The organism is Salipiger sp. PrR007 (assembly GCF_010499845.1).
In the GTDB taxonomy this organism is placed as follows: Bacteria; Pseudomonadota; Alphaproteobacteria; order Rhodobacterales; family Rhodobacteraceae; genus Salipiger; species Salipiger pacificus_A.
Genome location: NZ_JAAGOZ010000013.1, coordinates 53,799 through 109,770 on the forward strand (window position 1 = coordinate 53,799; position 55,972 = coordinate 109,770).

Annotated in this window: 52 protein-coding genes (2 of these 52 only partly in view); 29 read left to right on the top strand and 23 right to left on the bottom strand. The window is 65.9% G+C overall.

Annotation, left to right across the window (positions count from 1 at the left end; genetic code table 11):
- The 4 genes from araD to chvE form a co-directional block, all read right to left on the bottom strand.
- Positions 1-1,202, bottom strand: partial view of an L-arabinonate dehydratase gene (araD, locus tag G0Q01_RS04850; protein WP_164193747.1) — the 5' portion only. It extends 550 nt beyond the left edge of the window; only the first 1,202 of its 1,752 coding nucleotides appear in the window; it begins with the start codon at positions 1,200-1,202; the stop codon falls past the left edge of the window.
- Between the two features lie 42 nt (positions 1,203-1,244).
- Positions 1,245-2,483, bottom strand: a complete 1,239-nt coding sequence (gene mmsB, locus G0Q01_RS04855; RefSeq protein WP_108968236.1) for a multiple monosaccharide ABC transporter permease — start codon at positions 2,481-2,483, stop codon at positions 1,245-1,247.
- 13 nt (positions 2,484-2,496) lie between these two features.
- Positions 2,497-4,014 carry a multiple monosaccharide ABC transporter ATP-binding protein gene (gene mmsA, locus G0Q01_RS04860; RefSeq protein WP_164193751.1) on the bottom strand — a complete coding sequence of 506 codons (1,518 nt, stop codon included), beginning with the start codon at positions 4,012-4,014 and terminating at the stop codon, positions 2,497-2,499.
- Between the two features lie 99 nt (positions 4,015-4,113).
- A complete protein-coding gene (gene chvE, locus G0Q01_RS04865) occupies positions 4,114-5,178 on the bottom strand; it encodes a multiple monosaccharide ABC transporter substrate-binding protein (protein WP_164193756.1) in 1,065 nt (354 codons plus the stop codon).
- Between the two features lie 134 nt (positions 5,179-5,312).
- On the opposite strand from chvE, the gene G0Q01_RS04870 reads away from it, so the two are divergent.
- The gene (locus tag G0Q01_RS04870; RefSeq protein ID WP_108968230.1) at positions 5,313-6,242 is read left to right on the top strand and encodes a LysR family transcriptional regulator; all 930 of its coding nucleotides are present in this window, start codon (positions 5,313-5,315) and stop codon (positions 6,240-6,242) included.
- A gap of 38 nt (positions 6,243-6,280) precedes the next feature.
- On the opposite strand, the gene G0Q01_RS04875 is transcribed toward G0Q01_RS04870, so the two are convergent.
- From G0Q01_RS04875 to G0Q01_RS04900, 6 genes are all read right to left on the bottom strand, one after another.
- Entirely contained in the window at positions 6,281-7,009 is a 729-nt protein-coding gene (locus tag G0Q01_RS04875; RefSeq protein WP_164193759.1) for a FadR/GntR family transcriptional regulator, read from the bottom strand.
- The gene (gene yjfF, locus G0Q01_RS04880) at positions 7,006-7,998 is read right to left on the bottom strand and encodes a galactofuranose ABC transporter, permease protein YjfF (RefSeq protein ID WP_108968226.1); all 993 of its coding nucleotides are present in this window, start codon (positions 7,996-7,998) and stop codon (positions 7,006-7,008) included. The genes G0Q01_RS04875 and yjfF overlap by 4 nt, the downstream gene beginning before the upstream one ends.
- The gene (locus tag G0Q01_RS04885; RefSeq protein ID WP_108968224.1) at positions 7,995-9,041 is read right to left on the bottom strand and encodes an ABC transporter permease; all 1,047 of its coding nucleotides are present in this window, start codon (positions 9,039-9,041) and stop codon (positions 7,995-7,997) included. The genes yjfF and G0Q01_RS04885 overlap by 4 nt, the downstream gene beginning before the upstream one ends.
- Positions 9,038-10,540: a sugar ABC transporter ATP-binding protein gene (locus G0Q01_RS04890; RefSeq protein ID WP_235939638.1), complete on the bottom strand. Its 1,503-nt coding sequence runs from the start codon at positions 10,538-10,540 to the stop codon at positions 9,038-9,040. The genes G0Q01_RS04885 and G0Q01_RS04890 overlap by 4 nt, the downstream gene beginning before the upstream one ends.
- 92 nt (positions 10,541-10,632) lie before the next feature.
- Positions 10,633-11,586: a galactofuranose ABC transporter, galactofuranose-binding protein YtfQ gene (gene ytfQ / locus G0Q01_RS04895; protein WP_108968223.1), complete on the bottom strand. Its 954-nt coding sequence runs from the start codon at positions 11,584-11,586 to the stop codon at positions 10,633-10,635.
- 253 nt (positions 11,587-11,839) lie between these two features.
- Positions 11,840-12,541, bottom strand: a complete 702-nt coding sequence (locus G0Q01_RS04900) for a hypothetical protein (RefSeq protein ID WP_108968221.1) — start codon at positions 12,539-12,541, stop codon at positions 11,840-11,842.
- A 374-nt stretch (positions 12,542-12,915) separates the two neighbouring features.
- Here G0Q01_RS04900 and G0Q01_RS04905 point away from each other — a divergent pair, with 374 nt between their 5' ends.
- Together G0Q01_RS04905 and G0Q01_RS04910 are read left to right on the top strand one after the other, a co-directional pair.
- Positions 12,916-14,226 (top strand): AAA family ATPase, encoded by a 1,311-nt coding sequence (locus G0Q01_RS04905; protein ID WP_095883792.1) that lies wholly within the window; start codon positions 12,916-12,918, stop codon positions 14,224-14,226.
- Positions 14,223-15,275, top strand: a complete 1,053-nt coding sequence (locus G0Q01_RS04910; RefSeq protein ID WP_108968219.1) for a ParB N-terminal domain-containing protein — start codon at positions 14,223-14,225, stop codon at positions 15,273-15,275. Before G0Q01_RS04905 ends, G0Q01_RS04910 begins: the two co-directional genes overlap by 4 nt.
- Before the next feature lie 634 nt (positions 15,276-15,909).
- Here G0Q01_RS04910 and rhaI read toward each other — a convergent pair.
- Positions 15,910-17,184, bottom strand: a complete 1,275-nt coding sequence (gene rhaI / locus G0Q01_RS04915; protein ID WP_164193762.1) for an L-rhamnose catabolism isomerase — start codon at positions 17,182-17,184, stop codon at positions 15,910-15,912.
- Between the two features lie 76 nt (positions 17,185-17,260).
- Positions 17,261-19,360, bottom strand: a complete 2,100-nt coding sequence (locus G0Q01_RS04920) for a bifunctional rhamnulose-1-phosphate aldolase/short-chain dehydrogenase (RefSeq protein WP_164193767.1) — start codon at positions 19,358-19,360, stop codon at positions 17,261-17,263.
- Between the two features lie 186 nt (positions 19,361-19,546).
- On the opposite strand from G0Q01_RS04920, the gene G0Q01_RS04925 reads away from it, so the two are divergent.
- The 8 genes from G0Q01_RS04925 to G0Q01_RS04960 all read left to right on the top strand — a co-directional run bounded on the left by G0Q01_RS04925 (position 19,547) and on the right by G0Q01_RS04960 (position 27,860).
- Positions 19,547-20,347: a DeoR/GlpR family DNA-binding transcription regulator gene (locus tag G0Q01_RS04925; RefSeq protein WP_108968214.1), complete on the top strand. Its 801-nt coding sequence runs from the start codon at positions 19,547-19,549 to the stop codon at positions 20,345-20,347.
- 46 nt (positions 20,348-20,393) lie between these two features.
- Entirely contained in the window at positions 20,394-21,392 is a 999-nt protein-coding gene (gene rhaS, locus G0Q01_RS04930) for a rhamnose ABC transporter substrate-binding protein (protein WP_164193772.1), read from the top strand.
- A gap of 72 nt (positions 21,393-21,464) precedes the next feature.
- Positions 21,465-23,009, top strand: coding sequence for a sugar ABC transporter ATP-binding protein (locus G0Q01_RS04935; RefSeq protein WP_164193913.1), 1,545 nt, complete (start codon positions 21,465-21,467; stop codon positions 23,007-23,009).
- Positions 23,010-23,124: 115 nt separating this feature from the next.
- The gene (locus G0Q01_RS04940) at positions 23,125-24,105 is read left to right on the top strand and encodes an ABC transporter permease (protein WP_164193775.1); all 981 of its coding nucleotides are present in this window, start codon (positions 23,125-23,127) and stop codon (positions 24,103-24,105) included.
- Positions 24,102-25,103, top strand: coding sequence for an ABC transporter permease (locus G0Q01_RS04945; RefSeq protein WP_164193778.1), 1,002 nt, complete (start codon positions 24,102-24,104; stop codon positions 25,101-25,103). The genes G0Q01_RS04940 and G0Q01_RS04945 overlap by 4 nt, the downstream gene beginning before the upstream one ends.
- Positions 25,103-25,417, top strand: a complete 315-nt coding sequence (gene rhaM, locus G0Q01_RS04950) for an L-rhamnose mutarotase (protein WP_164193781.1) — start codon at positions 25,103-25,105, stop codon at positions 25,415-25,417. The genes G0Q01_RS04945 and rhaM overlap by 1 nt, the downstream gene beginning before the upstream one ends.
- A gap of 7 nt (positions 25,418-25,424) precedes the next feature.
- The gene (locus tag G0Q01_RS04955) at positions 25,425-26,840 is read left to right on the top strand and encodes an FGGY-family carbohydrate kinase (RefSeq protein WP_164213050.1); all 1,416 of its coding nucleotides are present in this window, start codon (positions 25,425-25,427) and stop codon (positions 26,838-26,840) included.
- Positions 26,841-26,906: 66 nt separating this feature from the next.
- On the top strand, positions 26,907-27,860 hold the full coding sequence (locus G0Q01_RS04960; protein ID WP_164213051.1) for a 3-hydroxyacyl-CoA dehydrogenase NAD-binding domain-containing protein: 954 nt from the start codon (positions 26,907-26,909) through the stop codon (positions 27,858-27,860).
- Positions 27,861-27,953: 93 nt separating this feature from the next.
- Here G0Q01_RS04960 and G0Q01_RS04965 read toward each other — a convergent pair whose 3' ends face one another.
- Positions 27,954-28,382 carry an Lrp/AsnC family transcriptional regulator gene (locus G0Q01_RS04965; protein WP_108968200.1) on the bottom strand — a complete coding sequence of 143 codons (429 nt, stop codon included), beginning with the start codon at positions 28,380-28,382 and terminating at the stop codon, positions 27,954-27,956.
- Positions 28,383-28,502: 120 nt separating this feature from the next.
- On the opposite strand from G0Q01_RS04965, the gene rocF reads away from it, so the two are divergent.
- A complete protein-coding gene (gene rocF / locus G0Q01_RS04970; RefSeq protein ID WP_164193790.1) occupies positions 28,503-29,429 on the top strand; it encodes an arginase in 927 nt (308 codons plus the stop codon).
- A complete protein-coding gene (locus G0Q01_RS04975) occupies positions 29,429-30,493 on the top strand; it encodes an ornithine cyclodeaminase (RefSeq protein WP_370526680.1) in 1,065 nt (354 codons plus the stop codon). The genes rocF and G0Q01_RS04975 overlap by 1 nt, the downstream gene beginning before the upstream one ends.
- 42 nt (positions 30,494-30,535) lie before the next feature.
- Here the strand turns inward: G0Q01_RS04975 and G0Q01_RS04980 are convergent, their stop codons facing one another.
- The gene (locus tag G0Q01_RS04980; RefSeq protein ID WP_164193793.1) at positions 30,536-31,198 is read right to left on the bottom strand and encodes a TetR/AcrR family transcriptional regulator; all 663 of its coding nucleotides are present in this window, start codon (positions 31,196-31,198) and stop codon (positions 30,536-30,538) included.
- A gap of 137 nt (positions 31,199-31,335) precedes the next feature.
- Between G0Q01_RS04980 and G0Q01_RS04985 the strand changes: the two genes are divergently transcribed.
- A complete protein-coding gene (locus G0Q01_RS04985; RefSeq protein WP_164193797.1) occupies positions 31,336-32,493 on the top strand; it encodes an HlyD family secretion protein in 1,158 nt (385 codons plus the stop codon).
- The gene (locus tag G0Q01_RS04990) at positions 32,490-34,055 is read left to right on the top strand and encodes a DHA2 family efflux MFS transporter permease subunit (RefSeq protein WP_108968194.1); all 1,566 of its coding nucleotides are present in this window, start codon (positions 32,490-32,492) and stop codon (positions 34,053-34,055) included. Before G0Q01_RS04985 ends, G0Q01_RS04990 begins: the two co-directional genes overlap by 4 nt.
- Positions 34,056-34,159: 104 nt before the next feature.
- Here G0Q01_RS04990 and G0Q01_RS04995 read toward each other — a convergent pair whose 3' ends face one another.
- The 3 genes from G0Q01_RS04995 to G0Q01_RS05005 all read right to left on the bottom strand — a co-directional run bounded on the left by G0Q01_RS04995 (position 34,160) and on the right by G0Q01_RS05005 (position 38,192).
- Complete coding sequence (locus G0Q01_RS04995) at positions 34,160-36,061, bottom strand: DEAD/DEAH box helicase (RefSeq protein WP_164213052.1); 1,902 nt, start codon at positions 36,059-36,061, stop codon at positions 34,160-34,162.
- Between the two features lie 125 nt (positions 36,062-36,186).
- Positions 36,187-37,701: an inorganic phosphate transporter gene (locus tag G0Q01_RS05000; RefSeq protein ID WP_164193803.1), complete on the bottom strand. Its 1,515-nt coding sequence runs from the start codon at positions 37,699-37,701 to the stop codon at positions 36,187-36,189.
- A gap of 5 nt (positions 37,702-37,706) precedes the next feature.
- Positions 37,707-38,192 carry an NUDIX hydrolase gene (locus G0Q01_RS05005; RefSeq protein ID WP_164193807.1) on the bottom strand — a complete coding sequence of 162 codons (486 nt, stop codon included), beginning with the start codon at positions 38,190-38,192 and terminating at the stop codon, positions 37,707-37,709.
- A gap of 163 nt (positions 38,193-38,355) precedes the next feature.
- Between G0Q01_RS05005 and G0Q01_RS05010 the strand changes: the two genes are divergently transcribed.
- Positions 38,356-39,594 carry an aminopeptidase gene (locus tag G0Q01_RS05010; protein ID WP_164193810.1) on the top strand — a complete coding sequence of 413 codons (1,239 nt, stop codon included), beginning with the start codon at positions 38,356-38,358 and terminating at the stop codon, positions 39,592-39,594.
- 177 nt (positions 39,595-39,771) lie between these two features.
- A complete protein-coding gene (locus G0Q01_RS05015; RefSeq protein ID WP_164193815.1) occupies positions 39,772-40,047 on the top strand; it encodes a hypothetical protein in 276 nt (91 codons plus the stop codon).
- 23 nt (positions 40,048-40,070) lie between these two features.
- On the opposite strand, the gene G0Q01_RS05020 is transcribed toward G0Q01_RS05015, so the two are convergent.
- Complete coding sequence (locus G0Q01_RS05020; RefSeq protein ID WP_164193818.1) at positions 40,071-40,955, bottom strand: LysR family transcriptional regulator; 885 nt, start codon at positions 40,953-40,955, stop codon at positions 40,071-40,073.
- Positions 40,956-41,097: 142 nt separating this feature from the next.
- On the opposite strand from G0Q01_RS05020, the gene G0Q01_RS05025 reads away from it, so the two are divergent.
- The 5 genes from G0Q01_RS05025 to G0Q01_RS05045 are packed head-to-tail and all read left to right on the top strand — an operon-like array spanning position 41,098 to position 46,696.
- Positions 41,098-42,045 (top strand): tripartite tricarboxylate transporter substrate binding protein, encoded by a 948-nt coding sequence (locus G0Q01_RS05025; RefSeq protein WP_164193821.1) that lies wholly within the window; start codon positions 41,098-41,100, stop codon positions 42,043-42,045.
- Positions 42,042-42,557, top strand: a complete 516-nt coding sequence (locus G0Q01_RS05030; RefSeq protein ID WP_164193824.1) for a tripartite tricarboxylate transporter TctB family protein — start codon at positions 42,042-42,044, stop codon at positions 42,555-42,557. Before G0Q01_RS05025 ends, G0Q01_RS05030 begins: the two co-directional genes overlap by 4 nt.
- Before the next feature lies 1 nt (position 42,558).
- The gene (locus G0Q01_RS05035; protein ID WP_164193828.1) at positions 42,559-44,076 is read left to right on the top strand and encodes a tripartite tricarboxylate transporter permease; all 1,518 of its coding nucleotides are present in this window, start codon (positions 42,559-42,561) and stop codon (positions 44,074-44,076) included.
- Entirely contained in the window at positions 44,060-45,649 is a 1,590-nt protein-coding gene (locus G0Q01_RS05040; RefSeq protein ID WP_164213053.1) for a gamma-glutamyltransferase family protein, read from the top strand. The genes G0Q01_RS05035 and G0Q01_RS05040 overlap by 17 nt, the downstream gene beginning before the upstream one ends.
- Positions 45,650-45,709: 60 nt before the next feature.
- The gene (locus tag G0Q01_RS05045) at positions 45,710-46,696 is read left to right on the top strand and encodes a bile acid:sodium symporter family protein (RefSeq protein ID WP_164193834.1); all 987 of its coding nucleotides are present in this window, start codon (positions 45,710-45,712) and stop codon (positions 46,694-46,696) included.
- Positions 46,697-46,778: 82 nt separating this feature from the next.
- Here G0Q01_RS05045 and G0Q01_RS05050 read toward each other — a convergent pair whose 3' ends face one another.
- Positions 46,779-47,300 (bottom strand): CBS domain-containing protein, encoded by a 522-nt coding sequence (locus tag G0Q01_RS05050; protein ID WP_108968173.1) that lies wholly within the window; start codon positions 47,298-47,300, stop codon positions 46,779-46,781.
- Positions 47,301-47,381: 81 nt separating this feature from the next.
- Here G0Q01_RS05050 and G0Q01_RS05055 point away from each other — a divergent pair, with 81 nt between their 5' ends.
- Positions 47,382-47,564 (top strand): hypothetical protein, encoded by a 183-nt coding sequence (locus G0Q01_RS05055; protein WP_164193838.1) that lies wholly within the window; start codon positions 47,382-47,384, stop codon positions 47,562-47,564.
- Positions 47,565-47,661: 97 nt separating this feature from the next.
- Here G0Q01_RS05055 and nqrM read toward each other — a convergent pair whose 3' ends face one another.
- Positions 47,662-47,910, bottom strand: coding sequence for a (Na+)-NQR maturation NqrM (gene nqrM / locus G0Q01_RS05060; protein ID WP_164193841.1), 249 nt, complete (start codon positions 47,908-47,910; stop codon positions 47,662-47,664).
- A gap of 35 nt (positions 47,911-47,945) precedes the next feature.
- Positions 47,946-48,974 (bottom strand): FAD:protein FMN transferase, encoded by a 1,029-nt coding sequence (locus G0Q01_RS05065; RefSeq protein ID WP_235939640.1) that lies wholly within the window; start codon positions 48,972-48,974, stop codon positions 47,946-47,948.
- A 163-nt stretch (positions 48,975-49,137) separates the two neighbouring features.
- Between G0Q01_RS05065 and G0Q01_RS05070 the strand changes: the two genes are divergently transcribed.
- From G0Q01_RS05070 to nqrF, 6 genes are read left to right on the top strand one after another with little or no spacing between them, the layout of a single operon-like run.
- Positions 49,138-50,481, top strand: a complete 1,344-nt coding sequence (locus G0Q01_RS05070; RefSeq protein ID WP_164193846.1) for a Na(+)-translocating NADH-quinone reductase subunit A — start codon at positions 49,138-49,140, stop codon at positions 50,479-50,481.
- Positions 50,482-50,485: 4 nt separating this feature from the next.
- On the top strand, positions 50,486-51,685 hold the full coding sequence (locus tag G0Q01_RS05075) for an NADH:ubiquinone reductase (Na(+)-transporting) subunit B (protein WP_164193849.1): 1,200 nt from the start codon (positions 50,486-50,488) through the stop codon (positions 51,683-51,685).
- Positions 51,678-52,487 carry a Na(+)-translocating NADH-quinone reductase subunit C gene (locus G0Q01_RS05080; protein WP_164193853.1) on the top strand — a complete coding sequence of 270 codons (810 nt, stop codon included), beginning with the start codon at positions 51,678-51,680 and terminating at the stop codon, positions 52,485-52,487. Before G0Q01_RS05075 ends, G0Q01_RS05080 begins: the two co-directional genes overlap by 8 nt.
- Entirely contained in the window at positions 52,487-53,140 is a 654-nt protein-coding gene (locus G0Q01_RS05085) for an NADH:ubiquinone reductase (Na(+)-transporting) subunit D (RefSeq protein WP_108968161.1), read from the top strand. Before G0Q01_RS05080 ends, G0Q01_RS05085 begins: the two co-directional genes overlap by 1 nt.
- A complete protein-coding gene (gene nqrE / locus G0Q01_RS05090) occupies positions 53,140-53,748 on the top strand; it encodes an NADH:ubiquinone reductase (Na(+)-transporting) subunit E (RefSeq protein ID WP_092423013.1) in 609 nt (202 codons plus the stop codon). The genes G0Q01_RS05085 and nqrE overlap by 1 nt, the downstream gene beginning before the upstream one ends.
- A 20-nt stretch (positions 53,749-53,768) precedes the next feature.
- Positions 53,769-54,992 (top strand): NADH:ubiquinone reductase (Na(+)-transporting) subunit F, encoded by a 1,224-nt coding sequence (gene nqrF / locus G0Q01_RS05095; protein ID WP_108968159.1) that lies wholly within the window; start codon positions 53,769-53,771, stop codon positions 54,990-54,992.
- Positions 54,993-55,130: 138 nt separating this feature from the next.
- On the opposite strand, the gene G0Q01_RS05100 is transcribed toward nqrF, so the two are convergent.
- Complete coding sequence (locus G0Q01_RS05100) at positions 55,131-55,514, bottom strand: VOC family protein (protein WP_164193859.1); 384 nt, start codon at positions 55,512-55,514, stop codon at positions 55,131-55,133.
- 326 nt (positions 55,515-55,840) lie between these two features.
- Positions 55,841-55,972, bottom strand: the end of a protein-coding gene (locus G0Q01_RS05105) for an NAD kinase (protein WP_164193861.1). Its footprint extends 630 nt past the window's final position; the window shows 132 of its 762 coding nt (coding positions 631-762); its start codon lies off the right edge, out of view — the gene reads right to left on this strand; its stop codon occupies positions 55,841-55,843.

A 55,972-nucleotide genomic window follows, 5' to 3' on the forward strand; every position in this document is an offset into this window, starting at 1 on the left:
TTCAGCACCGCGCCCTTGGGCGCGAGGTTGCCGCGCAGCACGGCGATGCCGCCCTGCTGGGTCAGCGCCTTTTCGAGCGGCAGGATGACGTCCTCGTTGTGGTTCACCACGTCCTTGACCTCATCCCAGATGCTGAGCCCCGAGACCGTCAGCGCATCCTTGTGCAACTGGCCGCTTTCGCCGAGGCGCTTCAGCACCACCGGCAGGCCGCCCGCGTAGAAGAATTCCTCCATGAGGTATTTGCCCGAGGGCATCAGGTTGACGATGGTCGCCACGTCGCGGCCGCAGCGGTCCCAGTCGTCCAGCGTCAAGTCGATGCCGACCCGGCCCGCCAGCGCCAACATGTGAATCACCGCATTGGTCGATCCGCCGATCGCGCCATTGGTGCGGATGGCGTTCTCGAAGGCTTCCTTGGTCAGGATGTCCGACGGCTTCAGATCGTCCTTCACCATCTGCACGATGCGCCGGCCCGAAAGCTGCGCCATGACGCGGCGGCGGCTGTCCACCGCCGGGATCGCGGCGTTGCCCGAAAGCGCCATGCCGAGCGCCTCGGCCATCGACGCCATCGACGATGCCGTACCCATTGTGTTGCAGGTGCCCGAGGAGCGGGACATGGATTGCTCCGCCTCGAGGAACTCCTCCTGCGTCATCTCGCCGGCCTTCACCATCTCGGAGAATTTCCAAAGGTGCGTGCCGGAACCGACGCGCTCGCCCTGGAAATAGCCGTTCAGCATCGGCCCGCCGGTGACTACAATCGACGGCACGTCGCAGGAGGCGGCAGCCATCATCAGCGAGGGCGTGGTCTTGTCGCAGCCCACCATCAGCACCGCGCCGTCGATCGGCTGGCCGCGCAGCGTTTCCTCGATGGCCAGCGCAGCGAGGTTGCGGAACATCATCGCCGTCGGGCGGAAGGTGTTTTCCGACGCCGAGAAGACCGGCACCTCGACCGGGAAGCCGCCGGCCTCCCAGACGCCGGCCTTCACCTTCTCCGCCAGCTCGCGCAGGTGGCCGTTGCAGGGGGTGAGATCGGACCAAGTGTTGAGGATGCCGATGATCGGCCGCCCGTCGAACAGGTCGTGCGGGTAGCCCTGGTTCTTCAGCCAGCCGCGGTGATAGATCGTGTCGCGCGAGTTGCCCGAGTACCAATGGGTCGAGCGCAGCTTGCGCGGCCAGGGGGCGGGAGTGAAATCCTTGGCGGACATGGGTGCCTCCGGTGCGGCTTGTATTGGGGCTGAGCGCGCGGCTCAGCCCTGTTTGGATTTGTTGTAGACGTCGAAGATCACGGCGGCGAGCAGCACCAGGCCCTTGATCATCTGCTGGTAGTCGATGCCGATGCCCATGATCGACATGCCGTTGTTCATCACGCCCATGATAAAGGCGCCGACCACCGCGCCGACGATCTTGCCCGAGCCGCCCGCCATGGACGCGCCGCCGATGAAGACCGCCGCGATCACGTCGAGCTCCATGCCGAAACCGGCCTTGGGGGTCGCGGTGTTGAGCCGTGCGGCAAACACCAGGCCCGCCAGCGCCGCCAGCACGCCCATGTTGACGAAGGCGAGGAAGGTCAGCCGCTCGGTCTTGATGCCCGAGAGCTTGGCCGCCTTGCGGTTGCCGCCAAGCGCGTAGATGCGGCGGCCGATCACGGTTTTCTGGGTGATGAAGGCGTAGATGATGATCAGCACGCCCATGGTGACCAACACGTTGGGCAGGCCGCGGAAGGTGGCGATCTTGAAGGTCAGGAACAGCAGCGCGCCGCAGACGATGGCATTGCGCACCCAGAAGAAGTTCGCGGGCTCGCCCTCGATGCCATAGGCCTTGTCACGGGCACGTTCGCGCAGGCCGAGCCAGACGATGGCGACGGCGGCGATGATGCCAACGCCCATTGCGAGCAGGTTGAAGTTGCGCGATCCGGCGATCTCGGCCAATCCGGCGGTCATCTCGCGCGGGAAGAGGTCCGGCACGAAGCCGGTCGAGAGCATCTGGAAGCCCGGCGGGAACGGCCCCACCGACTGCCCCTGCAGCAGCCAGAGCGAGGCGCCGCGGAACACCAGCATCCCGGCCAGTGTCACGATGAAGGACGGAATCGACCAATAGGCCACCCAATAGCCCTGCGCCGCGCCGATGAGGCCGCCGACGACGAGACAGGCGAGGATGGTCAGCGGCACGGGCCAGCCCCAGTGCACGATCATCACCGCCGCCAGCGCGCCGATGAAGCCGAGCACCGATCCGACCGAGAGGTCGATGTTGCCCGAGACGATGACGATGAGCATCCCCAGCGCCATGATGATGACGTAGCTGTTCTGCAGGAACAGGTTGGTGATGTTCACCGGGCGCATCAGCGTGCCGCCGGTCACCGCCTGGAAGAACACCATGATGGCGATGAGCGCGAAAAGCAGGCCGTATTCACGCATGTGGTTGCGCAGGTAGTGCTTCAGGCCCTGGCCTTCGGACTGCCCTGCGGTTTCTGCCGTTTGAGTGGACATGTCCCCTCCCCTCTCACTCGCTGACGATGAGCGACATGATGCGCTCCTGGCTGGCTTCCTCGGCAGAGAGTTCCCCGACGAAAGCGCCTTCGTTCATGACATAGATACGGTCGCACATGCCCAAGAGTTCGGGCATCTCCGACGAGATCATCACCACGGCTTTGCCTTCGGCAGAGAGCTCGTTGATGATCGAATAGATTTCGTATTTCGCGCCGACGTCGATGCCGCGCGTGGGTTCGTCGAGGATCAGCACCTCGGGCTCGGTGAACAGCCACTTGGCCAGCACCACCTTCTGCTGGTTGCCGCCCGACAGGTTACCGACTTTCTGCATGACCGTCGGTGTGCGCGTGGCCAGCGCCTTGCGGTAGCGCTCTGCCACTTCGGTTTCCTCGGCCTCGTTCAGCACGCCCTTCTCGGACACGCCGTTCAGGTTGGACAGCGTGGTGTTGAAGCGGATGCTCTCATCGAGGATCAGTCCCAGCGACTTGCGGTCCTCGGTGACGTAGGCGAGCCCGTTCTCGATGGCCCGGTCCACCTTCGACACGTCGATCGGCTTGCCGTGCAGCGAGACTTCGCCCGAGATGTTCCGCCCCCAGCTCTGGCCAAAGATCGACATGGCAAGCTCGGTGCGGCCCGACCCCATGACGCCGGCGATGCCGACGACCTCGCCGGCCCGGACGTTGAAGTTGATGTTCTTGATGACCTGCCGTTCGGCGTGCTCGGGGTGCCAGACGTTCCAGTCTTTCACCGCCATCACTACCTCACCGGCGCGCCGGGTGCGGTCCGGGTAGCGCTGCGACATGTCGCGGCCCACCATGTCGCGGACGATGCGGTCTTCCGAGAGCCCTTGCGAGGCGTCGAGCTCCGAGACCGCCATGCCGTCTCGGATCACGGTCACCGTGTCGGCGACGTAGCGCACCTCGTTGAGCTTGTGGGAAATGATGATGCAGGTCACGCCCTGCGCCTTCAGCTCGAGCATGAGGTCGAGCAGCTTGCGGCTGTCGTTCTCCTGCAGCGCCGCCGTCGGCTCGTCGAGGATCAGCAGCTTCACGTCCTTGCTGAGCGCCTTGGCGATCTCGACCAGCTGCTGCTTGCCCACCCCGATGCTGTCGACCAGCGTGCCCGGCGCGTCGCGCAGCCCGACCTTGGCCAGCAGCTCCTCGGTGCGGCGGAAGGTTTCCTGCCACTGGATCACGCCACCGGTCTGCCGCTCGTTGCCGAGAAAGATGTTCTCGGCGATCGAGAGTTGCGGCACCAGCGCGAGTTCCTGGTGAATGATGACGATGCCCTTGTCCTCGCTGTCGCGCAGCGTCTTGAACTCGGCGAGCCCGCCATCGTAGTGGATTTCCCCGTCGTAGCTGCCCACGGGATAGACCCCGGAGAGCACCTTCATCAGGGTCGACTTGCCGGCACCGTTCTCGCCGCAGATCGCGTGGATCTCGCCTTCGCGGACCTGAAGGTTCACCTGGTCGAGCGCTTTCACACCAGGGAATTCCTTGGTGATACCGCGCATCTCGAGCAGAAGAGTCATGACCCGTACCTGCCTTGTATGAAGTGAAGGTCGGGGAAGGCCCAAAGGCCTCCCCCTGTTCGGCGCCCCGGGAGCAAATGGGGCGCTCGGGAGGAGTGCTTACTTGATCTGGTCTTCGGTGTAGTAACCAGAGCCGACCAGGACCTCTTCCCAGTTCGAGGCGTCCACCGGAACCGGCTCGAGCAGGTAGGACGGGACGACCTTCACGCCGTTGTCATAGGTCTCGGTGTCGTTGATCTCGGGCTCGGAGCCTTCCATCACCGCGTTGACCATGCCGACGGTGACGCGCGCCAGCTCTCGGGTGTCCTTGAAGATGGTCGAGTACTGCTCGCCGGCGAGGATCGATTTCACCGACTGCACTTCGGCGTCCTGTCCGGTGACGATCGGCATCTTCAGATCGCCCGAGCCGTAGCCGACGCCCTTGAGCGACGAGAGGATGCCGATGGACAGGCCATCGTAGGGAGCGAGCACGCCGTGCACGTCCTTGTCGGTGTAGTTGGCCGACAGGATGTTATCCATGCGCGCCTGCGCCACCGCGCCGTCCCAGCGCAGCGTGCCGACCTTGTCCATGCCCATCTGGCCGGACTGCACGACGATGTCGCCGCTGTCGATCATCGGCTGCAGCACCGACATGGCGCCGTCGTAGAAGAAGTAAGCGTTGTTGTCGTCCGGCGAGCCGCCGAAGAGTTCCACGTTCCACGGCTTGCTGTCGGGGAAGCGCTCTTCGAGCCCCTCAACCAGCGAAGTTGCCTGCTGCACGCCGACCTTGAAGTTGTCGAAGGTGGCATAATAGTCGACGTCGCCGCTGTCACGGATGAGGCGGTCATAGGCCACGATACGCACGCCCGAGGCGGCGGCATTGGCCAGCGCGTTCGACAGGGTGGTGCCGTCGATGGCGGCGATCACCAGCACGTCTACGCCCTTGGTCACCATGTTCTCGATCTGCGCGAGCTGGTTGGGGATGTCATCCTCTGCGTACTGCAGGTCGGTCTCGTAGCCGGCTTCTTCCAGCTGCTTGACCATGTTGTTGCCGTCGTCGATCCAGCGCGCCGAGCTCTTGGTCGGCATGGCGATGCCCACGGTGCCCTTGTCCTGGGCGAAGGCGGCGCTGGAAAGCGCAACGAGGCTTACCGCGAGCGCACCCGCGAGTTTCGTCAGTTTCATCGGTATCCTCCCGTTGAGGGGGCGTCTCCCGCACCCCGCTGTTCCCCTGTGGGGACGCCAAAAGTCCTACTTAATGGTGACATACCGAACAAATACCATTATCCGTCATCTGCATAACTGGATCGGTATGTGTTATGTCCGAGCTGCTGAGAAACCTGCGCCCCGCGCAAATCCGCCTGATCGCCGCGATTGCCGAACACGGGCAGCTGCAGGTTGCCGCCACCGCCTGCCGGATGACCCAGCCCGGCGCCTCGCGGATGCTGGCGGAACTGGAGCGTGCCATCGGTGCCCGGCTGTTCCAGCGCACCCCCAAGGGAATGGAGCCCACACCCACCGGCGCGCTCCTCGCCCAGCATGCGCGGCGCATCGAGCATGACCTGCGCCGCATGGCCGAGGATTTCGACGATCTGCATTCCGGCCTCGGCGGCGCGGTGCGGGTTGGCGCGGTGACAGGCCCGGCGCTCGGTCAGCTGGTGCCGCAGGTGCAGCGCCTCAAGGCCCTGTCGAGCTCGGTGGATGTCTCTATCGAGGTCGCCCCCTCGGTGGCGCTGGTGCAGGCGCTTGAGCGCGGCGAGCTCGATTTCGCCCTCGCTCGCCTGCCACCACAGGTCAACGAGCGAGAGTTCATCCTTGAACCGGCTCGGGACGAGATCGTGCAACTCTTGGTACGCGAGGGACACCCGATGCTCGGGCGCAGCCCAGTGGCCATCGCCGACCTGCACGGCACCCGCTGGATCCTGCAGCAGCGCGGCGCGCCGATCCGCGCGGCGATCGAGACCGCCTTTCACGACGAGGGAATGACCGCCCCGCCGGACGTGATCACCACCTCTTCGCTGCTGGCGATCATCGCGCTGCTCAAGGACTCCGATGCCGTCGCCCCGATGTCGCAGGAGGTGATCGACCTGATGCTGGAGCCGCCGGTCTCGGCCGAACTGCGGCGACTGCAGCTGAACCGGCTGGTGACGGTGGAACCCTACCTGATCATCCAGGCGCGCGGACGGCACATCTCGAAGGCCGCGGAGCGGTTGCTCGGCATGGTGCAGGAGAGCATTCGGAGTTTCTGAGGCTGGTCCCGGTTCCGGGAAAATTTCCCGGGCATGTTTCAGCTTGCCCGGCGCACGTCGCCGGAGGGCGCGTCCATCACCACCTTCTCCATGCAGGCGCGCGCCCGGTCGGGCGCCCCGGCGCGGATCGCATCGACGATGGCGCGGTGCTTGTCGACGCTGCGCGCAAGGTCGCAGGGATCGCGCGCTTCCTCGGCCTCGGCGATGAGCTGCGAGTAAAGCGCCGCCTGTACCAGATCCCCCAGCGATTGCAGGAAGCGGTTGTCGGAGAGATGCAGGATGAGCTTGTGGAATTCGAGGTCGGCCATGGCAAAGGCGGTGCGGCTCGGGGCCTGTGCCAGCGCCTCGCAGCTCGCCTCGAGACGCGCATGTTCTGCCGGTCCCGCCCGCTCGGCCACAAGCGCCGCCGCCGAGGGCTCGATGATCAGCCGGATCTCGTTGAGGTCGGCCACGAAGCGCCCCGGCGTCTTCTGCTCGGAATGCCAGCGCAGCACGTCCGGATCGAACATGTTCCATTCGGACGAGGGCTGCACCCGCGTGCCGACTTTCGCCTTCGAGGCCAGCATGCCCTTCGCGATCAGCGTCTTCTTGGCCTCGCGGATGACCGTGCGCGAGACGCCGAACATCTCTTCGAGATCCGGGTCGAGCGGGATCATCGCCCGCTCGGGGTATTCCCCCGCGACGATGGCCAGCCCCAGCTGGTCCACCACGTGGGTGGTATGGCTCTGGGCGCGGTCCGAGAACCCGCCGCCCGCCGTCAATGTCATGATCGCGCGTCTGATGCGGTCAGATGCCTTATGCGCGCCGTCGTTGCCCAACCCAAACCCTTTTGCAGCATGATGAAGGCGAAGAGCAGGCCCCCGATCACGATCTTCGTCCACCAGCTCGAAAGCGTGCCGTCAAAGACGATGTACGTCTGTATCAGCCCCATGATCAGAATGCCAAAGAAAGTGCCCGCGACAAATCCGCTGCCACCGCTCAGCAGCGTGCCCCCGATGACCACCGCGGCGATGGCGTCGAGCTCGACGCCGACGGTCGCCAGCGAATAGCCTGCAGAGGTGTAGAGCGTGTAGACGATCCCCGCGAGCCCGGCCAGACCGCCCGAGACGGCGTAGATGCCGATGGTGGTCCGCGCGCGGGGCACGCCCATGAGCTGCGCCGTCTGCGCCGAGCCGCCGATGGCATAGACGTTCTGGCCAAACCTTGTCCGGTGCAGCACGATCATCGCCGCCAGATAGGTCAGCAGCATGAGCCCGCCGGTCAGCCGGAAGCGGCCGCCGCCCGCTGCCTTCCAGTAGAGCGACTGCAGCCAGTCGTAAAACTCGTGGGTGATCGGCACCGACTCGGTCGACAGCACGTAGGCCAGCCCGCGCATCAGGAACATGCCCGCCAGCGTGACGATGAAGGGCGGCATCTCGAGATAATGGATGATCCCGCCCATGGCCGCGCCGAAGCCGGTGGTGATCAGCAGCACCAGCGCGAAGGCGACCAGCGGGTGGATCGAGGTGTCGCGCAGGATCACCGCAAGGAAGACTCCGGTGAAGGCAATCACCGAGCCGACCGAGAGGTCGATCCCGCCCGAGAGGATCACAAAGGTCATGCCGACCGCGGTGATGCCGAGGAAGGCGTTGTCGGTCAGCAGGTTGGCGACCACCCGCGTCGAGGCCATCGCCGGGTACTGCGCGGCGCAGAGCACGAAGGCCAGCACGAAGGTCGCGAGCGTGATGTAGAGCGGAAGCTTGGTGGACTGGCTCATGACTGGCCCTCCTCCTGGGGGGTCCGGGGCGCGGGCTTGGGCCGCTCCCGCAGCACCGGCCCGGTCGAAGCGCGCAGCAGATAGAGGCTGTGGCGGACCCGCGGGCTCTGGATGACGAGGATGGCGATGATGATCAGCGCCTTGATGACGAGGTTGAATTCGACCGGCATGCCCGAGAGCAGGATCAGCGAGTTCACCCCTTGGATGATCAGCGCACCGAGCAATGATGCGGTGATCGAGAAGCGCCCGCCGAGCAGCGAGTTCCCCCCGATCACCACGGCGAGGATCGCGTCAAGCTCCATCCAGAGCCCGGCGTTGTTGGCATCCGCGCCCTTGATGTCTGCGGCGACGATGACACCGGCGAGGGCGGCGCAAAGGCCGGAGACAAGGTAAACCGCGATCAGCAGCACCCGGGCGTTGATCCCGGCGAGGCGCGAGGAGGTCTCGTTGATCCCCACCGCCTCGATCAGCAGGCCGAGCGCGGTGCGGCGGATCACCAGACCGACCGCGCAGGCCACGGCGATCCACAGCCAGATCGGTGTCGGCACGGCGGCGATGGTGCCCGCGCCGAGCCGGATCAGCCCGGGGTCGTTGAAGGTGAGGATCGCGCCCTCGGTCAGAAGTTGCGCGATGCCGCGCCCGGCGACCATCAGCACCAGCGTGGCAACGATGGGCTGAATGCGGAAGATCGCCACCAGAAGTCCGTTCCAGAGCCCGCAGGCCGCGCCCGCCGTCAGCGCCAGCAGCACCGCCAGCGTCCAATGCGCGCCGCCCACCACGGCGGAGGCTGCGACAGCCCCGGCGATGGCCATCACGGCCCCGACCGACAGATCGATCCCGCGCGTGGCGATGACCAGCGTCATGCCGGTTGCCAGCAGCGCCGTCGGCGCGCCGCGGTTGAGAACGTCGATAAGGTTGCCGAAGAGCCGCCCGTGCTGGAACTCGATGTTGAAGAACCCCGGGAAGACCAGGAAGTTGGCCGCCAGCACCAGAGCGAGGATGATGATCTGCGGCATGACCCGTTTCAGCGTGGATTTGATCATGCCGCGTCCTCCGCCGCGATGGCCTCGACGATGGATTTGGTCGAGATCTCCTGGCCCGTGAGTTCCCCCACCTGCCGCCGGTCGCGCAGCACGACGATGCGCGAAGAATAAGCCACCAACTCCTCCATTTCCGACGAGGCGACGATCAGCGCCATGCCCTTCTCGCGCAGGTCCTCGATGAGGGCGATGATCTCGGCGTGCGCACCGACATCGATGCCGCGTGTGGGCTCGTCGAGGATCAGTAGCTCGGGCTCGGTCGCCAGCCAGCGCGCAAGAAGCGCCTTTTGCTGGTTGCCGCCCGACAGCAGCCGGATCGGCATGTCGAGCGAGGCAAGGCGGATATCCAGCGCCTTCACGTAGTGCTGGGCGATCTCCTCGGCCTTGGCGCGGGGAATGGGACGGTGCCAACCCTGCCGGGCCTGCAACGACAGGATGATGTTCTCGCGCACCGACAGATCGCCGACGATGCCGTCGGTCTTGCGGTCCTCGGGGCAGAGCGCGAAGCGGTGACGGATCGCCTCGCGCGGGTTGGTGATGCGCAGCGGCTGGCCGCGCAGCTCGGCCTTGCCCTGATCCGCCGCGACCACTCCGAAGACCACGTTTGCGGTCTCGCTCCGGCCCGAACCGAGCAACCCGGCAAGGCCGACAACCTCGCCCTCGCGGATCTCCATGTCGAACGGCTCGATGCTGCCGCGCTTGCCGTATCCCTTGAGCGAGAGCAGCACGTCGCCCGGCTCGGAATGGGCGCGATGATGGGTCGCCGCCTCGAGCTGGCGGCCGAGCATCAGGGTGACGATCTCGGTCTGGCTCACCTCGGCGAGCCGCCGCGTGCCCACGACACGGCCGTTGCGCAAGATCGTGGCGCGGTCCGAGATGGCGAAAACCTGGTCAAGAAAATGGGTGATGAAGACAATGGCGAGCCCCCTGCCCTTCAGCCTCTCGATCACGGAGAAGAGCAACTGCACCTCGTCGTGGTCGAGGCTGGCCGTCGGCTCGTCGAGGATCAGCACCTTGCCGGAAAGCTCGACGGCCCGGGCGATGGCGACGATCTGCTGGATGGCGATGGAATAGCTGTCGAGCAGTCGGCTTGGGTCGATGTCGAGCCCGTAGTCGCGCAGGATCTCGCGTGACTCGTCCCGCATCCTGCGGTGATCGACCATGCCCCAGCGCATCGGCTGCCGGCCAAGAAAGAGGTTCTCGGCGACCGTCAGGTTGGGCAGCAGGTTCACCTCCTGATACACTGTTCCGATGCCGAGCGCCTGGCTGTCCAGAGGATCGCGCGGATCGATCTCGGCCCCGGAAAGCTCGATGGTGCCGCCGTCACGGGTGTAGGCACCGGTGAGGCACTTGATCAGCGTCGATTTCCCCGCGCCGTTCTCGCCCAGAAGCGCGTGCACCTCGCCGGGATAGAGCGCCAGCTCGACGTCATCGAGCGCGATGGCGCCCGGAAAGAATTTGCTGATGCCGCGCGCATGCAGCACCGGTTCTGGCATGGCCATCCCGAAGTCCCCTCCCCTAGACAGGGTTGTGCGCCTCCCGGACCCCCTCCGGAAGGCGCGTTCGGCAGGGGTCCTGCCCCCGCCGCGCAGCGTCAGTATCCGAGATTCTTCTTGCTCTCGTAAATGGCCGCATTGTCGTCGTCGCTCGTGTAGAGCTTGGACTCGGTCTGGATCCACTTCGGCGGCATGGTGCCGTCCTTCCAGTAGGCTTCCAACACGTCGAAGGCCGGGCCTGCCATGTTCGGCGTCAGCTCGACCGTCGCATTGGCCTCGCCGGCCTGCATGGCAAGGTGGATGTCCGGCACCGAGTCGATCGACACGATCTTGATGTCCTCGCCCGGCTTCAGCCCGGCTTCCTTGATCGCCTGGATGGCGCCCACCGCCATGTCGTCGTTATGCGCATAGAGCGCGCAGATGTTCTCGCCGCCCTCGGACTTGAGGAAGCTCTCCATGACCACCTTGCCCTGCGCGCGGGTGAAATCGCCGGTCTGGCTGCGGGTGATCTTGAGATTGGGCGCATCGGCGATGGCCTCTTCGAAGCCCTTCTTGCGCGAGATCGCGGGCGACGAGCCTGTGGTGCCCTGAAGCTCCACGATCGGGCATTCCTCACCGGCGACGGCGTCCTTGAGCCAATTGCCGGCCACCATGCCCTCGTGCACCTGGTCCGAGGTCACAGCGGTCATGTAGAGATCTTCCGGCGCATCGATGTTGCGGTCGAGAAGGATCACCGGGATATCGGCGTCCTTGGCCTCTTCGAGCACGTCCTCCCAGCCGGTGGCGACCACGGGCGCGAGCAGGATCGCGTCGACCCCCTGCGCGACGAAGCCGCGGATCGCCTTGATCTGGTTCTCCTGCTTCTGCTGCGCGTCGGCGAATTTCAGGTCGTACCCACGCTCCTCGGCCTGTTGCTTGGTGACCGTGGTCTCGGCGGCGCGCCAGCCGGATTCGGATCCGATCTGCGAAAAGCCGATGGTTTCGCCCTCGGCCATGGCGGCGGCGGGCACAAGGATAGCGGCGCTTGCGAGCAAGCTCTTAAGAATGTTCATGATGTCCTCCCATGGACCTCTCCTCAGGTCCTTGGAATATTAAGTATTACTTTATTACTATTGTAAAGCGCCCTGTGTGGGTGACCGAAAGGAGCTTTATTTATCAGTGGGTTGAGAAGATGCCGCAGGGGCATCTTGGATGCGGGGGCGCGACTCGGGGAAGACCGGACGCGCGCGACGGGCGCCGAGAGAAGCGAGGCCCCACCCCCGAGACACCTGGCCCTGGAAGACAGCGCCTCGACACGCCTTGAGGTCAGCCGGTGATCTCGATGCGGCGCAGGCCGTGAAACTCCTGCGCGGCCATGCCCTGCAGCGGGCGCAGGTGGTGGGTGAGCACGTATTGCGCCGCAAAGGCCGAGGGCGCCTTGAGCATCAGCAGCCCCTGCTCGAACTCGTCGAAGACGAGCCCCGAGAACCAGCTGCGGTGCAACCCGGGATCGCTCTGCGCCAGCCGTGCCAGCGTGCGCGACCAGGGGCCGCTGTCGGCGCTCGGCGCAGGGGTTTCCGCCGCACGGGCACCGAAATCGACGCGGACAACCTTTTCCCCAGTGGCGGCAGGCTCGGGGTGCTGGACCTCCATGCGGGCAGAGAAATCGGGGCCGACGTTCTCCCAATGCGGCGCCGAAAGCCGGTAGACCTCGGAATAATTGAGCCGGTAGGCCGCCACCCTGCCCCGCACGCCGGGCCTGAGCTGGAGCAGGATTTCGGTTTTTGTCAGGCGTTTGATCTCACGTTTCACCGTCCGCTCATCGACCGACCAGAGCCGCGCCATCTCGCGCTGGCCGACTGTCAGCTCGTCGTTTCGCCAGTTGTAGCGCGCCGTGACAAGCGCCACGAGGCGCAGCATCGAGGTCTGGAATCCCGGTGATCCGTTCAGCCCGGCAAGGGCCAAGGCCGTCAACAGGTCATATTTCTGGGATCCTGCCTGAGGTCCCGTAAATCGTTTGAAGTCCATGTTCGTCTGCTCTGCCGCCGCTTCGGGTCCGGCTTCATTGGCCGATTCCCCATTGGCTTCGAGACTGCTCGATTTTCCCGTCGTTTGTCAATGTGGACAAAAAAGCGGGACCGGAACCCTTATCCAAATTTATTTGGAAAAAATCGGTTTATTGGTAATGGGTGACAGGCATGGTGACACCATTATGGGGGGGGATTGTCACCTTATCCACCATTTTGGCCCCAGAGCTGTCACCGAGTCCACGCCTTGGACGGTGCAGAAATCCCGTAATCCTGAAAATCTTCGCCAAAATACGAGAAATGCGAACTCTGGGTTTTGCCCTTTCCGCAATTCGCGTTATTGAAGGGACAGTATCAGAAAACACGAGCAGGCTCATGAGAGATCATTCCGACCTTCAATCCATGAACGAACGCAGCCTTGCGCAGCAGGCTGCGGTGCGCCGCGCGACCTTCTCCCCGGCCGAGGAGAAGATCCTGCGCCCCTTCTCCATCTGGGAGATCAGCCACTTCATGTTCGATGTGCCCGCGGACACGCTGCGCAAGAAGCTGGCCGACGACCCCTCGTTGCCGCAGGGCACCGTAGAAGAGGACGGGCGCCAGCGCTGGTTCTCGCTGCAGGAGATCAACGAGCTGCGCCGGCGCCTGCGCTTCCGGGGCAAGCCGCTCCTGCCCCACCGCCCCGGCGGCCGGGCGATGCGCGTTGCGGTCTCCAACTTCAAGGGCGGCGTCGGCAAGACCGTTGTGGCCCAGCACCTGGCCAACGCAGCGGCGCTCGACGGCTACCGCGTGCTGGTGATCGACTTCGACCCGCAGGCCACGATGACCCACTCCATGGGGCTCACCGAGGTCAAGGAATGGAACACGGTCTGGGGCATCATGTGCCGCGACCTCTGCCGCGAGGCAGACCGTATCGCCGCGGCCTATGACGATCCGGCCGACTGCCCCTACCCCACCGCCGACGAGCTGCCCGAGGACGTGCAGTCGATCGGCGCGCAGCGCATCCAGGACTTCATCCAGAAGACCGCCTGGCCGACCATCGACATCATCCCTTCCTGTGCCAACGCCGCCTTCGTCGAGTTCGCATCGGCGCAGTACCGCGCCATGCACAAGGCCTGGAGCTTCTTCGGCTGCGTGTCGCGCTACCTCGACGAGCTGCCCGAGGATCAATACGACCTCATCATCTTCGACTGCCCGCCGGCCATCGGCTACCAGTCGCTGAACGCAGCCTTCGCCGCCGACATCCTCTATATCCCGTCGGGCCCCGGCTACTGGGAATATGACTCGACCACCAGCTTCCTCGGCCAGCTCGGCGACGCGCTCGAGGATATTTCGGACGGCTTCGCCAAGGTCGCCGAGGATGCCGGCATCCGTCTGCCCAAGCGCTTCGACGACGTGCGCCTCCTGATGACCCGCTTCGAGCAGTCCAACCCGCTTCACGTCGCGATGATGGATGCCTTCCGCAACGTGTTCGGCGCCGACGTCTGCAAGCACGCCATCGAGATGACCCGCGCGGTCGAACAGTCCGGCCGCTTCCAGCAGTCGGTCTACGAGCAGGACTATCGGCAAATGACCCGCGAGACCTGGAAGCGGGCGCGCCAGAGCTTCGACTCGGCCTACGACGAATTCAAGGAAGTGGTGCTGCGCGCCTGGGAAGCGAAGAACGCCAAGGAAGAGGTTGAAGCATGAGCAGCAAGAACAAGTTCGGCTTCGGCCCGATCGAGACCGCAGAGGTCAAGCCGCGCCGCCGCGACGTGGGCCCGATGGGGGCCGCGGTGCGTGAGGCGGCCAGCAGCATGACCGAGAGCACCGAGAACCTCGTGGAGCAGCGGCGCCAGAACGCGACCGATGCCAAGGCTTTCCGCCTTGCGCAGGAAGAAGGCCGCGTGCTGGTCGCGATCCCGCTCGAAGACATCCGCACCGACGATCTTCCGCGCGACCGCCTCGACCTCACCGGCGTGGCGACCTCGGACGAGATGGAGGAACTCAAGGCCTCGATCCGCGAGCGCGGCCAGAAGGAGCCGATTGAGGTCTACCGCACCGAGAACGGCTACCAGCTGAAAAAGGGGTGGCGCCGGATCACCGCTCTGGAACAGCTTCTCACAGAGACCGGCGACGCCCGTTTCGCCAAGGCGGTCGCGCGCGTGGCGGAAGAGGCGGGCACGCGGATCGATCTCTACATCGACATGGTCGAGGAGAACGTGATCCGCGAGGACCTGAGCTTTGCCGAGATGGCGCAGGTCGCGATCACCGCAGCGCAGGATTCCGGCCTCGACGGCATGGGCGCCGAGGAACTCGTCGGGCGCATCTACGCTTCGCTGCACAAGATGAAGCGCTCCTATATCCGAAGCTTTGTCTATCTGCTCGAGCAGCTCGACGAGGCACTGCCGTATCCCAAGTCGGTCTCGCGGAACCTCGGCGTCGACGTGGCGCGCAAATTGCAGGCGGCGCCGGAGCGGGTAGGGGCGCTGCGCAGCGTTTTGTCCACCGTGAGTTCGGCCGAAGAACAGGCAGAGATCCTGAAGAAGTTCGTGCAAAGCGCCGAGCGGGCCGAGGCGAAGTCCCAGGACACGCCGCGGCAGCGCAGCGTGAAGTACGAATTCCATGTCGGGCTGTCGAAAGTCACCGCGCGAAAGGGCGAGTGCCGCATCCTGTCGGAGATCGATTTCTCCTCCGTGGACCGCAAGCGGTTGCAGCGCGCAGTCGAGGCATTCGAGGCGGCACTGCGCGACGGGTAACCCATGGGTTACGGGGTTGGGAGTGGTAACCCGACCCGAAAACAAAGGGGATGAGAGGCCGGTAACCCATGGGTTACCGGCCTTTTGCTTGGGAGGGTCCACGTCAGCATTGGCGGCCATCTCGGGGCGATGACGCGCGCTTCTGGTGCTCCCGTGTGGCGTGAGATGCCACTGCCCAAATCAAAGGTATGTTCGGCACGATCCACCGGGAGGCGCTCCCCGGACGAGTGCAGAGCGACTCTGGGTAACCCATGGGTTACCCAGAGTCGTTCTGCCAAGACCGCGCAAGTGCCGCAGCATCGGCCGGGCCTTCGTCGCAGGATGCGCAATTTCAGCGTGACTTGGTGGGAATCAGCGCAGACGCCGGGGCAGGGGACCAGCGGGTTTCACCAAGCTGAACGCGTTGCGGTGTCCATGCCAGAGCCACGCGACGCGGATTCAGAAAGCTGATGATCGGGTGCGTGCCAAAATCCGGATTTTTGAGGGTGATTCGGCCGGATTTGCCTCCGAATCAGGGGTTTAGGCGCGAAAATCTGGCGCGACTCTGCTCTAACTGCATGACTCAGAACGAAAAATCCCGACAGATTTCGCTGCCGGGACGGGAAATTTGCTTCAGAAGCGGGGTTTTTCCGGATCAGACGATCCCGCCCCCCGCACCACAGACTTCGGGCCGCTCCGCGGAGACCCTCGCGCGGTAGTTCGACGCCCGGTAGGTCGCAACGGGATCGATTGCCCCGCCGGCCTCGAGGCGGGCCATGCCGAGGATCGGCTCCACGTCGACCCGGTAGGCGGCCTTCAGCGTCGCGGCGGCCATCAGCGCGTCATTCTCTTCCTGGAAGCCTTTCAGAGCGGCGCGGTCCACCAGCAACGCCTGCGCATAGGCGCGGCGGACCTCGTTGGCCGAGGAGACAAGGCTCTCTATCGGGTCGGTGACGTTGTGCGACTGGTCGAGCATATGGGCGGGCGCAAAGCCCTCCTTGCCCTCGGCCGCGACCAACTCGTTGAACACGAGGAACAGCCGGAACGGGTCGATGCTCCCGGTGTCGAGATCGTCGTCGCCATACTTGCTGTCATTGAAGTGGAAGCCGCCAAGTTTGCCGAACTGGATCAGCCGGGCGACGATCATCTCGATATTGGTGTTCGGCGCATGGTGGCCAAGATCGACAAGGCAGAAGGCGCGCTCACCGAGTTCCCTGGCGATGAGATAGTTCGTGCCCCAGTCCTGCACGACGGTGGAATAGAAGGCGGGTTCGAACATCTTGTGCTCGGAAAACAGCCGCCAGTCCTCGGGCAGACCCTTGTAGATCTCCTGCATCGCCGAGAGATAGCGCTCGAACTGGGCCGTCAGATCGGTCTGACCAGGGAAGTTCGACCCATCACCGATCCAGACCGTCAGAGCCTTTGACCCCAGTTTCGAGCCGATTTCGATGCATTCGAGATTGTGTTCGATGGCCTGTGCCCGCACCGCGGCGTCGGTGTGCGACAAAGAGCCGAACTTATAGCTGAGGTTTTGGCCAGGCTGGTCCTGGAAGGTGTTGGAGTTCATGGCATCGAACCCCAAGCCCAGCGAGGCGGCCTTTTCAAGCAGCGCATCAGGGTCCTGCTTGTCCCAGGGGATGTGCAACGAGACGGTGGGCGTGGCCGCGGTCAGCTGGTGGATCACGCCGCAGTCGTCGAGCTTGTCGAAGATGTCGCGCGGCTCGCCGCCACCGGGGAACCGGGCAAAGCGCGTCCCTCCGGTGCCCACGCCCCAACTCGGCACGGCCACGCCATAGGCGGCGACTTTGCGCGTGATAGTGTCGATATCGACGCCGCGGCGGGCGAGCTGCGCGCCCAGGGCCTCATAGTCGTAGGTGAGCGCCTCGGCGCGCTCCGCGTTCTGCGCGGCGATGAGATCGTTGTCGATCATGAAATCCTCCCGTGCCGCCTCTCCCGGGCGGCGTGAAAAAGGCGGCGCGGGATCCCCGTGCCGCCGAATTAGAGACTTATCGCGTGAAGGCTTCCTTGTTGCCCGCATCGACGTTGAGGATATTGCCTGTCGACTTGGCCGAAAGGTCCGAGGCCAGGAAATAAGCGGCTTCGGCAATGTCCTCGGGCAGCACAGACCGCTTCAGCATCGAGCGGTTGCGGTACATTTCCTCGAGGCCCGCCTTGTCGGTGTCGTAGGTCGAGGCGCGCTGGTCGAGCCATTCTCCCTCCCAGATGCGCGAGCCGCGCAGCACCGCGTCGGGGTTCACCACGTTCACCCGGATGCCGAGCTCGGCGCCTTCCAGCGCAAGGCAGCGCGCCAGGTGCAGCTCCGACGCCTTGGCGGTGCAATAGGCCGAGGCATTGGGCGAGGCCGCGAGGCCGTTCTTCGACCCTATAAAGACGATGGAGCCACCCAGACCCTGCTTGCGCAGCAGCCCGAATGCCTCGCGCGAGACAAGGAAGTAGCCGGTTGAGAGGATGTCCATGTTGCGGCTCCAGAGCGCCAGAGTGGTCTCTTCGACGGGCGCTGAGGAGGCGATCCCCGCGTTCGAGACAAGAACATCGACTCCGCCGAACTCTACGGCAGTCTCTGAATAGGCTCTGGCAACCGCGTCCTCTTGCGTCACGTCGACCGCCACCGCGCGCACGACATCGCTGGAATAGACACTGGAAAGTCGCTTCTGCACATTTTCCGCTGCCGCAAGGTCGATATCGGCCAGCACCACGCAGGCGCCCTCGCGCAGCAGTCGCTCTGCGGTGGCGGCGCCGATGCCACCGCCGCCGCCCGTAACCAGCGCCACGCGACCGGCCAGCGACTTCGGTTTCGGCATGCGCTGCAGCTTCGCTTCTTCCAGCAGCCAGTACTCGATGTCGAAGGCTTCCTGCTCGGGCAGGCCCTGATAGGCACTGACCGCCGAGGCGCCGCGCATCACGTTGATGGCGTTCACGTAGAACTCGCCCGAGATGCGGGCCGTCGCCTTGTCCTTGGCAAAAGTGATCATGCCGACGCCGGGAACGAGATAAACCACCGCGTTAGGGTCGCGCAGGGCAGGGGAGCCAGGTCGCTTGCAGCGGGCGTAATAGGCGGCGTAGCTGTCGCGGTAGGCTTCGACCTGGGCGGGGAGGCCGGCCAGTACGGAGTCCAGATCCGCTTTGTCAGGGTCGAAATCCACCACCAGCGGCGCGATCTTGGTGCGCAGGAAGTGATCCGGGCAGGAGGTGCCCATCGGGGCCAGCGTCTCGAGCGCGTTCGAGTTGACGAAGTCCAGCACCGCCTCCTGGTCGTCGAAATGGCCGACCATGTGCTGGTTGCCCGACACCAAGCCGCGGATCGCCGGCATCAGCGCCGCCGCCACCTCGCGCCGCGCCTCGGGGGCAAGGCTCTGCAGCTTGGCGCCGCCGAAGGCGGGCACGCCCTCGGTCTTCGCGTCAAGCCAGGCGATGGCCTCGTTGATGATGTCTATGGTGGTGGCGTAGCAGCTCTCGGCGGTGTCGCCCCAGGTAAAGAGCCCGTGGCTTTCCAGCACGACGCCGTCCGCCTCGGGGTTCTCGAGGCAGAATTGCTCGAGCCAGAGACCCAGCTCATAGCCGGGGCGCTTCCAGGGCAGCCACCCGATGCGGTCCCCGAAAATCTCCCGGGTCAGAGCCTTTGAGTCCTTCGAGGCGGCGATGGCGATGATCGCGTCGGCGTGCATGTGGTCCACATGGGCGCGGGGCACGTAGGCGTGCAGGGGCGTGTCGATCGAGGCGGCGCGCGGGTTCAGGTTGAAGGTACAATGCGGCAGGTAGCCGACCATCTCGTCCTCGAACTTGACCCCGCGGTAGACCCCTTTCAAAGCCCGCAGCTTGTCCATGTAGAGGGTCGAAAACCCATCGAGCTTCATCGAGCCGACGTCGCCGCCCGAGCCCTTCACCCAGAGCACCTCGACCTGCTCGCCGGTGAGCGGGTCGTGCTCCATGACCTTGGCCGAGGTGTTGCCGCCGCCGTAGTTGGTGATTCGCTTGTCCGACCCCAGAAGGTTGGACCGGTAGAGCAGCTTCTCGGGCTCGCTCATCCCCGCAGCCTTGCCGCTATCCCACAGATTTTGCAGGCGGTCCTTGGGCTTTGCCAGCATGGTGATCCTCCGTTGTCGCGGTCCGATATGGCCGCCTCCTCGCCCAGAAAGCTGCGGCTCGGCCTGCGATCTGTCAACCAGAAACGATCAAAAACAATCATGCGGCGACGCAGCATGATTGAAGATGAAAAATGATGATTGACTTGAGAGGGGATTCGTCCAATCTGAACCGAACGGGAGGACCAGATGCACGAAACGGAACGCCACAGGATCATACTTTCCGCCGTCCAGGAGCGGCCGATCGTGACGGTGTCGGAACTTGTGTCGCTGACCGGCACCTCCGAGGCGACGATCCGCCGCGACATCGCCACGCTGCACGCCGCCAAGCGCCTGCGCCGGGTGCGCGGCGGCGCCGAGGCGCTGACCCCGCCGCCGCTGCCGGGGCTGGCCGGGCGGCCCTTCGCGGTCAACCAGTCGATCAACATCGACCAGAAGCAGGCCATCGCCCGCGAGGCCGTCGCGCTCTGCGACGACGGCGAGGCGATCATCATCAACGGCGGCACCACGACCTTTCAGATGGTGCACCCGCTGGCCAACCGCCGGCTGCAGGTCCTGACCAACAGCTTTCCGATCGCCGAGCACCTGCTGAAGAACTCCAAGAACACGGTGATGCTGCCCGGCGGCGCGCTCTACCGCGAGCAGAACATCATCCTGTCGCCCTTCGCGAGCGACATGACGCGCCACTATTACGCCAAGCGCATGTTCATGGGCGCCCATGCGCTGGGGCCGATCGGCCTGATGGAGGCCGACCCGCTGCTCATTCAGGCCGAGGAAAAGCTGATCGATCAGGCCGACGAGCTGGTGGTGCTCGTGGACAGCTCGAAGTTCGACAACCGCTCGAGCCTGGTGCTCTGCCCGCTCGAGCGCATCGACATCGTCATCACCGACGAAGGGATTTCCGACCGCACCGCCTCGATGCTGGAGGCAGCCGAGATCCGGCTGATCGTGGCGCAGACGGGACGGGCGAAAACCGCCGGGGCAGGGTGACCGCACCGCGCGACACGTGAACGCTCATAAATTCAGGGAGGATACCATGGGCATTACGAGACGACTTTTCGGAGGAACCGCGCTGGCCGCGATGCTGCTGGCCGGCGGCGCCGCGCAGGCACAGGACAACGTGCGCATCGCGCTGGTGGTGAAGGCGCTCGGCATTGGCTTTTTCGAAGCCGCCGCCAAGGGCGCCGAGGAAGCCGCCGCCGAGCTGGGCAATGTCGAGGTGATCTACACCGGCCCGACCGACACCACCGCCGAGGGCCAGATCGAAGTGATCAACGCGCTGATCGCGCAGAACGTCGATGCGATCGCCGTCTCGGCCAATGACACCGACGCGCTGGTACCCGCCCTGAAGAAGGCGATGCAGCGCGGCATCACGGTGATTTCCTGGGACAGCGGCGTCGCGCCCGAGGGCCGTCAGATGCACCTCAACCCCTCGTCGAACCCGCTCATCGGCAACATGATCATCAAGCTTGCCGCCGACAACCTGCCCGAGGGTGGCGAGGTCGCGGTGCTTTCGGCCACCACCACCTCGACGAACCAGAACATCTGGATCGAGGAGATGAACAAGGTCATGGGCGACTACCCGGGCATCGAGGTGGTGGGCACGGTCTACGGCGACGATCTGGCGGACAAATCCTACCGCGAGGCGCAGGGCCTGATGCAGACCTACCCCGATCTCGACGCGATCATCGCGCCGACCTCGGTGGGCATCGTCGCCGCCGCCCGCGCCGTCGAGGACGCCGGCAAGGTCGGGCAGGTGAACGTCACCGGTCTCGGCCTGCCGTCCGAGATGGCCGGCGCGATCGAGAGCGGCGCATCGAAGAGCTTCGCCATCTGGAACCCGATCGATCTGGGCTACTCGGCGACCTATCTCGCCTACGAGCTGGCCACCGGCGATGCCGAGGCCGCCCCGGGCGCCGAGATCCCCATGGGCCGCATGGGCACGCTGACCCTCGACGACAACAACGAGGGCGCCATGGCCGACCCCTTCGTCTACGATGAGAGCAACATCGACGAGTTCAAGAGCATCTTCTGATCTTGCTCTGATCCCGGCCCCGGCGCGCCTCTGCGCCGGGCTCCCACCCAAACCCAGACACCGGGGGCCATGATGCAAGTCAGCCTCACCACCCCACCCGTCGCCGCTGCGGCGGGGGATGCCGCGCCCGTGCTGCGGCTCGAGGGGATCACCAAGACATTCCCGGGGGCGAAGGCCCTCGACGGCGTCACGCTCGAGCTTTACCCCGGCCAGGTCACCGCGCTGGTGGGCGAGAACGGCGCCGGCAAGTCGACCATTGTGAAGACGCTGACCGGCATCTACCAGCCCGACGCCGGCACGATCAGCCTTGCCGGGCAGCCGGTGCAGTTCGCCACCGCGCAGGACGCCACCGCCGCGGGGATCACCGCGATCCACCAGGAGACGGTGCTCTTCGACGAGCTTTCCGTCGCCGAGAACATCTTCATCGGCCATGCCCCACGCAGGCGCTTCGGGCTGATCGACTGGCCGAAGATGCGCAGGGACGCGCAGGCTATCCTGTCGCGCATCGATGCCGATCTCGATCCCGACATGCCGCTGCGCGAGCTCGGCATCGCCTCGAAGCACCTCGTGGCCATCGCCCGCGCGCTTTCGGTCGATGCCCGCGTCGTCATCATGGACGAGCCCACCGCCGCGCTGTCGCACAAGGAGATCGAGGAGCTTTACGAGCTGGTCGAGCGGCTGCGCGCCGAGGGCCGCGCCATCCTCTTCATCTCCCACAAGTTCGACGAGATCTTCCGCATCGCCGACCGCTACACCGTCTTCCGCGACGGCCAGCACGTCGGCTCGGGCCTGATCGCCGATGTGGACGAGGCCGAACTGGTGCGCCTGATGGTCGGCCGCGCGGTCGACCAGATCTTCCCGCAGCGTGCCCATAATGTCGGGGATGAGGTGTTGAAGGTGGTCGGCTACGCCCATCCCACCGAGTTCGACGAGATCAACTTCACCCTGCGCCGCGGCGAGATCCTCGGGTTCTACGGGCTGGTCGGGGCAGGGCGCTCCGAGCTCATGCAGGCGCTCTTCGGCGTGACGAAACCCAGCAAGGGCGCGGTGCGCATCGACGGGCAGGTGCGGGTGATCCGCTCTCCCGCCGAGGCTGTGGAAAACGGCATCGTCTACGTCCCCGAGGACCGCGGCCGGCAGGGCGCGGTGATCGGCCTGCCGATCTTCCAGAACGTCACGCTGCCCTCGCTGGCGCAGACCTCGCGCCGGGGCTTCCTGCGCCTCAGCGAGGAATTCGCCCTCGCGCGCACCTATACCGAACGGCTCGACCTGCGCGCCGCGGCGCTCGATCAGGACGTCGGCACCCTCTCGGGCGGCAACCAGCAGAAGGTGGTGATCGCCAAGTGGCTGGCGACGAAACCCAAGGTGATCATCCTCGACGAGCCCACCAAGGGCATCGACATCGGCTCCAAGGCCGCCGTCCATGGCTTCATGGCCGAGCTGGCGGCGCAGGGCCTGTCGGTGATCATGGTCAGCTCCGAGATCCCCGAGGTGCTGGGCATGTCCGACCGGGTGATCGTCATGCGCGAGGGGCTCATCGCCGCCGAGCTGGAGGGTGCGGCGCTCACACCGGAAAACCTCGTCCGCCACGCCGCCGGCATCGGGGCGCAGCCATGATCCGCGCCTCCGGCGCCTGTCCTTCGTCTGGAAAGAAATATCCCGGGGGTGAATTGACCGTCAGGCCAAGAGTGGGCAGCGCCCCCAGCCGCCCACCGGCACAGGGAGCTGCCCGATGAGAACCTTCCTGAAATCGCGCGAGGCGATCCTGTCGGCTGCGATCCTCGCGCTTCTGGCGCTGATCGCCAGTCGGTTCCCGGCCTTCGTCGAGCCCGGAAACCTTGCCCGGGTGTTCACCGACACCTCGCCGCTGATCCTGCTGGCGCTGGGGCAGACGGTGGTGATCCTCACCCGCTGCATCGACCTGTCGGTCGCCGCCAACCTCGCGCTGACCGGCATGGTCTGCGCCATGCTCAACGCCGCCTATCCGGGCGTACCGGTGGCGGTGATCCTGGTCCTCGCGCTCGCCATGGGCGCAGTGATGGGCATGATCAACGGCATCATGGTCTGGAAGCTGAGCATCCCGCCCATCGTGGTGACGCTCGGCACGATGACCATCTACCGGGGCCTCATCTTCGTCCTGTCCGGCGGCGCCTGGGTCAATGCGCATGAGATGAGCGCCGCCTTCACCGGCTTCCCGCGCGCCGATATCCTCGGCCTGCCGGTGCTCGCCTGGATCGCCATCCTCGTCACCGGGCTCTTCTTCATCGGCATCGCCCGCACGCCGCTTGGCCGTGCCTTTTACGCGGTGGGCGGCAACCCGCATGCGGCCGTCTACACCGGCATCGACGTCGGCCGCACGCAGTTCATGGCCTTCACGATCTCCGGCATGCTGGCCGGGCTCACCGGCTATCTCTGGGTCGCCCGCTACTCGGTGGCCTATGTCGACATCGCCGGCGGCTTCGAGCTTGAGGTCGTGGCCGCCTGCGTCATCGGCGGCATCTCGATTGCCGGCGGGGCAGGGACCATCCTCGGCACGCTCTTGGGCGCGCTCTTCCTCGGCATCGTCAAGAACGCCCTGCCGGTGGTCGACATCTCGCCGTTCTGGCAGCTCGCCATCTCTGGCACGGCGATCATCGTCGCGGTGGCCTTCAACAGCCGCTCGGCCCGCAGCAAGGGCCGCATCATTCTCAAGCGCGCGGAGGGCCACGCATGACCGACACCGCCACCCCCCACCAGGCCCCCCGCCACATCCCCGACCGGCTGCAGAGCCCCGGCGCGCGACTGTTGAAGAGCTGGGAGCTGCTGCTCTTCCTCGTCGCCGTGGCGATCTTCATCGCCAACAGCTTCGCCTCGCCCTATTTCCTTAACGCCTGGAACCTCAGCGACGCGACTTTCAACTTCACCGAAAAGGCGATGATCGCCTTCGCCATGGCGCTGCTGATCATCAGCGGCGAGATCGACCTCTCGGTCGCCTCGATCATCGCGCTCTGCTCCACCGCCATGGGGGCCGCCGTGCAATACGGCGCGGGCACGCCCGAGCTGGTGCTAATCGGCCTTGCCACGGGGCTTGCCTGCGGGGCCTTCAACGCCGTGCTGGTGACCCGCATGGGCCTGCCGTCCATCGTGGTGACCATCGGCACGATGAGCCTCTTCCGCGGCATTTCCTACATCGTGCTCGGCGATGGCGCCTACCGCGGCTACCCGGCTGAGTTCGCCTTTTTCGGGCAGGGCTACGTCTTCTGGGTGATCTCCTTCGAGTTTGTACTCTTCGCGCTGCTGGCGGTCCTCTATTACATCCTGCTGCACCGGACCAACTTTGGCCGCATGGTCTATGCCATCGGCAACAATGCCACCGCCGCGACCTTCTCGGGGATCCGGGTGGCGCGGGTGAAGTTCATCCTCTTCCTGCTCACCGGGCTCATGTCGGGCGTCGCGGCGATCTGTCTGACCTCGCGGCTCGGCTCGACGCGCCCGTCCATCGCCTTCGGCTGGGAGCTCGAGGTGGTGACCATGGTCGTGCTCGGCGGCGTGTCGATCCTCGGCGGGTCGGGCTCCATCCCCGGCGTGGTGATCGCCGCCTTCGTCATGGGGCTGGTGACCTTCGGATTGGGTCTGCTCAATGTGCCGGGCATCGTCATGTCGATCTTCATCGGCCTGCTGCTGATCGGGGTGATCGCCCTGCCGCGGCTCTGGGCGATGTGGAGGCGATGATGGAGAAATACGCCTTCCGCATGGAGCTGAACCCCGGCTGCGCCGAAGAGTACAAGCGCCGCCACGATGCGATCTGGCCAGAGCTTGTCGACTTGTTGAAAGACGCCGGCGTCGAGGATTACTCGATCCACCTCGACCCCGAGACGAACCATCTTTTCGGCGTGCTCTGGCGGCGCGAGGATCACGGCATGGACGCCCTGCCGCAGACCGAGGTGATGCAGCGCTGGTGGGCGCATATGGCCGACATCATGCGCACCCAGCCGGATAATGAACCGGTCGCCGTGCCGCTCGTGCCGATGTTTCACATGAAATGAGGCCGTGATGACCAAGCCGCGCGCCCCGAGCCCCCGTCATGTTGCGGTCTGGGACATCGGCAAGACCAACGCCAAGCTTGCCGTTGTCGACATGGCGCGTATGTCCGAGATCGGCGTGCGAACTCTTCCGAACAGGGTTCTTCGTGAGGGGCCCTATCCGCATTACGACATCGCGGGGCTCTGGGCCTTCCTGCTGGACGGGCTCACCGAACTTCAGGCCGAACACGGGATCGACGCGATCAGCATCACCACCCACGGGGCCTCGCTGGTGCTGCTGGACGGGGCAGGGGCGCTGGCCTGCCCGGTGCTGGATTACGAGCACGATGGGCCGGATGCGCTGGCGGCGGCGTACGACGCGATCCGCCCCGATTTCGCGCTGACGGGATCGCCGCGGCTGCCCATGGGGCTGAACGCGGGCGCGCAGCTGCATTGGCTGCTGGAAACCCAGCCCGGCCTGCGCGCGCGGCTCGCGCGGGTGGTGACCTATCCGCAGTATTGGTCGGGGCTGCTCACCGGGTCCTTTGGCTGCGAATACACGTCGCTCGGCTGCCACACCGACCTCTGGCAACCGCGCGAGGGCACCTTCTCTCCGCTGGCCGCGGCGCTCGGGCTCGAGGGGAAGATGGCACCGCTCGCCCATGCGGGTGACGTGGCCGGGAGGCTGCTGCCTCGGATCGCTGCCCGCACCGGCATCGCACCCGAAACCCCGGTTCTTTCCGGCATCCACGACTCCAACGCCTCGCTGCTGCCGCATCTCAAGACGCTGCCACAGCCTTTCGCGGTGGTCTCGACCGGCACATGGGTGATTTCCATGGCGGTCGGCGGCGCGCAGGTGCCGCTCGATCCGGCGCGCGACCTGCTGATCAATGTGAACGCTTTGGGCGGGGCGACGCCCTCGGCGCGCTTCATGGGAGGGCGCGAGTACGAGATGCTGAAGCCCGAGACAGGCCCGTATTCGGAACGGGACCTGCGCGCCGTGCTCGCGCGCAAGGCGATGCTGCTGCCCTCGGTCGAGACCGCCTCGGGGCCGTTCCCCGGCTCGCATGGCGCTTGGACCGAGGCGCTGTCACCCGGAGAGAAATCGGTGGCGCTGGCCTTCTACCTCGGGCTGATGACCGCCGAATGTCTGTCGCTGACCGGGGCCGAGGGGCCGGTGGTTGTCGAGGGGCCCTTTGCCCGCAACGCGTTGCTGCTCGACATGCTGGCCGCGGCGACGGGACGCGTGGTGCTCTGTTCCAACTCGGCCACCGGCACCAGCATCGGCGCGGCGCTCCTGGCGGTGAAGGAGACCCCTCCGAGTGCCCTGAGGGCACATGAGCCGACGTCGGACCCCGCCGCGCTTGCAGATTACGCGGCGGCATGGCGCGCCGCGCTTGCGCCGGAACCGACCAACGGGTCTTTTCCCCGCCACACAAACGGCTAGGGTGCGCGCAAGCGAGGCGGTTTCCGCCCAGCCATGCGCGATTTCCCGAATAAGAGAGGTTTTCCCATGTCCTTCCCGTCCCACCCCCAGACCGTGGCCGTCATCGGCACGGGCACGATCGGCGCCAGTTGGGCGACTCTGTTCCTCGGCGCCGGTCTGACTGTCCGCTCCAGCGATCCCGGCGAGGGTGCCGAGGCCAAGCTGCGCGCCTTTGTCACCGCCGCTTGGCCGTCCCTCGAGGCGCTCGGCCAGACCTCCGGGCGGAGCGCCGAACAGGCGCTCGCTGCGCTGAGCTTCTTCGCCACGCCCGAAGAGGCTGCCACCGGTGCCGATCTGGTGCAGGAGAACGCCCCCGAGCGCATCGAGATCAAGCGCGAGACCTATGCCAAGCTGGAGTCGGTGCTGGCCCCCGATGTGGTCATCGCCTCGTCCACCAGCGGCATCATGCCCAGTGAGTTGCAGGCCGAGATGACCCACCCCGAGCGGCTGGTGGTCGGCCATCCGTTCAACCCGCCGCACCTCGTGCCGCTGGTCGAGGTGGTGCCCGGCAAGCTGACCTCCGACGCCGCGGTCGAGGCGGCGATGGCCTTTTACACGTCGGTGGGCAAGGTGCCGATCAAGCTCAACCGCGAGGTGATCGGCCATATCGCCAACCGCCTTCAGGCCGCCGTGCTGCGCGAATGCGTCTATCTCGCACGCGAGGGCGTCGCATCCATGCAGGACATCGATCTCGCGGCCTCCATGGGGCCGGGCCAGCGGTGGGCCTTCATCGGCCAGGGCAAGATCTTCGCGCTGGCGGGCGGTGTCGGCGGCATGGCGCATTTCCTCGACCACCTCGGCGAGGCGATCGAGACCTGGTGGGACGATCTGGGTGACGCGCGGCTCGACACCGAGACCCGCGCCATGCTGATCGAGGCCTATGGCACGCCGACCGAGGAGAGCTTCGCCCGGGACGTCGCCTTCCGCGACGCGGCGCTGCTGCGCCGGCTCAAGGCGCTGTCGGAGGACGCCGAGAACTGAGAACCCGGAGGACCGCAGGTCCTGCAAGCAAGCGCCGGCCCGTGACCCGGGCCGGCGTTTCCCATTCCGGTACCGCGGCCCAGGGCCGCCGGCTCATCCCCCGACGTGCGACAGCAAGAGGCTGCTCTCGGAGTTCAGCACTCCGGGCACCTCGCGGATCTCGCGCAGCACCCGGTCGAAATTGACGAGGCTGTCGGTCCGTATCTCCACCACCAGATCCCAGGCGCCATTTGTGGCGTGGATGGTCGACACTTCGGGGATCCGTGTCAGCGTGCGGATCACGTTGCGCGACAGCCGCCCCTGCAACTCGACCATGGTGATCGCGCGCACCTCGCCCTCGACGTCCTGATCGGTCTCGATGGTGAACCGCCGGATCCGCCCCTCGGCGACCAGCGCCTCGAGCCGGGCGCGGGCCGTGGTGCGCGAGATGCCGGCCGTCTGGGCAAGCTGGGTGATCGACATGCGCGAGTCGCCGCGCAGGGCGGCGATGATGGCGCGATCGGTGGGCGAAAGCTGGGTCATGCGCGCTATTTGATCTAAGAACTGATCAAAGTGAACAGCGCATATGACGATATGTCCACTTTGAGGAGTGAAATTGCCAAGCGAGCGATGCATCTTTCGCGAAATCCAGATGGAGTGACCATGTCCAGAACCTGTTCCCTTCTCGGCGCCCCGGTGCAGACCGGCGCATCGCAGCCGGGTTGCCTGATGGGCCCCGCCGCCCTGCGCACCGCCGGTCTTGAGCCGACCCTGTCCGATCTCGACTGGCAGGTGACCGACCTTGGCGACCTGACCATCCCGGCGCTGTCCCCGCGGGGACACCACAACGACGCGATACACAACCTCGCTGAAACCATCGCCTGGATCGAGGTGCTGGAAGCCGCGGCCTTTGACGCGGCCCGGGCGCACGACCTGCCGATCTTCATGGGGGGCGATCACTCCATGTCCGCCGGCACCGTCGCCGGCATGGCCCGCTACGCGCAGGGGCAGGGGCGCCCGCTCTTCGTGCTCTGGCTCGATGCCCACCCGGACCTGCATTCGCTGGAGACCACCACCAGCGGCAATCTGCATGGCACGCCGGTCAACTACTTCACCGGCCAGCCGGGCAACGACGCTTACCCGCCGCTCGCCGCCACCGTGCCGACCCAGAACATTTGCATGATGGGCATCCGCTCGGTCGACCGGGCCGAACACAAGCTGATCTCGGAGCAGGGTATCGAGGTGCACGACATGCGCGCCATCGACGAAACCGGCGTGCTGGCGCCGCTGAGGACCTTCCTCGAGAAGGTGCGCGCGGCGAACGGCCTGCTGCACGTCAGCTTCGACGTCGACTTCCTCGAGCCGGGCATCGCGCCAGCCGTCGGCACCACCGTGCCCGGCGGCGCCACCTTCCGCGAGGCGCATCTGATCATGGAGACGCTCGGCGACTCCGGGCTGGTGCGCTCGCTCGACCTCGTCGAGCTCAACCCCTTTCTCGATGAGCGTGGGCGCACGGCGAAGCTGCTGTGCGATCTGACGGCGAGCCTCTTTGGCCGCCGCGTGCTCGACCGCATGACCCGGAGCTTCTGATGATGGCCGTGAAACCTTCGACCCTAAAACCCTCCGAACTGGCCTATGTGCCCTTCGTGTCGGTCGAGAACATGATGAAGCTGGTGCACGCCCATGGCGTGGAGGCCTTCATCACCGGCCTTGCCGCCGTCATCGAGGACGACTTCAAGCGCTGGTCCGAGTTCGACAAGACGCCGCGCGTCGCCAGCCATTCGCAGGACGGGGTGATCGAGCTGATGCCGACGGCGGATGCCGAGAACTATGGCTTCAAATACGTCAACGGCCACCCCAAGAACATGCGCGAAGGCTACCAGACCGTCACTGCCTTCGGCGTGCTCTCGTCCGTGGCCAACGGCTACCCGATCCTACTGACCGAGATGACCCTGCTGACCGCGCTGCGCACGGCGGCAACCTCGGCACTGGTCGGCAAGTACCTCGCGCCCAAGGGCGCCGAGGTCATGGCGATGATCGGCAACGGCGCGCAATGCGAGTTCCAGGCGCTGGCCTTCCGCGCACTTTGCGGGATCAACCGGCTGCGGCTCTACGACATCGACCCGGCGGCGACCGACAAGGCCGATCGGAACCTGAAGGCGCAGGGCTTTGACGTGGTGCGCTGCACCAGTCCGGAAGCGGCGGTGGAGGGCGCGCAGGTGATCACCACCTGCACCGCCGACAAGCAGTACGCGACGATCCTGACCGACAACATGGTCGGCAGCGGTGTGCACATCAACGCCATCGGCGGCGACTGCCCCGGCAAGACCGAACTGCACCGCGACATCCTGCTGCGTTCGGACATCTTCGTGGAATACCCCGAGCAGACCCGCATCGAAGGCGAGATCCAACAGCTCGAGGCGGATTACCCGGTGACCGAGCTCTGGCAGGTCATGCGCGGCGAGGTGCCGGGGCGGCGCGATGCCAAGCAGATCACGCTGTTTGATTCCGTGGGCTTTGCCATCGAGGACTTCTCGGCGCTGCGCTACGTGCATGGGCTGATCGCGGACGGGCAGTTCTGTGAGCAGCTCGATCTGCTGGCCGACCCGGACGATCCCCGCGATCTCTTCGGGATGCTCACCCGCGCCGGCTGAGGCGCCCGCGGACCGAAACCAAGGCGCTCCGCGCGGGGCGCCTTATGCCCTGTAGGCGGCCAGGAACACCCGTACCGCGTCCTTCGCGATGCGGGTGATCTCTTCCTCGGTCGGCGCGTCGGGCCGGCGGCCGAAGAGGCGCGGGCGCCAGGTCAGCGTGGTCGAAAGCTCGATGAATTGCCCGGCGGCCAACTCGGGGTCGGTCACGTTGAGGTTGCCGGCCTCGGTCTCGCTCTGCAGGAAGTCCTCGAGACAGCTCAGGAAATGGCGCGCCCCGGCGTCGTAGAAGCGCATGCCGAGTTCAGGCATCCGCTCGACGACGCTGATCACGATGCGCTGCGCGCGGATGACCTCCTCGGAATTGAGTTGCGTCGACAGGCCGACGGCATAGGCCATCAGCCGGTCTTCGATCGTGCCGGCCTCGGCCAGCCGCGCGAAGATCCCGTCGAAGAAATCGCGGCGCTTGTCCTCGACCAGCGCGACGAAGAGGTCTTCCTTGTTCTCGAAGTAGACATAGAGCGTGCCCTTCGAGACTCCCGCCGCCTTGCAGATGCTGTTCATCGAGGCAGCGTCGAATCCTTGATCGACAAAGACCTGCCACGCGCCGTCGAGGATTTGACGGCGCTTTTCAGGGTCTTCGCCCGCGGCATGGCGGCGCTTTTGCGCGCAGGCCTTGGCCTTTTCCGTGAGTGTGTCGAGTTTCATGCAGCTCATATAATCGAACCAACCGGTTCGATGAAGTCTTGATTTCGCAGCGTCACCCTCCTATGTCGTGTCGAACCGAGCGGTTCGATCAGCGAATCTCTCCTCCCATTTGCATTCGACTCCCCGAAGGTGACCCCATGTCCCGTCATGACCGCATTGAAACCACCGATCCCGCGACCCGTCCGGCCACGCCTCAGCAAGCCACCACTCACGAGACCGCCGAGGCACCGCCGAAGAAGTCCGGGCGCAAGAAGCGCATCCTTGGGGGGATCGCGCTGATCGCGCTGCTGGCGGGCGGTTACGAAGGGTACGGCTGGTGGACCGACGGGCGCTTCATGATCGAGACCGACGACGCCTATGTGCAGGCGGATCTCTCGCTCGTGTCGTCCAAGCTGCAGGGATATGTGGAGGAGATCCCGGTGCAGGCGAACCAGCATGTGAGCAAGGGCGACGTGCTGGTCCGGATCGAGGACGGCGACTACCGCATCGCGCTTGAGCAGAAGCAGGCGCAACTGCCGACGCTCGAGCGGACGCTTGCCCGGATCGACGCCGAGACCGCTGCGGCAGAAGCCAGCGTAAGCCAGGCCGAGGCCGAGCTTTCCGCCGCCGAGGCGGCGCTGCGCAGCGCGCAGACCGCGCTGACCCGGTCCGAAGGGCTGGCTGCGCGCAAGGTGACCTCGCAGGCCGATCTCGATGACGCCACCGAGGCGCTCGAAACCGCCAAGGCCAATCGCGCCGCCGCAGCAGCAGCGATCAAGGGCGCGGAGGCGCAGGTCGAGGTGCTGAAGGCCGAGCGGGCCGAGACCGAGTCCAGCCGCCGCGAGATGGAACTCGACATCGCGCAGGCGGAGCGGAATCTCGATCATACCGTGCTGCGCGCGCCCTTCGACGGCACCGTCGCCAATATCGCCATCGAAGAGGGCGAGCTGGTCAGCGTCGGCGCCCGGCTTGCCGCCGTGGTCCCCGATCACGGGCTCTACGTCGAGGCGAATTTCAAGGAAACCCAGCTGGCTGGCATCCATCCCGGCGAGACCGTCAAGGTCAGCATCGACGCCATGGAGGGCCATGAGGTTGAGGGCCGCGTGGTCTCGGTCGCACCGGCGACCGGCTCGGTCTTCTCCCTATTGCCAGCTGACAATGCCACCGGCAACTTCACCAAGATCGTGCAGCGGGTGCCGGTGCGCATCGAGCTGCCCGAAGGCACGCAGGGCCTGCGCGCCGGCCTCTCGGCAGTGGTGGAGATCGACACGCGCACCGCGCCCGAGGGCACGGAGCTTGCAGGGGTGGTGAAATGAGCACCGAAGCCCAACCTCAGGCCGCAGAACCCGAACTTACGCCGCGCAGGGTCGCGGCGTTTTTCGTCATGGTCTTCGGCATGTTCATGGCGATCCTCGACATTCAGATCGTCTCGGCCTCGCTGCCCGAGATCCAGGCGGGTCTTGGCGCCTCGGCGGATGAGATCAGCTGGGTGCAGACCTCGTATCTGATCGCCGAGGTCATCATGATCCCGCTTTCGGGCCTGCTGGGTCGGATGATGTCGACGCGCTATCTCTTCGCCATCTCGGCGGCGGGATTCACTGCGGCGTCCTTCATGTGCGCCACCTCTGGCTCGATCAACGAGATGATCCTGTGGCGCGCGGTGCAGGGCTTTCTGGGGGGTGGCATGATCCCCTCGGTCTTTGCCGCGGCCTTCACGCTCTTCCCGCCGTCGAAGCGGGCGATCGTTTCGCCGATGATCGGCCTCGTGGCGACGCTTGCCCCCACCGTTGGCCCCACGGTCGGCGGCTATCTCAGCCACGCTATGAGCTGGCACTGGTTGTTCCTCGTCAACGTGCCTGCGGGCATCCTGGTGACCATCGGCGTGCTGACGCTGGTCGATTTCGACAAGCCCGACTGGAAGCTCTTTGACACATTCGACTGGATCGGCCTCGGGGCGCTGGCCTGTTTCCTCGGCGCGATGGAATACGTGCTCGAGGAAGGCCCGGGCAACGACTGGTTCCAGGACGAGATCGTCGCCGCGCTCTTCGTGGTCATGGTGATCGGCGGCATCGTCACCTTCTGGCGCGCCTTCACGCTGAAGAACCCGGTCGTGGACTTCTCGGCCTTTGCCGACACCAACTTCGCGGTCGGCTCGGTGTTCAGCTTCGTGATGGGGATCGGGCTTTACGGGATGACCTATCTCTACCCGCTCTATCTCAGCTCGATCCGCGGCTACGACAGCCTGATGACCGGCGAGACGGTCTTCGTCTCGGGGCTTGCCATGTTCGTCTCGGCGCCGCTTGCCGGGGTCCTGTCGTCGAAGATGGACCTGCGGCTGATGCTGATGATGGGCTTTATCGGCTTCGGGGTGTCGTCCTGGATGCTGACCGGCATGACCGCCGAGTGGGATTTCCAGGAGCTGCTCTGGCCGCAGGTGCTGCGCGGCCTGTCGCTGATGATTTGCATGGTGCCGATCAACAACCTCGCACTTGGCACATTGCCGCCGCAGAAGATGAAGAGCGCCTCGGGGCTCTACAACCTGATGCGCAACCTTGGCGGCGCGGTGGGGCTGGCGCTGATCAACACCGCGCTGACCGATCGCGGAGCGCTGCACACCGCGCGGCTGAAAGAAGCGCTGAGCTGGGACAACCCCGAGGCGCTGCGGCAGCTCGAGATGATGGGGCATAACCTCTCGGCGCAGGGCATCGACGGCGACAAGGGCGCGCTGCAGCAGATGGCCGGGCGGGTGGCCCAGCAGGCGACGGTGATGTCCTTCATCGATGTGTTCCTGCTGATCACCGTGCTCTTTGCCGGGCTCGCGATCATGGCGCTGGCGATGAAGCCCCCGGCCAAGGGGGCAGGGGCGGCGGCGCACTGAGGCACCGCCCGACCCGCCGGGCCAACCACGGGCCGGAGAGCGACAACGAAAAAGGCCGCCGGATAATCCGGCGGCCTTCTTTCATGCAGAGCGAGGCGCGGGCTTCAGCCCTTGCGGTGCTTTTTCGGCGCGGCCTTCTTGTGGGCACCGTCAGTGTCCTTGAAGGATTTCTTGGCACCGAACTTGCCCTTGGGCTTGTCGCCCTCGGCACGCTCGCGGCGCGGACGCTCGAAGTCGCCGTCCTCGGACTTGCGCTTGAAGCCGCCCGGACCGCCGAAGCCTTCCTTCTTCTTGAAGCCGCCTTCCTTGCGGAAGCCACCCTCTTTGCGGAAGCCGCCTTCTTTCTTGAAACCGCCTTCCTTGCGGAAGCCGCCCTCTTTCTTGAAGCCGCCGGGCTTTTTGGGGCCACGCGGCGCGCTCTTGAGCTCTTCGGGCAGGCCGTCGACCTGCTCCATCACGAGGCCCTGCGCTACTTCCATGTCGGGGCCGAGCGCCTCGAGGAAGCCCTCGACCGCGCTGTCGGCGATCTCGACGTAGGTCAGCTCGTCGGCGATGCGGATGGCGCCGAGTGCCTCGCGGGTGATGTTGCCGGCGCGGCAGATCTTCGGCAGCAGCCAGCGCGGGTTGGCATTGCCTTCGCGGCCGACGGTGACGGTGAACCAGCGGCTCGGGCCGAAGGGCTCCGTGCGCGGTGCCTTCTCGGCGCGGGCATCTACGGGCAGCAGCTCCTCGGGGGCCGAGCGCTGGCCGCGCCACTGGCGCACCATCGCCTGGGCGATTTCCTCGGCGCTGTACTTCTCGGTGATCTGGCTCACCAGCGCGGCGTCGGTCTCGGGCGAGGGGTCGGTCCACATGGGATCGGCCAGCATCCGCGCCTCGTCGCGCTCCAGCACTGCGTCGGCGCTGGGGGCTTCGCCCCATTCGGCCTCGACCTTGGCGAAGCGCATGATGCGCTCGGCCTTCTTGCGGTCGCGCAGCGGCACGATCAGCGCCGAGATGCCCTTGCGCCCGGCGCGGCCGGTGCGGCCCGAACGGTGCAGCAGCGCCTCGTTGCTCTGCGGCAGCTCGGCGTGGACCACCAGATCGAGGTTCGGCAGGTCGATGCCGCGGGCGGCCACATCGGTCGCGACGCAGACACGGGCGCGGCCGTCGCGCATCGCCTGCAGCGCGTGGCTGCGCTCGTCCTGGCTCAGTTCGCCCGACAGGCCCACCACGGCAAAGCCGCGGTTGGTCAGCCGCGACACCAGACGCGACACGGTGGCGCGGGTGTTGGCGAAGACGATGGCGTTGGGCGCCTCGTGGAAGCGCAGCAGGTTGGTGATCGCGTTCTCCTGGTCGCCCTGGGCGACGATCACCGCGCGGTATTCGATGTCGGAGTGCTGCTTGGCCCCGCCCTGCACCTGGATGCGCTGCGAGTCGCGCTGGTAGCGCTGCGCCAGCTGCGCGATCTGCGGCGAGACGGTGGCCGAGAACAGCAGCGTCTGACGCTCGGGGTTGGAGGCCTCGAGGATGGTCTCGAGGTCTTCGCGGAAGCCGAGGTCGAGCATCTCGTCGGCCTCGTCGAGCACCACGGCCTTGACCTGCGAGAGATCCAGCGCGCCGCGGCGCAGGTGGTCGCACAGGCGGCCCGGGGTGGCGACGACGATATGAGCGCCGCGCTCGAGCGCCCGGCGCTCGGTGCGCGCGTCCATGCCGCCAACGCAGGAGGCCATGACGGCGCCGGCTTCGGCGTAGAGCCAGCTCAGCTCGCGGCGGACCTGCAGCGCGAGTTCGCGGGTGGGGGCGATGATCAGCGCTTCCGGCGCGCCCGCGGCGCCGAAGCTCTCGGCATCGCCGAGGATTGCGGGGGCAATGGCAAGGCCGAAGCCGACCGTCTTGCCCGAACCGGTCTGCGCGGAAACGAGCAGGTCGGCACCGGCTACGGCCGGGTCGGCCACGGCTTCCTGCACCGGGGTGAGCGTTTCATATCCACGGGCTTGCAGAGCGGCTGCGAGGGTTTTTTTCAAGGTCTGAGATCCGATCCAAGGACTGTCGGCGAAGGATGTCGGTACGAGAAGTCAGACCGAGTCAGGGCGCCGGGAAAGGGTGCGCTATATACCCTGCACCCCGGCCCGTAAAGCGCCGATTGCGCTTAGCCGACCAGCGTGGTGAGGAGTAGGAAGCAAAGCGCCGACAGCAGCGCCGAGGCGGGCACCGTCACCAGCCAGGCGGCGATGATGGTCATGAAATGCGAGCGGCGGACCAGCTTGCGGCGCTGCCGTTCCTCGGGCGGGAGCAGCTTGGCGGCACGCTTTGGGTCGCTGTGGCGGGCGCGGCGCGCCATGTACCATTCGCGGTAAAAGCCGACCCCGAACACGCCGCCGACCGCGATATGGGTCGAGCTGACCGGCAGCCCGAGCCAGGACGCGAGGATCACCGTCAGCGCCGCCGAGAGCGCCACGCAATAGGCGCGCATCGGGTTGAGCTTGGTGATCTGGCTGCCGACCATGCGGATCATCCGCGGGCCGAAGAAGATCAGGCCGCAAGAGATCCCCAGCGCGCCGATCATCAGCACCCAATGCGGCATCACGTCAAGATCGGCGGCGCGGTCCTCGGTCTGCAGCGCGCGCACGATGGCACCGAGCGGGCCGACCGCATTGGCCACGTCGTTTGCGCCATGGGCAAAGGAGAGCAGCCCGGCCGAAACCACGAGCGGCAGGCGGAACAGCGCCTTGAGCGAGGCGTTGCGGTTGCTCATGCCCTGCGACTGCCGCCGCACAAGCGGTACCGAGAGCCGCCAGCTCAGCAGGCCGACCGCGAGGCCGAGGAGCGCCGCCTCGTGGAGATCGAGATCGATCACCCGCCGCAGCCCCTTGAGCGCGAGATAGCAGGCGAAGGTGCCCGCCATGACCCCGATCAGCACCGGCAGCCAGACCCGCGCGGCGGCGATCCGGTCGGGCACATACATGATCTTCCACTTGATGAAGGCGAGCACCGCCGCCGCGATCACCCCGCCCAGGATCGGCGAGATCACCCAGCTGGCGGTAATGGCGCTCATCGTTGCCCAGTTGACCGTGCCGAGCCCGGCGGCGGCGATGCCCGAGCCCATGACGCCGCCGACCACCGCATGGGTCGTCGAGACCGGGGCGCGCAGCACCGTGGCGGTGTTGATCCAGATGGCGGCGGCCAGCATGGCCGACATCATCGCCCGCACGAAATGCGCGCTGTCGGCGATCTCGCCCTGCGCGATGATGCCGCCGGAGATGGTCGAGACCACCTCGCCGCCGGCCAGCAGGGCACCTGCGGTCTCGCAGAGCGCGGCGATGGCGATGGCCCCGGCCATCGACAGGGCGTTCGCCCCCACCGCCGGGCCCATGTTGTTGGCCACGTCATTGGCGCCGATGTTCAGCGCCATGTAGGCGGCGAAGGCGGCGGCGATGGAGATCATCAGCGTGCCCTGCAGCTCGCCCGCCGCGACGGCGACGATCGCGGTGACGATGGCGATGAACAGCAGCGACACGCCGACGCCGATCAGCGGGCGGGCGGTGTGGATGGCGGCGGATTCAATCAGCGACAGGCGTCCGAGATCCTTGTCCAGCGTCGGCCAGGCCTGCTCGGAGTCGTGCTGTGACGCGGAGTGGCCCGCGCGGTGCCTGGGCTCGGTCATGGGGGTCAGCTGGTCCGGGGCAGGGGAAGCAGGCTCGGCACCCGGGCGAGCAGGGCCCGGAGCCCGGGTTCGTCGACCATCCTAGCAGCTTCGCTTGGCTCCACCCAGCGCCGATCGCGCTGGCCGGCTTCGGGGTAGTCGTCGCGCAGCTTGCTCACCTCGGCGGCATAGACAAAGACCACCGTGTCGAGCGGCAGGCCTCCATCGAGGCGCTTGTCGTAGCGGTAGCTGCCGATCTCGGCGGTCTCGCCGGTGGTAAAGACGACCCCGGCTTCCTCCCAGGCTTCCTCGAGCGCGGCACCGGCGGAGTCGAGCCCGGCCTTGGGCCAGCCCTTGGGCAGAACCCAGCGCTTCGTCCCCCGCGAGGTGATCAGCAGAACCTCGAAGCCCCCGGCGCAATCGGAAGGGCGATAGCACATCGCCGCGACCTGAAATCGCGGCGGCCGCCGGAACGCCGGGCCGATCACCTTGTGCCAGAGGTTTAGAAACATGGCGCGCCTCCTAGCACCGAAACCGGGAGATCTTCAATCTATATCGTGAAGCATGACACCGACATGTGGCCTTTCACGCAAGGTTACGTTGGCGGGCCGGTGCTTGACTGTCCTACGCCGCAGGCCCAGCTTTGCCGCAACCAGACAGACTCAGGAGCTTTTCATGACGTCGACCCCCATCGACCCGACGCTGATCGATCGGCTTGCCGAAGTGGCCGTGCGCACCGGCGTGAACATCCAGCCCGGCCAGCAGCTCGTGCTGACCGCCCCGGTCTCGGCGCTGCCTCTGGTGCGCGCGGTGACCCGCGCGGCCTACCGCGCCGGTGCCTCGCTGGTGACCCCGCTGCTTTCGGATCCCGACGTGGCGCTGGCGCGCTTCGAAGAAGGGCAGGACGCCAGCTTCGACACCGCCGCAGGCTGGCTTTATGGTGGCATGGCCGAGGCCTTTGGCGAGGGGGCCGCGCGCATGGCGATCGTCGGCGAGGACCCGATGCTGCTTGCCGAGCAGGACCCGGCCAAGGTCGCGCGCGCGGGCAAGGCCAACTCGATCGCCTACAAGCCCGCGATGGAGAAGATCACCAATTTCAATGTGAACTGGTCGATTTGCGCCTGGCCGGGCGTGGCCTGGGCCAAGCGCATGTTCCCCGAGCTCAGCGAGCCCGAGGCGCAGGCGAAGCTGGCCGAGGCGATCTTTGCCGCCGCGCGCGTCGACACCGCCGATCCCGTCGCCGCCTGGGCCGAGCACAACGCCGCCCTGCGCGCCCGGACCGAGTGGCTGAACGCCGAGCGCTTCTCGGCGCTGCATTTCACCGGGCCTGGCACCGATCTGACGATCGGGCTGGCGGACGGCCACGAATGGCACGGCGGCGCGAGCACGGCGCAGAACGGCGTGCAGTGCAACCCGAACATCCCCACCGAGGAGGTGTTCACCACCCCGCACGCGCAGCGCGTTGACGGCATGGTGCGCTCGACCAAGCCGCTGTCGCACCAGGGCAGCCTGATCGACGGCATCGCGGTGCGCTTCGAGGGCGGCCGCATTGTCGAAGCGACGGCCGAGAAGGGCGAGGCGGTGCTGAAGGAACTGCTGGCCACCGACGAGGGCGCGGCGCGCCTTGGCGAAGTGGCGCTGGTGCCGCACGGCTCGCCGATCTCGCAGTCGGGCCTGCTGTTCTACAACACGCTCTTCGACGAGAACGCCGCCTGCCACATCGCACTGGGCCAGTGCTACTCGAAGTGCTTCCTCGATGGGGCGTCGCTGAGCGCCGATCAGATCGCGGCGCAGGGGGGCAACAGCTCGATGATCCACGTCGACTGGATGATCGGCGGCGCAGAGACCGACATCGACGGCATTCGCGACGACGGCACCCGGGTGCCGGTCTTCCGCAAGGGCGAGTGGGCCTGAGGTCGGGCACAGTCTCTCGAAATGAAAATCGCAGGAGCCGCGCCGGGGAAACCCGGCGCGGCTTTCGCGTCGCACGGGCGCCAAAAGTATTAACCGAACGTCAACTTAGCGCATTGTACACAGGGCGACTCGGGGTACACTTTACCTGCTGCCACGCGAGTATGAGGGGGTTGGTGCATGCGCAAGACAGAGACAGTCACCATCAGCGGCGAGATCCTTGCCTATGCGGAAGGGCTCGTGGCCCGCGGTGAATACCGCGACGTCGGTTCCGCGATCGAGGGCGAGCTGCTGAAGGCCCGCGCCCGGCGTCTGGGCAAGATCAGCCCGTTCCAGAACGAGTTGAGCAGCCGCCTGATGATCCAGCCCGACCAATGGGACGCGATGGGTGTTTCGGCGGAGCCGTTCTTCGGTGATGATCCGGCGCTGGCGCGGGTGATCGAAGACCGCAGCTGACCCTCTTTCGGGATCGATTTGGATCAATCGCGATCGTCGCGCGGACGGCCATGTTCGATCAGCGCGGCGATCAGGGTTGAGAGCACCTCGGCACGGCTGGTGGTCGGGCGCTGCACCACGCCAAGACGGCGGTGGATCGGCGGCGCGCCAAAGGGAAACCAGTCGAGCGCCGCGGTGATCGAATCCTGCAGCGCCACATAGGGGATGATGGCAAAGCCCAGCCCCGCCCGCACGCAGCCCACCACTGCCGTCATCGTGTTCACCGAGACCACCTGCCGCGGCGCGACGCCGAGCCGGGCGATCTCGGTGTCGATCTGCCGTGCCAGCGGCACCTGCGTGCGGTAGCGGATGTAGGGCACCTGACGTACGAGGTCGCGGATCGCCAGCCCCCCGGAGCCGGGCGGGGTGATCACCACCAGCGGCTCGCTCAGCACCTCGGTCCAGCGCAGGCTTGGCGGCACGGCGACATGTTCGGCCACCAGCGCCGCGTCGAGTTGGCCCGAGACCACCTCGGCCATCAGCTCCTCGGACATGCCGATGCGCAGTCGGAAGCTGAGCTCGGGGTAGCGGTCCCTCAGCGAGGCCAGCGCCTGCGGCACCAGAGAATTCGCCCCCGTGCGCAGTGAGCCGAACGCCAGCGTGCCGCCGACGTCGCCGCCGGTGACCGAGGCCTTGGTCTCGGTGAGGATGCGCAGGATTTGCCGTGCCGAGCGCAGCATCTCGGCCCCCTTGGCAGTCAGCACCGGCGGGCGGCGGGTGCGGTCGTAGAGCTGCACGCCCAGCTCCGCCTCCAGCGCAGAGACCTGCTGGCTGACCGCCGAGGCGGTGAGGTTGATCGCCTGCGCCGCGGCAGCGAAACCGCCGTGCTGCTCGATGGCGAGGAGGGTCTGTAGCTGGCGGGTGTCCATCGCCTTAACGTAAGTAATTCTGAAAATAATGGCAATAACTTCGCGCTTTGTGAGGCTTAATCTTGTGTTACTGGGGGTTACCCAATCAGAACGTCGGCGGACAAACTGCCGACTTGCCAGCATACACAGGGAGCCTCCACCCATGACACTCCGCACGGGCCTTGCCGCCCTCCTTGCCGCCGCCACGCTGACCGCCGCGCCTGCCAGCGCCGCCGACTACCCCGACCACCCGGTCGAATTCATCGTGCCCTGGTCGCCGGGCGGCGGGTCGGACACGCTGATGCGCCTCATCGCCGGCAACATCGCGCCCTACCTCGGCACCGAGATGCCGATCATCAACATGCCCGGCGTCGGCGGCACCGTCGGCCTGCGCGAAGCTTCGCGCCGCGCCAATGACGGCTACACCATCAGCCAGGTCCACGAGGGCCTGCTGGTCGCCACCGAGACCGGCATCACCGATCTGGCCTGGGACGACTTCGAGCCGATCGCGCTGATGACCGCCTCGCCGCAGTACCTCGTGGTGCACCCGACCGAGGATTACGCCGATTTCGAGGAGTTCGTCGCCTATGCCAAAGAGCACCCGGGCGAGATCACCATGGGCGTGACCCTGGGCGGCGTGCCGCACCTGCACGCGGCGATGATCGAACAGGCCTACGGCCTGCAGTTCCAATACGTCGGCTATGAAGGCACCGGCGAGCGCGTGCGCGCCCTTGTCGGCGGCAACCTCGACGCAGCGATCGGCGACATCTCGTCGTCGAAGCAGTTCGTCGACAACGGCGATCTGCAGTTCCTCGCCGTCGGCGCCTCCGAGCGCGTGGACGAGGCCCCCGAGGTTCCGACCTTCGCCGAGCTCGGCGCCGACCTCGAACTGCAGGTGACCCGCGGCATCGTCATGCCCAAGGGTGCCCCGCAGGAGGCCCGCGACAAGATGGAAGCGGCGCTCGAGGAACTGTCGAAAGACGAGACCTACATCGAGCAGACCAACAACGCCGGTGCCTCGGTCATGTTCCGCGGCCAGGAAGGGTACCGCGCCTACCTGGCGAAGCTCGATGAGACCGTGAAGTCGCTGGCAGAGGTTCTCGCACCGTGAGCGACGCCGGCTACGACAAGCAGCAGGCAAGGGAGGCGGGCGAGATTGCCCGCCTCCTGAGCTACGTGCTGATTCTTCTCGCCTCGGTCGGGCTGTTTGTCTCGGCCGCAGCGATTCCCACCTCGCGCTTCGAAAAGCTCGGCGCGGGTGCGTTTCCCAAGATCGTGTTCGCCGGTATCGCGCTGGTGGCGGTGATTGCCATCATCGACGCGTTGCGCAAGATCCCCGCGGGCGCCTACGGCCGTTTTGCCTGCCAGACGGTGGCCTGGGCCAAGCGTCGCGCGCTCGTTTTCGTCGTGCTGTGGGCTCTGGCAGTCTACCTGCTGGCGATCCCGCTGCTGGGCTTCTCGATCGCGAGCTTCCTCTTCATCCTCTCGCTGGAGCTGGTCCTGATGCCGCGCACGCCCATGACGCTGTTGATCGCGGTGATCGTGGCGGCGGTCTTCTCCTTCGGGCTCAACTGGCTCTTTGCCGAGGTCTTCACCGTCTTCCTGCCGCGCGGGGTGCTCTGACATGGACAGCTTCCTTTCCGGCGCGGCGCAGATCTTCACGCTCGCCACGCTGATCTACATGCTCGCGGGCTCGATCGCCGGCATCGTCGCCGCCGCGATCCCCGGCTTCACCGTCACCATGGCCATCGTGCTGACGCTGCCGCTGACCTTCACCATGGAGCCGCTGCAGGGCATCGCGGTGATGCTGTCTGTCTACGTCGGCGGCTACACCGGCGGGCTGATCTCGGCCGCGCTGCTGGGTATTCCCGGCACGCCGTCGTCGGTCGCCACCACCTTTGACGCCTTCCCCATGGCGCGCCGCGGCGAGCCCGGACGGGCGCTGTCGCTCGGCGTCTGGGCCTCGTTCTTCGGCACAATCATCTCGACCCTGGTGCTGATCGTCGCCGCGCCGCCGCTGGCGATGTTCGCGGTGAAGCTCGGGCCGTGGGAGTATTTCTCGCTGATCGTCTTCGCGCTGACCATCGTGGCCTCGCTGGTGGGCGACAGCGTCATTCGCGGTATGCTGGCGGGTCTCATCGGGCTTGCCATCTCGACCGTTGGCACCGATCCGATCATGGGCCGGCCGCGCTTCGACTTCGGCATCGAGATGCTGCAGACCGGCCTGCCCTTCCTCGTGGTGCTGATCGGCATCTTCGCGATCTCGCAGCTCACGTCCGAGGTCGAGGACGCGAAATCCGTGCGGTCGGGCAATGCGCTGGTGACCGGCGCCATCGACTTCCAGACCTGGAAGGTGATGAAAGAGGTGCTGATGCGCCCGGTGAACCTGATCCGCTCGTCCATCGTCGGCGTGCTGATCGGCGCGCTGCCGGGTGCAGGGGGCTCGATCGCCAACCTCGTCGCCTACGATCAGGCCAAGCGCAACTCCAAGGACCCCGAGAGCTTCGGCAAGGGCAACCCAGATGGGGTCGTCGCCTCGGAGGCGGGCAACTCGGCCACTGCCGGCGGCGGTCTCATCCCGCTCATCGGCCTCGGCATTCCGGGCTCGGCGGTGGACGCGATCCTCATGGCCTCTCTGATGGTGCATGGCATTTCCGTGGGCCCGCGGTTGATCATGGATCATGCCGATCTGGTCTACGGCATGTTCATCGCCATGGCCGTCGCCTCGCTGATGATGCTGCTGGTCTCGGTGCTGTCGATGCGCCTGTTCCTGCGCGTCGCCGAGGTGCCGAAATGGCTGATCGTGCCGGTGGTCATGGTCTGCTGCGTCGTCGGCTCCTTTGCGCTGAACAACCGGGTGACCGATCTCTACCTGCTCGGTTTCATCGGTGTGGCGGGCTACGCTCTGCGCGCGCTCGGTTATTCTCTGGCGCCGTTGGTGCTGGGTGTCATCCTCGGACCGATCGCCGAGACCAACCTGCGCCGGGCGCTGATGACCGATGCCGATCCGTCGCTCTTCTTCACCCGCCCGATCAGCCTCATCTTCCTTATCGCGGCTGTGCTCTCGATCGCCTGGGCGATCCGCAGCCACCTGAAACACCGCAAGACTTCCGGGAGGAGTACCGATGCGCCTGCGTCATGATCCCGTCTACCCGTCGCGCCGTTCGCCTGTTCTGGCGGAAAACGTCGTGGCAACCTCGCAGCCGCTGGCCACGCAGGCCGGGCTGACCATCCTGCAGCAGGGCGGCAACGCGGTGGATGCCGCGATTGCCACCGCCGCGGCGCTGACCGTGGTCGAGCCCACCGGCAACGGGCTTGGCTCGGATGCCTTCTGCATCCTGTGGGATGGCAAGCAGCTGCATGGGCTCAACGCCTCGGGCCGCGCGCCCGCGGCCTGGTCGCCCGAACGCTTCCCCGATGGGATGCCGCAGCACGGCTGGGACAGCGTGACCGTGCCGGGCGCCGTCAGCGCCTGGGTCGAGCTGTCGGAGCGCTTCGGCAAGCTGGGGCTGGCGACGGTGCTGGCGCCCGCCATCCGCTACGCGGAAGAGGGGTTCATCGTCTCGCCGGTGATCGCCACGCTCTGGGCCAAAGGGGCCGAGACTTTGGGCAAACAGCCGGGCTTTGCCGAGACCTTCCTGCCCGGTGGACGCGCGCCCAAGGCGGGCGAGCGCTTCCGCAACCCCGGCGCGGCGCGCACCCTGCGGGCGATTGCCGACACCAAGGGCCGCGCCTTTTACGAGGGTGAGATCGCCGAGGAAATCATCGCCTTCTCGCAGGCCAACGGCGGCGCGATGACGATGGAAGATCTAAAGGCGCAGAAGCCCGACTGGTGCGGCACCGTGAGCCAGTCCTTCGACGACGTCGAACTGCACGAGATCCCGCCGAACGGGCAGGGGATTGCGGCGCTCATGGCGCTCGGAATGCTGCAGCACACGTCCATTCGCGACCATGGCCCGGACGATTTGACCGCGGTGCATTTGCAGATCGAGGCGATCAAGCTGGCCTATGCGGACCTTCACGCCTTTGTTGCCGACCGCGCTCACATGACCGAGGTCGACGAGACCGCGCTGCTTGACCCCGAGTACCTCGAGTCCCGCGCGGCGCTCATTGCCGAGGACAAGGCGCAGGACTTCGGCCCCGGCGCGCCCAAGCGCGGCGGCACGGTGCTGCTGAACGTGGGCGATGCCTCGGGAATGATGGTGAGCTTCATCCAGTCGAACTACGCGGGCTTCGGCTCGGGCGTGGTTGTGCCCGGCACCGGCGTGTCGATGCAGAACCGCGGTTTCGGCTTCACCACCAAAGAGGGGCACCCGAACCGCGTGGCGGGGGGCAAGCGCCCCTTCCACACGATCATTCCGGGCTTTGCCATGAAGAACGGTCAGCCGCTCATGGCCTTCGGCATGATGGGCGGGCCGATCCAGGCACAGGGCCACATGCAGCTTCTGCTGCGCACCGAGCTTTGGGATCAGGACGTGCAGACCGCCGCCGACGCGCCGCGCTGGCGAATGATCAAGGGGCTCGACGTGGCCTGCGAGCCGAGCATGGCGCCCGAGCTGCTGGACGGTCTGAAAGCGCTCGGTCACCAGGTGCAGGTCGAGGCGCCGGACAATGCCTTTGGCTTCGGTGGCGCGCAGCTTGTGCATCGCCTGCCGGAAGGCGGGTTTGCGGCAGGCTCGGATCCGCGTAAGGATGGGCAGGCCGCGGGGTTCTGAAGCCCGCCCACACCACGGGGGAGCGGCGCGCGCGCCGGACAGGAAAGAGCAGGAGACGAGATGAAGTATCTCAAACGTATCGGCATCGACACTTACATGCTGTTGCTCATCGCCACGGTCTGCCTTGGCCTGTTGCTGCCCGCACAAGGCATCGCGGCGGCAGGGTTGAAGCACGTCACCTTCTGGGCCGTCGCGCTGCTGTTCTTCCTCTACGGGGCAAAGCTCGACCCGTCGTCGGTGCGGGCGGGGCTGCTGAACTGGCGGCTGCAGGGCCTGACGTTTGCCGCCACCTACGCGATGTTTCCGCTGGTCGGCCTGTTGCTGGCGTGGGTGTTTTCGCCGGCCCTGGGCGCCACGGTCACCCTGGGGCTGCTGTTCCTGGCGGTGCTGCCCTCGACGGTGCAATCCTCGATCGCCTTCACCTCGATCGCCGGGGGCAACGTGCCCGCGGCGATCTGCGCCGCCTCGCTGTCGAACATCGTCGGGGTGGCGCTGACCCCCGCCCTCGTGGCGCTGATGCTGCACCAGGGCGACGGCGGGGTGAGCTTCGATTCAATCGTCAAGATCGGCACGCAGATCCTGTTGCCCTTCGTCGTCGGCCAGCTGGTCCGGCCCTGGGTCGGGGATTTCGTGAAGCGGCACAAGTTGCTGACCATGGTGGTCGACCGCGGCTCGATCCTGCTCATCGTCTACTCGGCCTTCAGCGCGGGCACGGTCTCGGGCCTGTGGCAGAGGATTCCCACGGCGAGCCTGATCATGCTGGTGCTGGTGGTGCTGGTCTTCCTCGCCATCGCCATGCTGCTGATGGTGGGGGCCGGCAAGCTCTTCGGCCTGCCGTACCCGGACCGGGCGGTGCTGTTCTACTGCGGCTCGACCAAGAGTCTCGCCTCGGGTCTGCCGATCGCGACGGCGCTCTTTGCCGCCGATCAGGTCGGGGCGATCGTGCTGCCGGTTATGATCTACCACATGAGCCAGCTTCTGGTCTGCGCCTTCGTCTCGCAGAAGGCGGCGCGGCGCGAACAGGCCGAGGCGGTGCCGGCGAGCTGAGCGCGCTGTCAGAAGACTCCGGCGGAAAACAAGAGGGCCGCGTCCGCCGGGGACGCGGCCCTTTTCATCTGGCCAGTCGGCTTCAGCCGACGATGAGCTGCTTTAGCTTCAGCGCCTCGTATTCCAGCGCGGTCAACCGGTAGTTCACAACGTCACCGATCGAAATCATGCCGATCAGATCATCGCCATCGAGCACGGGCATGTGGCGGAAACGCCCGTCGGTCATCCGGCGCAGGATCCGCACCAGCGTCTCGTCGGGGGTACATGTCTCGAGCTCGGTGGTCATCAGTTCGGCAACAGTCTGCGGCAGGGTGCGACCCGGGGTATCGGCGAGGCGGCGCACGATGTCGCGCTCCGAGAGGATCCCGACCAGCTCGCCCTGCGGACTTTTTACCAGCAGCGCGCCGATGCGCTGGTCGCGCAGCACCTCGACAGCCGTGCCGATGGTTTGCTGAGGCTGGATCCAGTACAGCTCGCTGTTTTTGCTGTTCAGCACGTGCTGAACCGTTGCCTCGGCGGCAGACAGGTTGGTCTCGACGGTCTGGCTGTGGCTGCGTGCGTGCTCGTCGTCTTCGCGGGTATGAGGTTTGTATGAAGCTGGCATGGCGTTACCTTCCCTTGAACCTCTTTCAGGTTAGTGCAATCAGCGCACGAGTAAACGAAATCCAGCCGAGAGGTCTGAATCTTGCCCGAGCTTACGCTGACCCCCGCCAGCGCCACGGTGCTCTTCGTGATCGCCTGCCTTGCCGGCTATCGCTACCGCAGCGTGTGGAAGGCCGAGGGCCCGCGCTGGCAGCTCTGGGTGTTCGGACTGATCGCCGGGGCGGCTCTGTTGGTGCTGGGGCTGACGCCGCTGACCGGGGGCTGACGCCCCAGATTTCCTTGTGGCCGAGCGATGCGGCGCGGGTCCTAAAGAAAACGCCGGCCCTAGGGCCGGCGTTTTCTGTTTCGAAGGTGCTTGCTGCTCAGGTCGCCGCGCGTTCCTCGTGCTCCATCTCCTCGAGCATCTTGCGTGCCTTGGGGCAGTGCAGACGGTCGCGAAGCGGGCTGTCTGGATCGATCTCTTGCTTGCAGACCACACAGTGATCGGCCCCGGCGATTGCGTTGAGCCCGCCGCAGCTGCCCTTGATCGTGCGACCGTTGAGAATGACGCCGAGCGCCATGCCCAGCATCACGATCATCAGAAGTCCGAAAGCAAGAATGAAGGTCGACATGGCGTCCCCCTTTCAGCGGGTGCGGCGGTGGGCGATCAGGCCTGCAGCGCGGTGAAGCGGTCGCTGGCGGTGATCTCGAAGCCCTTGTCACCCGCCTTGCCCGAGCGATCAATGAACAGGGCGGCCATATCACGCTGATTTGCGATCTCGAGACCGCGCTCGCGGCCCATCACCAGCAGGGCGGTCGCCCAGGCGTCGGCCAGCATGGCGTTGTCGGTCATCACGGTCACCGAGGCGGTGTTGTGGGTGACCGGACGGCCGGTGGTGGCGTCGATGATGTGCGAGTAGCGCTTGCCTTCGTAGTCGAAGAAGTTGCGATAGTCGCCCGAGGTCGCCATGCCCATATCCGACACCGCCACGACCTGCTGGACGCCGCGGTTGAAGGCTTCGGGCGTCTCGATGCCGATGTGCCAGGGCTGGCCATCGGGGTTCTTGCCCGCGGTGTAGAGATCGCCGCCGACCTCGACCATGTAGTCGGTGATGCCGAAGCTGGCGAGCGTGCGGGCCACCTGGTCGATGCCGAAGCCCTTGCCGATGGCCGAGAGGTACACCTCTGCCTCGGGGCGCATCTTCTGCAGCGCGCGGTCACTGACGCCGACCGACTGCGACTGGCCGCAGCAGGCCAACGCCTGCGCGATCTCGGCCTCGGAAGGCATGTCGCTGCGGGTCTTGCCGGCGCCGAAGCCCCAGAGGTCGATCAGCGGGCCCACGGTGACATCGAAGCGGCCGTCGGTGGCTGCGTTGATCTCATGCGCGGCGGCCATCACATGCGCAACCTCGGGCGAGACGGTGAAGTGATCGGTGGCACCGGCGGCGTTGAAGCGCGAGATCTCCGAGCTGGCATCCCAGTTCGACATCTGCGCGTTCACCTGTGCTAGGCTGGTGTCCACGGCCTTCTGCAGGTCGGCCTTGTCGATCTTGTTGGTGTGATCGACGGCGGCAATCGAGTAGCTCGTGCCCATGGTCAGCCCGGTGAGCTCCAGGACGGACCACCCTTTCTTGCAAGCTGCCAGTGCAAAGGGCATCACGAGGAAGCTACGGCGAGAAAAGGTAAGAGGGTTCATCCGGTATCTCCGCAAGAGCTGTAGGGTCGACGATGAGACAAAGGGCTTCTGAGCCGTTTTGGCGGGTGATTCAACATTAAATTGGAAACTTTCTCGTCGAACCCTTCCAAACTGCGGCGTTGCGGCGCATAAGGCTGCCGGAAAATGGACAGGACGAAGCGACGTGCAGCAATATACGTTGAGAAAAGGTCTCGATGTCCCGGTGCTGGGGACACCCGAAGGCGGAATCGAAGACGGTGCAGCGGTCCGGACCGTTGCAGTTCTGGGGCAGGATTACATCGGCTTGAAGCCGAGACTGGCGGTTCAGGAGGGCGATGTGATCGCCGCCGGCGCGCCGATTCTGGCCCATAAGGACACGCCCGAGGTGCAGGTGACCGCACCGGTTTCAGGCCGAATCAAGGCGATCAACCGTGGCGCCCGCCGGGTGCTGATCTCGGTCGAGATCGAGGTCGATCCCAGTGCTGCGGACCCGGTGGACTTCTCTGCCGTCGGCGACGCCACCACCGGCGAAGGTCTGGCCGAGAAGCTCTGCGCCGCCGGTCTCTGGACCTCGTTCCGAACCCGTCCCTACTCGAAGGTGCCCGCCGCCGACGCCCGTCCCGCGGCCATCTTTGTCACCGCAATGGACAGCGAGCCGCTCAGCGCTGATGCCGCGACGATCATCGCCGAGGATGCCGATGCCTTTGCCCGTGGCCTGCAGGCGCTGCCGCTGCTGACCGAGGGCAATGTCTACCTGTGCCAGGAAATCGGCGCGAATGTCCCCGGCGCGGACCTGCCCGGCATCACCGCCGCGGGCTTCTCCGGCCCGCATCCGGCGGGACTTGCCGGCACGCACATGCATTTCCTCGAGCCGCCCTCGTCCTCCAAGACCGTGTGGAGCATCGGCTACCACGACGTGATCGCCATCGGGAAGCTGCTCGAGACCGGCCGTGTCGACGGGTCGCGCATCATCGCCCTGTCCGGCCCGATGTGCAGCCGTCCGCGACTGGTGCGCACGCTCGCAGGGGCCTCGATGCTGGAGCTTTGCGCCGAGGACTTGAACGGTTCGGTCCCGGTGCGGGTGATCTCCGGCTCGATCCTCAGCGGCCGTATGGGCGCGGGACCGGATGCCTTCCTTGGCCGCTACGCGCGGCAGATCACGCTGATCGAGGAAGATCACAAGCAGATCCCGATGGGCTGGATCCGCCCGATGCCCGGCAAGTTCGCCGTGCAGCCGGTGCTCGGCTCGGCCTTCACCAAGAAGCTCTATGCGCTGACCTCGAACCTCAACGGCGGTCGCCGCGCCATGGTGCCGATCGGCACGTTCGAACAGCTGATGCCGCAGGATTTCCTGCCGACGCAGCTGCTGCGCGCGCTGCTGGTGATGGACACCGACACGGCGCAGGCACTGGGTGCGCTGGAGCTGGACGAGGAAGACCTCGGTCTCGTGGGCTTTGCTTGCCCCGCCAAATACGAATACGGCATCGCCCTTCGCGACAGCCTCAGCAAGATCGAAAAGGAGGGCTAAGACCTTGGGTCTGCGCAGTTTCTTCGATCGGATCGAGCCCCAATTCCTGAAGGGCGGTAGGTTCGAGAAATATTTCCCCGTCTACGAGATGGTGGAGAGCTTCATCTACACGCCCAAGACGGTGACCACCGTCGCGCCGCACGCCCGCTCGTACATCGATATGAAGCGGATCATGACCTATGTGGTCATCGCGACGATCCCCTGCATCCTCTTCGGCATGTACAACACCGGCCTGCAGACCAATATGGCGATCGCCGAATATGGTGCCTCGGGCTGGCGCGCGGCGATCATCGACGCGCTCGGCATCGGGTTCAACCCGGCCAACCCTCTGGCGAACATCCTGCACGGGCTGCTCTATTTCCTGCCGATCTACATCGTGACGCTGATCGCGGGCGGCATCTTCGAGGTGATCTTTGCCGTGGTCCGGGGCCACGAGGTGAACGAGGGCTTCCTCGTGACCTCGATGCTCTACACGCTGATCATGCCCGCCTCGGCGCCGCTGTGGCAGGTCGCGCTCGGCATCATCTTCGGCGTGGTGATCGGCAAGGAAGTCTTTGGCGGCACCGGCAAGAACTTCCTCAACCCGGCTCTGGTCGGGCGGGCGTTCCTCTACTTCGCCTATCCGGCGCAGATGTCCGGTGACCGCGTCTGGACGCCGGTCGACGGCTTCTCCGGCGCGACCGCGCTGTCGGTCAGCGCCAGCGACGGCGTCACCTCGCTGCCCGCGCATGGCATCAGCTGGATGGACGCCTTCGTCGGAACGATCCAGGGCTCCTTCGGCGAGACCTCGACCATCGCGTGTCTCATCGGCCTCGCCTTCCTGCTCGCCACGAAGATCGCCAACTGGCGCCTGATTGTCGGCTGTCTTGCAGGGATGATCGCCTTTTCGTCGCTGCTGAACGTGATCGGTTCCGACAGCAACCCGATGTTCGCCATGCCCTGGTACTGGCATCTGGTGGTCGGCGGCTACGCTTTTGGCCTCGTGTTCATGGTCACCGAGCCGGTGTCTGCCTCGCACACCAACATGGGCCGCTACATCTACGGCGCGCTGATCGGTTTCATGGTCGTGATGATCCGTGTCATCAACCCGGCCTTCCCCGAGGGCATGATGCTTGCGATCCTCTTCGGCAACGTCTTCGCGCCGCTGATCGACTATTTCGTCGTCCAGGCCAACATCAAGCGGAGGGCCAAGCGCAATGTCTGACACCAACGCAAGCAAGGGCGTCATCCGCCGCTTCCTCGACATGCCGCCGGATTCCACCGCCAAGACGGTGACAGTGGCGGTGGTGCTCTGCCTCGTCGCCTCGATGGTGGTGTCGGCGGCGGCCGTGTCGCTGCGCCCGGTTCAGGACCTGAACCGCCTGCGCGACAAGCAGCGCAACGTCCTGGAGGTCGCTGGCGTCTACGAGCCGGGTATGAACATCGCTGAGGCCTTCAGCGATTTCGAGCCGCACGTGCTGGAACTGGCCACCGGCGAGTTCACCGACCAGTATGAGATCGACACCTTCGAGGAACTCGCGACCTCGGGCGATCCGGCGCTGGTGCGCGCGCTCGACGAGGATCCTGCGGGCCTTGGCGGCAAGCAGCAGATCTTCCAGATGGTCTACATCCTGCGCGACGATGCGGGCGCCATTGACAAGGTGGTGCTGCCGATCGAGGGCTACGGCCTGTGGTCGACGCTCTACGGGTTCATCGCGCTGGAAGAGAACGGCAACGACATCTATGGCCTGCAGTTCTACCAGCAGGGCGAGACCCCCGGCCTCGGCGCCGAGGTCGACAACCCGCGGTGGAAGGCGCTCTGGAACGGCAAGAAGCTGCGTGACGAAGATGGCACGTTGCAGATCACCGTTGCCAAGCAGCCGCCGGCTGCCGGCCAGGACTACTATATTGACGCGCTGGCCGGGGCGACCCTGACCTCGCGCGGTGTCGACAACCTTGTCCGCTTCTGGATGGGGGAGCAGGGCTACGGCCCGTTCCTCGAGCGGCTTAAGGCAGGAGAGATCTGATGGCCCAGACCCGCAAATCGCAGCTCGTCGATCCGCTGATCGACAACAACCCGATCACCCTGCAGGTGCTGGGCATCTGTTCGGCCCTCGCGGTGACCTCCTCGCTGAAGGTGGCGCTGGTGATGGCCATCGCGGTGACCTTCGTGACCGCCTTCTCGTCGATGTTCATCTCGATGCTGCGCAATCAGATCCCCAGCTCGATCCGGATCATCGTGCAGATGGTCATCATCGCCTCGCTGGTGATCGTGGTGGACCAGCTGCTCAAAGCCTATGCCTACGAGACCTCCAAGACCCTGTCGGTCTTCGTCGGCCTGATCATCACCAATTGCATCGTGATGGGCCGCGCCGAGGCCTTCGCCATGAGCAACCCGCCGGTGGCGAGCTTCGTCGACGGCATCGGCAACGGCGCGGGCTACGGTCTGATCCTGATGGTCGTCGGCGTGATCCGTGAGCTTTTCGGCTCGGGCTCGCTCTTCGGCATCACCATCCTGCCGACGGTGAACAACGGCGGATGGTACGTGCCGAACGGCCTGCTGCTGCTGCCGCCCTCGGCTTTCTTCGTCATCGGCCTGCTGATCTGGGCGATCCGCACCTGGAAGCCGGGTCAAGTCGAAGAGCGTGACTACAAGATCCAGAGCGTGGAGGCGCACTGATGGAAGGTCTCATCTCTCTCGCGGTCAAGGCGGTCTTCGTCGAGAACCTCGCCCTGTCCTTCTTCCTGGGGATGTGTACGTTCATCGCCGTGTCGAAGAAGATCTCGACCGCCATTGGTCTCGGCGTTTCGGTGATGGTCGTGCAGGCGATCACCGTTCCGGCGAACAACCTGATCCTGAGCTACCTGCTGGCGCCCGGCGCGCTGGCCTGGGCAGGCTTTCCGGACATCGACCTGACCTTCCTTGGCCTGATCTCCTATATCGGGGTGATCGCCGCGCTGGTGCAGATCCTCGAGATGGTGCTCGATAAGTACTTCCCGCCGCTCTACAACGCGCTCGGCGTTTACCTGCCGCTGATCACCGTGAACTGCGCCATCCTCGGTGGCTCGCTGTTCATGGTGGAACGGAACTACGACTTTGCCGAAAGCCTCACCTACGGCGTGTCGTCCGGCTTTGGCTGGGCGCTGGCGATCACCGCGATGGCCGGTGTGCGCGAGAAGCTGAAGTACTCGGACATTCCCGACGGGCTTCAGGGTCTCGGCATCACCTTCATCACCGCGGGCCTGATGGCCATGGCCTTCATGTCCTTCAGCGGCGTGAAACTCTGAGGCAGGAGGACTAGGAACACATGGAAACTTTCAGCCTCGGCGTCATCCTCTTCACCCTGATCGTGATCGCGCTGGTGACCGTCATCCTGCTCGCGCGCTCGCGGCTGGTGTCGACGGGCAACGTCAACATCACCATCAACGGCGAGAAGACCATCTCGGTCCCTGCGGGCGGCAAGCTGCTGCAGACCCTCGCCGGCCAGAAGCTCTTCGTCCCCTCCGCCTGCGGTGGCGGCGGTACCTGCGCGCAGTGCCGGGTGCGGGTGCATTCGGGTGGTGGGTCGATCCTGCCCACCGAAGAGAGCCACATCACCAAGCGCGAAGCCGCCTGCGGCGACCGCCTGTCCTGTCAGGTCGCGGTCAAGCAGGACATGGAGATCGAGGTCCCCGAAGAGGTCTTCGGCGTCAAGAAGTGGGAATGCACCGTGCGTTCCAACGAGAACGTCGCGACCTTCATCAAGAACCTCGTGCTGGAACTGCCCGAAGGCGAGGACGTCAACTTCCGCGCTGGTGGCTACATCCAGATCGAGGCGCCGGCGCACAAGCTGTCCTACAAGGACTTCGACATCGCCGAGGAGTATCGCCCGGATTGGGACAAGTTTAACCTCTGGCAGTACGAGTCCACCGTCGACGAGCCGATCGAGCGGGCCTATTCGATGGCCAACTACCCCGATGAAAAAGGGGTGATCATGCTCAACGTCCGCGTCGCCTCGCCGCCGCCGGGCTCCACCGGCATTCCGGCCGGGAAGATGTCTTCCTACATCTTCAACCTCAAACCCGGCGACAAGGTCACCATTTCCGGTCCGTTCGGCGAGTTCTTCGCCCGCGACACCAAGAAGGAAATGGTCTTCATCGGCGGCGGCGCGGGCATGGCCCCGATGCGCTCGCACATCTTCGACCAGCTCAAGCGGCTCGAGAACCGCGACCGGAAGATCACCTTCTGGTACGGCGCGCGCTCCAAGCGCGAGATGTTCTTCGTCGAGGACTTCGACGAGCTGGCCAAGGAGTTCGACAACTTCGAATGGCACGTCGCCCTGTCGGACGCGCTGCCCGAGGACGAGTGGAAGGGCTACACCGGCTTCATCCACAACGTGCTCTACGAAGAGTATCTGAAGAACCACCCGAACCCCGAGGACTGCGAGTTCTACATGTGCGGCCCGCCCATCATGAACCAGTCGGTGATCAACATGCTGCTGGATCTGGGCGTCGACCGCGAGGACATCATGCTCGACGACTTCGGCGGTTGAGCCGGACGGCAGGATTGGAAAAGGGGGGCTTCGGCCCCCCTTTTTTTGCGTTTCGGGGGGATGACCGCCGCAGCGCCCCTTGGGTGTCGCGGTGGGTTTCGCGGTGCGCAGCTTGCGGGCTGCGCTCCTCCGGCGCTCTCAGCTCTCGTAGAGCTCCAGCGGCAACCCGTCGGGATCAGCGAAGAAGGTGAAGCGCTTGCCGGTCAGCGTGTCGACCCGCACCGGCTCGACCGCGATGCCCTCGTCCTCCAGCCAGCGCACGGCCTCGTCCATGTCCGCGACGCGAAACGCCAGATGGCGGAGCCCCTTGGCCTCGGGCCGCGAGGGGCGGTCGGGCGGCTCGGGGAAGCTGAACAGTTCCAGCTGACCGCCGCCCGGCACGGCAAGGTCGAGCTTCCAACTGCCGCGCTCGGCGCGGTGGGTCTCGGCGATCACGGTGAGTCCCAGAAGATCGACGTAGAAAGCGCGGCTGCGGGCATAGTCGCCGCAGATCAGCGCCACGTGGTGCAAGCCTTGCAGCATGGGCGGTCTCCTGATGATCCAGCTTTTCTTATGCCGCGGCGGGCAGGTTGGTCCAATGCGAAACATCCCGGTGAGAGAGGTTTACCTTCCGTTCAGTTTCGCGGCGCAGCCTCTTGCGCAAAGGAGGTCCGCCATGACCGTGTCGAGCCCATCCCGCCCGCCACAGAGCCTGCCGGCGCCGTTCGGCAATCTCACGCTGTCGGCCTTGCGCGTAGCCTGAGCAATGTCGCCACCGGCACGGGGGATGACGCCCAGCGGTTGGCCGGGGGTCGAACAGCTGCACGCGCAGGTGCCACTGGACGGCCTGGCCTGAGCGGCTCGCCCTCCTAGACGAACTGCTCGCGGATCAGCCGTTCTTCCAGCCCGTGGCCGGGGTCGAACATCACCCGGTGGGCCACATCGGGGGCCGAGCGGATGTCGACCCGCACCACATCGCGCACCGACTCGCTGTCCGCCTC

Excerpts from the sequence above, each read along its gene's own strand:
- mmsB (WP_108968236.1), bottom strand. The coding sequence starts at position 2,483 with ATGTCCACTCAAACGGCAGAAACCGCAGGGCAGTCCGAAGGCCAGGGC.
- mmsA (WP_164193751.1), bottom strand. The coding sequence starts at position 4,014 with ATGACTCTTCTGCTCGAGATGCGCGGTATCACCAAGGAATTCCCTGGT.
- chvE (WP_164193756.1), bottom strand. The coding sequence starts at position 5,178 with ATGAAACTGACGAAACTCGCGGGTGCGCTCGCGGTAAGCCTCGTTGCG.
- G0Q01_RS04870 (WP_108968230.1), top strand. The coding sequence starts at position 5,313 with ATGTCCGAGCTGCTGAGAAACCTGCGCCCCGCGCAAATCCGCCTGATC.
- G0Q01_RS04875 (WP_164193759.1), bottom strand. The coding sequence starts at position 7,009 with ATGACATTGACGGCGGGCGGCGGGTTCTCGGACCGCGCCCAGAGCCAT.
- yjfF (WP_108968226.1), bottom strand. The coding sequence starts at position 7,998 with ATGAGCCAGTCCACCAAGCTTCCGCTCTACATCACGCTCGCGACCTTC.
- G0Q01_RS04885 (WP_108968224.1), bottom strand. The coding sequence starts at position 9,041 with ATGATCAAATCCACGCTGAAACGGGTCATGCCGCAGATCATCATCCTC.
- G0Q01_RS04890 (WP_235939638.1), bottom strand. The coding sequence starts at position 10,540 with ATGGCCATGCCAGAACCGGTGCTGCATGCGCGCGGCATCAGCAAATTC.
- ytfQ (WP_108968223.1), bottom strand. The coding sequence starts at position 11,586 with ATGAACATTCTTAAGAGCTTGCTCGCAAGCGCCGCTATCCTTGTGCCC.
- G0Q01_RS04900 (WP_108968221.1), bottom strand. The coding sequence starts at position 12,541 with ATGGACTTCAAACGATTTACGGGACCTCAGGCAGGATCCCAGAAATAT.
- G0Q01_RS04905 (WP_095883792.1), top strand. The coding sequence starts at position 12,916 with ATGAGAGATCATTCCGACCTTCAATCCATGAACGAACGCAGCCTTGCG.
- G0Q01_RS04910 (WP_108968219.1), top strand. The coding sequence starts at position 14,223 with ATGAGCAGCAAGAACAAGTTCGGCTTCGGCCCGATCGAGACCGCAGAG.
- rhaI (WP_164193762.1), bottom strand. The coding sequence starts at position 17,184 with ATGATCGACAACGATCTCATCGCCGCGCAGAACGCGGAGCGCGCCGAG.
- G0Q01_RS04920 (WP_164193767.1), bottom strand. The coding sequence starts at position 19,360 with ATGCTGGCAAAGCCCAAGGACCGCCTGCAAAATCTGTGGGATAGCGGC.
- G0Q01_RS04925 (WP_108968214.1), top strand. The coding sequence starts at position 19,547 with ATGCACGAAACGGAACGCCACAGGATCATACTTTCCGCCGTCCAGGAG.
- rhaS (WP_164193772.1), top strand. The coding sequence starts at position 20,394 with ATGGGCATTACGAGACGACTTTTCGGAGGAACCGCGCTGGCCGCGATG.
- G0Q01_RS04935 (WP_164193913.1), top strand. The coding sequence starts at position 21,465 with ATGCAAGTCAGCCTCACCACCCCACCCGTCGCCGCTGCGGCGGGGGAT.
- G0Q01_RS04940 (WP_164193775.1), top strand. The coding sequence starts at position 23,125 with ATGAGAACCTTCCTGAAATCGCGCGAGGCGATCCTGTCGGCTGCGATC.
- G0Q01_RS04945 (WP_164193778.1), top strand. The coding sequence starts at position 24,102 with ATGACCGACACCGCCACCCCCCACCAGGCCCCCCGCCACATCCCCGAC.
- rhaM (WP_164193781.1), top strand. The coding sequence starts at position 25,103 with ATGGAGAAATACGCCTTCCGCATGGAGCTGAACCCCGGCTGCGCCGAA.
- G0Q01_RS04955 (WP_164213050.1), top strand. The coding sequence starts at position 25,425 with ATGACCAAGCCGCGCGCCCCGAGCCCCCGTCATGTTGCGGTCTGGGAC.
- G0Q01_RS04960 (WP_164213051.1), top strand. The coding sequence starts at position 26,907 with ATGTCCTTCCCGTCCCACCCCCAGACCGTGGCCGTCATCGGCACGGGC.
- G0Q01_RS04965 (WP_108968200.1), bottom strand. The coding sequence starts at position 28,382 with ATGACCCAGCTTTCGCCCACCGATCGCGCCATCATCGCCGCCCTGCGC.
- rocF (WP_164193790.1), top strand. The coding sequence starts at position 28,503 with ATGTCCAGAACCTGTTCCCTTCTCGGCGCCCCGGTGCAGACCGGCGCA.
- G0Q01_RS04975 (WP_370526680.1), top strand. The coding sequence starts at position 29,429 with ATGATGGCCGTGAAACCTTCGACCCTAAAACCCTCCGAACTGGCCTAT.
- G0Q01_RS04980 (WP_164193793.1), bottom strand. The coding sequence starts at position 31,198 with ATGAAACTCGACACACTCACGGAAAAGGCCAAGGCCTGCGCGCAAAAG.
- G0Q01_RS04985 (WP_164193797.1), top strand. The coding sequence starts at position 31,336 with ATGTCCCGTCATGACCGCATTGAAACCACCGATCCCGCGACCCGTCCG.
- G0Q01_RS04990 (WP_108968194.1), top strand. The coding sequence starts at position 32,490 with ATGAGCACCGAAGCCCAACCTCAGGCCGCAGAACCCGAACTTACGCCG.
- G0Q01_RS05000 (WP_164193803.1), bottom strand. The coding sequence starts at position 37,701 with ATGACCGAGCCCAGGCACCGCGCGGGCCACTCCGCGTCACAGCACGAC.
- G0Q01_RS05005 (WP_164193807.1), bottom strand. The coding sequence starts at position 38,192 with ATGTTTCTAAACCTCTGGCACAAGGTGATCGGCCCGGCGTTCCGGCGG.
- G0Q01_RS05010 (WP_164193810.1), top strand. The coding sequence starts at position 38,356 with ATGACGTCGACCCCCATCGACCCGACGCTGATCGATCGGCTTGCCGAA.
- G0Q01_RS05015 (WP_164193815.1), top strand. The coding sequence starts at position 39,772 with ATGCGCAAGACAGAGACAGTCACCATCAGCGGCGAGATCCTTGCCTAT.
- G0Q01_RS05020 (WP_164193818.1), bottom strand. The coding sequence starts at position 40,955 with ATGGACACCCGCCAGCTACAGACCCTCCTCGCCATCGAGCAGCACGGC.
- G0Q01_RS05025 (WP_164193821.1), top strand. The coding sequence starts at position 41,098 with ATGACACTCCGCACGGGCCTTGCCGCCCTCCTTGCCGCCGCCACGCTG.
- G0Q01_RS05035 (WP_164193828.1), top strand. The coding sequence starts at position 42,559 with ATGGACAGCTTCCTTTCCGGCGCGGCGCAGATCTTCACGCTCGCCACG.
- G0Q01_RS05040 (WP_164213053.1), top strand. The coding sequence starts at position 44,060 with ATGCGCCTGCGTCATGATCCCGTCTACCCGTCGCGCCGTTCGCCTGTT.
- G0Q01_RS05045 (WP_164193834.1), top strand. The coding sequence starts at position 45,710 with ATGAAGTATCTCAAACGTATCGGCATCGACACTTACATGCTGTTGCTC.
- G0Q01_RS05050 (WP_108968173.1), bottom strand. The coding sequence starts at position 47,300 with ATGCCAGCTTCATACAAACCTCATACCCGCGAAGACGACGAGCACGCA.
- nqrM (WP_164193841.1), bottom strand. The coding sequence starts at position 47,910 with ATGTCGACCTTCATTCTTGCTTTCGGACTTCTGATGATCGTGATGCTG.
- G0Q01_RS05065 (WP_235939640.1), bottom strand. The coding sequence starts at position 48,974 with ATGAACCCTCTTACCTTTTCTCGCCGTAGCTTCCTCGTGATGCCCTTT.
- G0Q01_RS05080 (WP_164193853.1), top strand. The coding sequence starts at position 51,678 with ATGTCTGACACCAACGCAAGCAAGGGCGTCATCCGCCGCTTCCTCGAC.
- G0Q01_RS05085 (WP_108968161.1), top strand. The coding sequence starts at position 52,487 with ATGGCCCAGACCCGCAAATCGCAGCTCGTCGATCCGCTGATCGACAAC.
- nqrE (WP_092423013.1), top strand. The coding sequence starts at position 53,140 with ATGGAAGGTCTCATCTCTCTCGCGGTCAAGGCGGTCTTCGTCGAGAAC.
- nqrF (WP_108968159.1), top strand. The coding sequence starts at position 53,769 with ATGGAAACTTTCAGCCTCGGCGTCATCCTCTTCACCCTGATCGTGATC.
- G0Q01_RS05100 (WP_164193859.1), bottom strand. The coding sequence starts at position 55,514 with ATGCTGCAAGGCTTGCACCACGTGGCGCTGATCTGCGGCGACTATGCC.